Below are 57,671 nucleotides of genomic sequence, written 5' to 3' on the forward strand. Positions count from 1 at the left end.
TCTGCATAATCGGCGACTTTCTTCATTCCACCCGCTTCAAACATCCAGTCATAGTTGTACGGCGTTGCGGTATCGCCATTGTAGACCATAGTTTCGTTCCAATCGGTGTAAGCCATAAGCTGAACGAGCTTCAGATCAATGCCCATCTCAGGCATCAGTTCACTGTTAATGCGCTGTAATTCATTAGCATCAAAGCATTGTAGATACACCTTGTCGTCTTGCGAGTCGTAACCATACTGTTTCAATACTTTCAGGACAGCTTTAGAAATGTCTTTCCCTTCGTGACGATGGAACCAAGGTGCTTTGATTTCGGGATAGATACCGATGTCGTAACCCAATGTTTTATTGAGCCCTTGAATCAACTCAATTTCTTCGGCGAACGTCGGGACAGTAAAATCGGATTTCCACATTGGGAATCGAGTTGGGTATCCAGCGACTTTGTTGCCGTTATCGTCGATATTAAACCCTTCTGTTACTCGCAACGATTTGATTTCTGCCAACGTAAAGTCAATCGCATAGTAGCGGCCATCTTTACGCGCACGATCCGGAAAACGTTCAGCGACATCGGTAACTCGATCCAGATAATGGTCATGCAAAACCACTAACTGATCATCTTTGGTCATCACCACATCCTGTTCGATGTAGTCGGGTTTCATAGCATAAGCAAGCGCTTTGGCTTCTAAGGTGTGCTCTGGTAAATAGCCAGATGCGCCTCGGTGAGCAATCACAAGAGGTTTCGCAATCGCTCCAGCAGATAAGCTAAGCGCCAAAAATGTAAGGCAAACTGACGTTGTTTTCATTGTTATTTCCTTGATAAAGCGAAGAGGCAGTATTCCACTGCCTCTTTAAATAAATATTACGCTAGCGCTTCCTTTTCGCGCTCTTTTTGCTCGTGATGCGCGCGTTCGCCCAACATTGCATAGGTCAAACATACGATAGAAGTAATACACGAACCGATTAAGATGATGAAACCGCCATCCCAGCCAAAGTGGTCAACCGTGTAACCAAGGATCGCGTTTGCAGCAACGGCACCACCTAAGTAACCAAACAATCCTGTCAGGCCCGCAGCTGTTCCCGCCGCTTTCTTCGGCGCTAATTCAAGCGCATATAAACCGATCAACATCACAGGACCGTAAATCAGGAAGCCAATTGCAATCAGCGCCATCATATCTACCGTTGGGTTGCCAGCTGGATTGAACCAGTAAACCATGACAGCAACTGTTACGAGGGCCATAAACAAAATACCTGCAGGTGCACGGCGACCTTTAAACAGCTTGTCTGAAATCCAACCACACAATAACGTGCCTGGGATACCCGCCCACTCGTACAGGAAGTAAGCCCAAGAAGATTTATCTACCGAGAAATCCTTCGCTTCTTTGAGGTATACCGGCGCCCAGTCCAAAACACCGTAACGAATCAGGTATACGAATGCGTTCGCTATCGCAATCGACCATAGCAACTTGTTGTTGAATACGTACTTGAAGAAGATTTCCTTCGCTGTCATTTCTTGTTCGTGAGATTTGTCGTAATCATCTGGGTAGTCATTTTTGTACTCTTCAATCGGAGGCAAACCACAAGATTGAGGTGTATCGCGAACCGTCATCCAGATAAAAATAGCGACTAAAATGGCAAAAAATGCAGGAACGTAAAATGCGGTACGCCAGTCGTCGTTAAATGCCCAAAGACCAAGGATAAATAATGGTCCGATCAAACCGCCACCTACGTTATGGGCAACGTTCCAAACCGAAACAATCTCGCCACGCTCTTTACGTGACCACCAGTGCACCATAGTTCGGCCACAAGCAGGCCAGCCCATGCCCTGAAACCACCCGTTTAAAAACAGCAAAATAAACATCGCTGTTACACTGCCTGTTGCCCAAGGCATAAACCCAAAACAAAACATAACGAGTGCCGACATTAACAGACCGCCACTTAGGAAGTAGCGAGGGTTGGAACGGTCAGACACACTGCCCATTAAGAACTTGGAAAGACCATATGCAATAGAAACAGCCGCAAGAGCAACACCCAGATCACCACGGCTAAAGCCTTGCTCAATCAGATAAGGCATCGCCAAACTGAAGTTTTTACGAACCAGATAATAGCCAGCGTATCCAACAAAAATACCGATGAAAAGCTGCCAACGTAGACGTGAGTAGGTGCTATCAATACTGTCTGGGGACAGACGATCGATGTGCGCCTTAGGTTTGAATATTCCAAACATAGGAACCTCATTATGTATTATGCGATGGTAAAGAATCGAAAAAGAAAAAACGAAACAAAACAAACATTCGTTCGAAAGAAATCGCATTGTAAGAGGTTAGTACTTAATTTCTGTGATAAATGTTGCACATAAATTAAATACTAGTAAATACAGTAAATTAGAAATAATTAATTAGACACCAGTTCAATTTTACGCATATTCAGTTAATGTTGTACTCGTTCAAAAAGGAACACACATTGAGCAAGTAACGAAATCACACAAATATGTCCTCTCTGTATCCACTGAGATCTAAGGATAGGCCGTGCTCAATGCTGTGAATATTCATCCGCTCAATATCAAACCAAATACCAAGTTCGCGTCAGCGATCCTATCTAAGCCTTTATAAAACCTTTCTTTATCTACTCAATTAGGGTTATTTCTTGCGCAAAAACTGGGGCACAAATCGTCTTTAGCGAAGCCGCCTCACAAAACTCCTCTTACCAGTTGTGCAATAGTTTTCACACAGGTAACTTAAACAACAAAATCTCCGTAAGCATCAGAAAACCTGTTCAACGAGCTTTCCTTTATGATTAAAAGATGCGCTATTTAACAAAATTTAAGAGTTTGATTAACATTTTTATGCTCAAACGCTCACTTTTAATGCTCGTTTATTTTCGAAACCGATTATATATGCACAATACTATCGTGCTAGATAAGCAAAATAACCATAGGACTCTTAACATGACTACCAACAAACACCCCTCTCTGCTCGGAGAATGTTTGGCCGAGTTTATCGGTACGGGACTACTCATATTCTTCGGCGTTGGCTGCGTTGCGGCTTTGGTGCTAACAGGCGCTTCTTTTGGACAATGGGAAATCAGCATAGTGTGGGGATTAGGTGTAACCATCGCTATTTACTGTACTGCCGGCGTTTCAGGCGCACACATTAACCCAGCGGTAACCATTGCACTTGCCATGTTCCACGGCTTCGATAAAGCGAAAGTAGTGCCTTACATTATCGCTCAATTACTTGGCGCGTTTTGCTCTGCCGCTTTGGTCTACAGCTTGTACGCCAACCTCTTTACTGATTATGAAATCGCACACAATTTCGTACGTAGTAGCCAAGAGGCCTTAGCAACGGCGGGAATTTTTTCGACCTACCCACACGCTTCTCTCTCTTTCTCTGGTGCTTTTGCGGTGGAGTTTGTTATTACCGCCGTTTTAATGTTTGCGATTTTGGCACTGGGTGATGAAAGTAATGGGGCACCTCGTGGGGCAATGAATCCACTATTGATTGGTATTCTTATTGCGGTTATTGGTGGCTCGCTTGGCCCACTAACGGGATTTGCGATGAACCCAGCGCGTGACTTTGGACCAAAGCTGTTCGCCTACTTTGCTGGCTGGGATTATGCTCTGACTGGCGCCAAGGATATCCCGTACTTTATCATTCCGGTCCTCGCCCCTATTGCAGGTGCCTGCTTTGGTGGTTGGCTATATCCGAAAGCAATTGCTGCTTATCTTCCGCAGCAGGGTCACGGTTGTACTATCCCAAACCAATGTGACACGGAAGAGACAGAAGAAGCTCGAGCTTAACCACTGACTAATCAGTATACCCAAATAACCTCGAGATGCTTGGTTCAGCGAGAATGACTTGGCTCTCAGACGCGGCAACGATTTGAAGATCTAGTGGTTCTAAATCAAAAATCGTTAACAAAGACTGTGAGTCAAGACAACTCGCCCTTCGGGAGCGTGTCACTGACACAATTTCTGCGTCAAATAACTTGGAAAGAGCTTGCTCTTCCGCTGCGTTAGTTTCCTTGAACTAGCATCAGTGACAACGCTCTGAATCCGGCATCTTGAATTCATTTGGGTATAAAATATAAATAACAAAACAAAAGGATTCTTACCATGACTGAGCAAAAATACATTGTTGCCCTAGACCAAGGCACAACAAGTTCTCGCGCCGTCATTCTTGATCATGACGCAAACATCGTTAGCGTCGCTCAGCGCGAATTTACTCAGATTTATCCGCAAGCAGGCTGGGTTGAGCACGATCCGATGGAAATCTGGGCGACGCAGAGTTCGACCTTGGTTGAAGCTTTGGCTAAATCAGGCATCCGAAGCGACCAATTAGCTGCCATTGGTATTACCAACCAACGTGAAACCACGGTTGTCTGGAACAAAGAAACGGGTAAACCAGTTTACAACGCCATCGTCTGGCAATGTCGCCGCACCGCAGAAATCTGTGAAGATCTAAAACGCCGCGGATTAGAGGACTACGTGCGTGATAACACAGGCTTAGTGCTTGACCCGTACTTCTCCGGCACAAAAGTGAAGTGGATTCTTGATAATGTAGAAGGCGCGCGTCAAGACGCAGAAGCAGGCAAACTGTTATTTGGTACGGTTGATACTTGGCTGGTATGGAAAATGACTCAAGGCCGCGTACACGTAACAGACTACACCAACGCTTCGCGTACGATGCTATTTAATATCAACGACCTATGTTGGGATCAAAAACTGCTGGATGAGTTGGGTATTCCAGCATCGATGATGCCAGAAGTAAAACGTTCTTCTGAAATATATGGCAAAACCAATATTGGTGGTAAAGGTGGTACTCGTATTCCTATCGCTGGTATTGCGGGTGACCAACAAGCCGCGCTTTATGGCCAGATGTGTGTGAAAGCCGGTCAGGCAAAAAACACCTACGGTACGGGTTGTTTCTTGTTGATGAATACCGGTCAAGAAAAAGTTACTTCTACACACGGCCTACTCACTACCCTAGCATGTGGTCCGAAAGGTGAACCTGCATACGCGTTGGAAGGTGCAGTATTCATGGGCGGTGCGTCCATTCAATGGCTGCGTGATGAACTTAAGATTCTTAACGGCGCAGAAGACTCTGAATACTTCGCGACAAAAGTGGACACGTCAAACGGTGTGTACGTCGTTCCTGCATTTACAGGTCTTGGTGCTCCATACTGGGATGCATACGCACGTGGTACTATTGTTGGCCTGACTCGAGGCGTAAACTCCAACCACATTATTCGTGCAACCTTGGAAGGTATCGCTTACCAAACTCGCGACGTACTGGATGCGATGCAAGCCGATTCAGGAATCAAGCTTGAAAACCTCCGTGTAGACGGTGGAGCTGTCGCGAATAACTTCTTAATGCAATTCCAGGCGGATGTGTTAAATACACAGGTACTTCGCCCGCAAGTCACCGAAGTTACTGCCTTGGGCGCAGCATATCTGGCAGGACTGGCAGTAGGATATTGGGATAGTCTGGACGAACTGCAAGGTAAAGCCGTCATCGATCGTACGTTTGAACCTCATGAAGACGAAGAAAAACGTAACCGTCGCTACAAAGGCTGGAAGCGTGCAGTAAAATGTGCACAAACCTGGTCTGAGCTTCACGACGACGAAGATTAATTCTTCACCAATAAGAACAAAGAGCGCCTTCTGAGCGCTCTTTTTTGCGTCTTACCCCCGATTCCTTGGTCGCTTTACTTCTCATAACGAACGAGTTCGAGCACAATAGCGCGAGTTTCTATTTTCGAATTTGAAGCATTGGCTGTCACCAGTGCACAAGGGAGTGGTAAGTGAAGCAAATACCGAGACACCAACAGATTGTTGAACTGGTGAAAAAACAAGGCTATGTCAGCACTGATGAGTTAGTTGAACGATTCAATGTCAGTCCGCAAACCATTCGACGCGATCTTAATGAACTCGCAGACGACAATAAAATTCGTCGTTATCACGGTGGTGCTACCATACCTCTCAGTTCTGAAAATACATCCTACAACACGCGTAAAGCACTTAATTTCAATGAAAAAGATATCATTGCAGAAGAAGTGGTAAAGCACATTCCTGATGGTGCAACCTTATTTATAGATATCGGAACGACACCCGAAGCGATTGCGCGCGCGCTTAACAAAAACCACAAACAGCTTCGAGTTGTAACCAACAACATTAACGTAGCAACCATTCTGTTCCCTAACCCAGAGATCAAGGTCATCTTAGCTGGCGGTGAGGTGCGAAGCCGCGACGGCGGTATCGTCGGTGAAGCAACGTTAGACTTCGTCAAACAATTCCGCCTCGATTTTGGCATTCTTGGTATCAGTGGCATTGATTTCGATGGTTCATTGCTGGATTTCGATTACCATGAAGTACGCGTGAAGCAAGCGATTATTGACAATAGCCGCAGCGTATTTCTCGCAGTTGACCACACTAAGTTTGGCCGCAATGCAATGGTGAAACTGGGCAATATTGCGCAGTTAAACATGATATTTACCAACAAGCAGCCTCCCGAAGAAATTTTGTCCATCTTAAAAGAAGCATCGATCCCTCTTGAAGTAGTAAAAACTAATGGCGTGATAGAAGCATCAGAATAAATATATCGCTCATACTTGAACCTTCAAATGACCTCTGCCTTAATTAGACAGAGGTTTTTTTGTGCCCAAATCACACAAACGCTCAAAAACGAAAATAAATAATGACCAAAAACGAAACCTAAGTTAGGATTGAATCATGTTCTAAAATGCTCGTTCGCTCACCAAGAGGTCAAATTTATGAGTATACAAAAAAATGCTTCCACTACAGACTCATCCACTACTTTAGACTTGATCGTTATCGGTGGCGGCATCAACGGGGCTGGTATTGCAGCCGATGCTGCAGGTCGTGGTTTGAGTGTTGGTTTATATGAAGCTAACGACTTTGCATCTGCAACATCTTCAGCAAGTTCTAAGCTGATTCATGGTGGCCTACGCTATCTTGAACATTATGAGTTTCGTTTGGTTTCGGAAGCGCTCGCTGAGCGTGAAGTTATTCTTCGTAAAGCACCACATGTCGCCTTGCCAATGCGTTTCCGCTTACCTCATCGTCCATTTTTACGCCCGGCCTGGATGATCCGCTGTGGCTTGTTCCTTTACGATAACTTGGGTAAACGTACGACTCTACCGGGAAGTAAAACTGTTAATCTGGCAAAATCAGGTTTATTAAAACCAGAAATAAAAACGGGTTTCGAATATTCAGATTGTTGGGTCGATGATGCGCGTTTAGTTTTACTTAATATTCTCGCCGCACGTGAAAACCACGCTGAAGTTCGTAACTACTGCCGAGTAGAAAAAGCCCATAGAGAAGGTAATATTTGGCATGTCACGATCCATAATGTCATGACAGATCAACGTTTTGAACGTAAAGCGAAAGCGCTGGTTAACGCCGCAGGTCCTTGGGTAAAACAGTTCTTTGATGAAGGATTAGATCAAGCGTCACCTCGTAATATTCGCTTAATCAAAGGCTCACACATCGTGGTTCCTCGAATCCACAACGAGCCGCAAGCTTACATTCTGCAAAATAAAGATAACCGCATCGTATTTATGATCCCGTACCTGGACAAGTTCTCAATTGTCGGCACAACAGATGTAGAGTACAAAGGCGATCCACGAGAAGTCGCAATCTCTGATGACGAAGTCGATTACCTGATCGATATTGTTAACCAGCACTTTGTCCACCAGCTAACACGAGAAGATGTGGTATGGACATACAGTGGCGTGCGTCCGCTGTGTGATGATGAGTCAGACTCGCCGCAAGCGATCACCCGAGACTACACGTTAGAGCTAGATGCAGAATTAGATCAAGCGCCACTGTTGTCAGTGTTCGGCGGTAAATTAACGACTTACCGAAAACTGGGCGAAGCGGCGATGAAAAAGCTGGCTCCATTCCTGCCACAAATGGGCGGTAACTGGACAGCCAACCAAGCGTTACCGGGCGGAAATTTCAGCTGTAGCCGCGAGCAACTGGCGAAACAAATTCATACCAAGTACTCATGGGCACCAGAAGCACTGATTCTGCGTTATGTGACTCAGTTTGGTACTCAGACGTGGGATCTAATGGCTGATGCTGCGAGCATGGCCGATTTAGGACAAACTTTCTCGTCACAAGCTGGCGGCGTATATCAACGCGAAATTGATTACTTAATGAACCATGAAATGGCACTCACTGACGAAGACATTTTATGGCGCCGAACAAAACTTGGCCTTTACATGAGCGATGACGAAAAACTCTCGTTGGCAGAGTACTTAAAAGGAAAATTGCAGCAAAAAGTAGTCAACCTTTGCGAAGTTGGTTAAACATCACTTACCTAAGTTAAAGCCTGCAAAACTGCAGGCTTTTTTGTTTTGATTCCCCCAGGGAAACTTTTCGTAGACTTTTCAATTGAAATGCAATCATACTCATTTAACAGACGTTTACTGCACGTAATCTCATGATAAGGAAAAGAATATGGGGTTTATGATTGAGCATTGGGATTTTTCAACCCCAGTAGCAACTCAAGAATCTACGACATCACAAGAGATCAAAGCTAAGCACTGGTACCACTGTGAAAGGCTGCATCCTGGTATTCGCGAATGGCTAGAGAGCAACGAGGTTCCTCGTGCCACCGTAGACCATTTACTCGCCGATGAGAGCCGCCCGTCTTTCCATCCTCTGGACGACGAAAATTTCATGCTGATCCTGCGTGGCATCAACATGAATGAAAATGCCGCTCCTGAAGATATGCTTAGTATCCGCATTCTGTATTTTCAAGGCGCACTCATTTCAACACGAAAAATACCATCACGCGCAATCATGGAAATTCGCCAGGCGTTAGCTGAGCAGAAAGGACCAAAAAGTCTCGCCAGCTTGCTCAATCAAATCATTGAAGGGTTGAACGGCAAAATCGATCATTACTTAGACACCATTGAAGAAACCCTGAATCACTTTGATGTCAATGACGAGTCAACCTATAAACATATCTCGGCTCAAAAGGCGCTAATCTCCATCAAGCGCTTTATTCGCCCGCAACAGTACGCGATTCGAGACTTGCTTGAATCCAACTCTGATTTAGTAGTCTCCAGACCTCATCAGTATCGATTCGCGCACAACAACATTACGCGCATCAACGAAACTATTGAATTTTATCTTGGGGAAGTTGCACTGTTTCAAGATGAGATAAAACATAACCGAGATGAAAAAACAAACAAAAACAGTTATTTATTTACTCTTGTCGCGACCATTTTCTTACCAACCAGCTTCTTAACCGGCCTGCTTGGTATCAATATTGGTGGGATGCCTGGCGTTGACTCCGCGACCGCTTTCACTTGGTTCTGTGTTGCGCTAATCGTGATCTTTGCTCTGGAATGGCTGCTGTTAAAACGCTTTGGGTTGACCAACAAAAGCGACGACGAGTAAGCATTCGCAGTAGTTTAGATAGTTTCGCTAAGACACCAAAAAGAGGAGATGCGCTCTCCTCTTCCAATTAGCCTACACTTTTAGCCCGGGTGGCCATCAATACGCGGCGTAATCAGCATAACGCCGAATCGCCACACAAACAGACCAAACGCTAAAATCCATAACCCGCCACTGATATCAATCCAGAGCATCATGTTTGCCGGATCAAATATCACCGCAAAGCTCCGTACCACCGCAGCAGCAATAATCGATGCAAAGGCAATACTCATATTTGGGCCTTTGTAAATCATACGCCCTGTATGTCCCATGGTTACGCGAGCGATCATCGCTAAAATCAAGCCACCCAGAGCGCCTATTGCGAACAAGTGAATCAAGTTATGGCTTGCAAATGCATCCCCCCAGGCCCCACGCAACAGTAAACTTACCGGCAAACACAAATACGCGGCATGCAGTGACCACACCAACGGCTCGCTCAACGTTAGCCAAGGCTTCCAGCGCAAGAAACGAATTAGCTGAGCAACACCAGCAAATAACATCAAAGGGTTGCCGAGTTCCAAAAACGTAACAGGGAAGAAGCTCAAGATAAACAACATCACGAGTGGCAAGTTTGCCAGCCAATCAAGCCACGCTAAAGGCTGAGCTTTCTCGAAGTTAAATCGACGTGCGGTAAAAAATGGAATGACCCTTGCTCCCATCACAGACAGCAGCAAGGTAAACCACCACAGCATGGCATGCCACACCGCAGAGGAAGTAAACGGTGGCATGCCTTTTACCGTCGCATAACTGGCAAAGTTAGCAAAAATCGCCAATAAGAAAAGTGGAACAAAGAACAGATTACGCCACCCTTTTGATTGATAAACACGGATACCAACTTCATAAGCCACAGACAGCAAAAACAGCGCTTCAATAATGCTGATTAGCCATAACGGGATGGGCGTCCAAAGCAGTATTCTGGGAGCAAGCCACAAGCCAAAAATCGCTAAAAGTGTGTAGTGCTTAGTGCCGTTGATTCCAGTCCAGTTTTGCACCGCCGTCAACACAAACCCAGTGACAATAGCCATTGAGAAACCAAATAACATTTCGTGTACATGCCACCATAATGCAGGGACATTAAGTGCGCTTGGCTGGCCGGTCTGGAACATCCACACCCACAGAGCGATAGCAACAACGGCATAAATAGCGCCAAATAGGAAAAACGGCCTAAACCCTAAACGCAGCCATGCAGGGATTTTCTCTTCCACTTTTTTATCGGTGATGTTCAGCATTATCTTGCCCTCAAGCTTCAGTCGATGCTGGTTAATTCAGCTACAAAATCGATGCTAACATAAACATACATAAAATATACATGTTTATAAGCAAGATTATACTTTAGGGGTAAAGTTGTGCTTCTCCGAACGGTTAGGTATAAAGCTAGTAATGCTCGTAATAAAGTAAGGGACACAAATAAGATGTACATATTCGGCTATGGCAGCTTAATCAATTCTGCTTCGCGCAAGTTAACCGGACAAACGGGAACGGCTATTCCTGTCATCGCTCACGGACTAGTGCGCTACTGGGGAAAAATCGATGACAGTTACACCCTGTCTCCACTGATCGTCAACGAAGGTGAAGGACAAGTAAATGGGGTACTACTTGAAGTCGATGAAACCGCTTTAGCAGAGTTCGATCGCCGCGAACGTGGCTATCACCGCATTCAAATTCGCCCTGAACAAATCGAGACAGAGCTGTCATTTAATCGCGAGCACGCCATTTGGGTCTATGTAAAAGATGCGCCATTACCGCCCTGCTCTAACAGCCCGATTATGCAAACTTACGTTGATACCGTTATGGCGGGATGCCTGGAAGTTTCTCATGCTTTTGCTGAGCATTTTGTTCGTCATACGGTTGGTTGGCAGCATGCGAAAGAGAATGATCGCCACCAACCTAAATACGGTAATCTGGCCGGGGTTCAAGATCATCACTACGAATTGATTGACGCGCTGATTGCGCAACATGCTTAGTACCTTCCCCTAAAAAGCGTCATTCCCGACTGAGACAGAGGAGCTTAGTCGGGTTCCCTCTCGAAGATAACGTTTACACTGAAATAAATTCATTATTTACATAGAGTAAGCGCTCAATGCCTCATAACCAAAAAAGCCAAATTGCACTTATTACACATTGGGTGTTTAATACTTCCAGTCAAATGTTCTAGTACATAAAGGTCAAATATGGCAACCATCAAAGATGTTGCAAAAGAAGCCGGCGTATCGGTAGCGACGGTATCTCGAGTGATCAATAAATCACCTAAAGCAAGCCAATCATCCATTGATGCCGTTACTCAAGCCATGAGCAAACTCGGTTACCGACCAAATGCCGCCGCTCGGGCATTGGTAAGCCAGAGCACCAATACTATTGGCGTGTTGGTTAGCGATGTGTCCGATCCTTTCTTCGGTACGCTGGTCAAGTCTGTCGACAACGTGGCTCGTGAAAACGGAAAGCACATATTAATTGGCAACGGTTACCATAATGCAGCGGACGAGCGCCGGGCTTTAGAATTATTGGTCAACAGCCGTTGTGATGCGCTTGTCATTCACGCCAAGGGGTTATCTGACGAGGAACTGATCGACTACGCAAAAGAAGTCAAAGGAATGGTATTAATCAACCGTCATATTCCAGAACTGGCCGAGCGCTGTATTTCTCTGGATAACCGCAAAGGTGCATACTTAGCAACTGAATATCTGATTCGTCACGGACATAGTAAGATTGCCTGTATCGCCTCTTCTCACGATATCGAAGATACCAATGAACGCTTACAAGGATATCAGGCCGCACTAAAAGAGCATGGTATTGAGCTATCAAAAAGTTATATCGAATATGGTGAACCAAACAGTGATGGCGGCGAAGTGGCAATGACAAACCTTTTGACCAAATCTCTCGAGATAACTGGTGTCGTCGCTTATAACGACTACATGGCGGCGGGTGCATTAGCCGCTTTAGATCAAAATGGTATTGAAGTTCCGCAACAGGTTTCGATGGTAGGTTTTGATGATGGGTTAATTGCTCGATTCGTCCATCCAGGTTTGACCACTATTCGCTACCCTATTGAGATGATGGCAGAACGGGCCACTCGTCTGGCACTAGCGCTTTCACGCGATGAAAAAGTTGAAGATGAGACGATCATTTTTAGTCCGACTTTAGTGCGCCGAGATTCTGTGGCAAAAATATAGATGAGCAATAAGAGCTGACCACATTTGGTTGCGGTCTTGACTGACTTAAGATTTAAAAAAAGGTGGGCGTAACTGTTCATATCGCTACTGGACGATAATGATCAACTCATTAGTTAAGCTGGTAATCGCCCACCGAAAAGGCTATCTAAAATTCAAACTGATAAACAGTCTGGTGCTGATAGCAACCCCCAGAACTCAACACCCCACTGTTGAGTCCCCATTCTGGTTTGTTTGGTCCGTCAGGAAAATATTGGGTTTCCAAGGCAAGACCATCATACGACTCGTATACTTTGCTCGTGCCAAACGCACCCGCTAGAAAGTTTCCGGTATAAACCTGAATCGCAGGTTTGGTGGTTTTTACTCTCATCACGACATCTTCTTGCGGAGCGATCAGAACCGCAGCAGTAGACACACCATCGCTCACTTCAGGTGTGAGCACAAAAGCGTGATCATAGCCAGCAGCGGTTTTCTGATCTTGTTCTGCAAGGAAGTCTTTCCCAATCAACTTAGGCTCAGTGAAATCAAAACTTGTTCCTGAAACTGGCTTTTGCTCACCGGTTGGAATTAACCCCGCATCGGTTGGCAGATAGTATGCCGCGTTCAGTTGCAATGTATGCGCTAACGCATTCTCTTCGCTGCCTTCTCCCGCTAAATTGAAGTACGCGTGATTGGTTAAATTCACCGGGCAAGTCTTGTCGACGCTCGCTCCATATTCGATGATCAACTCATTATCATTCGATAAGCTATAGGTAACTTTGACATTGAGGTTTCCAGGGTAACCTTGATCACCATCTGGAGAATCCAGCATGAATACCACTTGCTGAGAGCTGTGATCTACGATCGTCCAGCGCCTTTTATCAAACCCGTTTAAGCCACCATGAAGCGCGTTTTCACCATTATTGATGTCAAGTTGATAGCGCTGTCCGTCAACGTCAAACTGTCCTTTCGCGATACGATTGGCGAAGCGACCAACGATAACGCCAAAGAACGCACTCTGCTTCATGTGTTCTGCCATATTTGCTGAACGCAGCAGCACTTCGCGGTGCTCTCCGTTAATGGGAAGCGTACAACTCAGCCACGTCGCTCCAATATCCATAAACGATGCCGTCATGCCATTTGCATTGGTTAAGTGGATTAAATTGGCGGTTTGACCATCAAACGACGGCGTTTGTGCCATCGTCTGTTCCAACTGTTTAAAAACTGCTTCCATTATTTATCCTTACAACACGTCGACCAGACCCGCGCCCTCTTTTGCCTGACAAACGTAAATCGACTCTTTTAATCCCGTCGCAGCTTCATACTTCGCTTCAACGGTTGCTTTCACTTCGTCAACCAAAGTTGGCGGAACCAACGCCACAACACAGCCGCCGAAACCACCACCGGTCATACGTACGCCGCCCTGCTCGCCAATCACTGCTTTGACCATTTCAACCAGAGTGTCGATCTCTTTGACCGTAATGTCGAAATCATCACGCATCGAAGCATGCGATTCCGCCATCAACTCTCCCATGCGCTTCATATCATGAGCACGCAGAGCTTGCGCAGCTTCTACAGTACGATCATTTTCAGTGATAACGTGACGGGCACGTTTGGCTACCAACTCATCAAGTTCTGAGATTTTTTCGTTGAACTGCTCAATAGTCACATCTCGCAGTGCTTTAACGCCAAAAATACGAGCTGCCTCTTCACATTGCTGACGACGCGTGTTGTATTCGCTATCAACCAGACCACGCTTTTTATTCGAGTTGATGATCACCACCGCCATATCTTCTGGCATTGATACAGCTTCAGTTTCAAGGCTACGGCAGTCCAAAAGCATCGCGTGATTTTCACGACCTTCCGCTGAAATCATTTGATCCATTATGCCGCAGTTACAACCGACGAATTCGTTTTCTGCCTGCTGACCGTTTAATGCAATTTCTGCCTGGCTGATTTCCAGATTAAACAACACTTTAAACGTTTGACCTATTACCACTTCCAGCGCAGCAGAAGAGCTTAAACCAGCACCTTGTGGAACATTACCGCTCACAGAGATATCAGCACCAGTGAACTGATAACCGCGTGCAAGCAGACACTTCACTACGCCACGAACATAGTTCGCCCACATTTTGTCTGCTTGGAAAGTGATGTCCTGACTGATATCAAACTCATCCACCACATTGCCGTAATCAACGGAAACCACACGGACTAGATTGTCGTCGCGCTTTGCGGCAGCAACGACAGTTTGGTAGTTAATCGCACACGGCAGAACAAAACCGTCATTGTAGTCAGTGTGCTCGCCAATCAGATTGACGCGACCCGGTGCTTGGATGATATGACTTGGTGCATAGCCCAATACTTGCTCAAAAGAGGCTTTCACATTTTGGATTAGATCAGACATAGTTAAATCTCTTTATTAAAGGTCCTAGATCCTAGATAGCTAGGTCCTAGGAAAACGAATACAGATTACGGAATACAGGCGACACTTCTAGGACCTAGGATCTAGTCCCCTAGGATCTTCTTTGTAATGAACATCACTCAAATCACGCAGACGCTGTGCCGCTTGTTCAGCGGTTAAATCTCGTTGGCTTTCTGCCAGCATTTCGTAACCCACCATGAATTTACGAATTGTCGCGCTGCGTAACAGTGGCGGGTAAAACAGCGCATGCAGCTGCCAATGGTCAATGTCTGTTCCTTCTTCGAAGAACGGCGCGTAATGCCAGCCCATCGAGTAAGGGAAAGAGCACTGGAACAAGTTGTCATAACGGCTGGTCAGTTTTTTGATAGCCACAGCAAGATCATCTCGCTGCTCATCGTTCAGCTCACTCATGCGGCGAATGTGTGTTTTTGGTAGCAGCATGGTTTCGAATGGCCAGGCCGCCCAGTAAGGCACAACCGCAACCCAGTATTCGGTTTCAACAACAATTCGTGAGCCGTCTTTTAGCTCAGCCTGAACGTAATCAACCAGTAGGTTGCTGCCGTTCTCTTGGTAATACGCCTTTAGGTTATGCTCTTTACGTTCGATCTCATTAGGTAAAAAGCTGTTCGCCCAAATTTGACCGTGTGGATGAGGCTGAGAACAACCCATGGTCTCACCCTTGTTTTCAAAAGCTTGAACCCAGATGAAATCTTTACCTAACTCTTCAATCTGCTCATCCCATGTATCAATGACACCGCGAATTTTATTCACTGGTAATTCAGGCAGCGTTTTGCTGTGATCCGGTGAGAAACAGATCACTCGGCTCAAACCACGTACGCCCTGAGTTTTGAATAATGGGTTGTCCGACTCAGGCGCATCTGGTGAATCCACCATCAGAGCCGCAAAATCGTTATTGAACACATAGGTTCCTTGGTAATCAGGGTTCACGTCACCTGAAATACGTTCGTTGGTCGGACACAGGAAACACTTGCCGTCGTAACTCGGCAATTCGTCCATCGCAGGTTTTTCATCAGCACCACTCCATGGACGCTTTGCTCGGTGTGGTGATACCAAAATCCATTGACCAGTCAGCGGGTTGTAACGACGGTGTGGATGATCCACTGGATTAAATTCAACATTCGACATCTTACTTACTCAACTTTCAAAAATACGTTCTTTTCACTGCATTTCTCGATGAGATTGGAGCTGCAGCTCGGCTTGAATTACTCAGGGGAATAACCTTGGGGGTTGTTGGATTGCCATAACCAGGTATCCGCCGTCATTTCCGCGACACTACGCGTTGCCTTCCAGCCAAGCTCACGCTCTGCCTTTTCAGTGCTGGCCCAGCACTCTGCAATATCACCGGGTCTGCGAGGACACAGTTCATAAGGAACTGGCTTACCGCAAGCAGAGCCAAACGCCTCAACCATTTCGAGTACGCTTGAGCCTTTACCTGTACCGAGGTTATAAATGTGTAGTCCTGATTTTTCGCCTACGGCTTTGAGCGCAGCAATATGGCCATCAGCTAAGTCCATAACGTGGATATAGTCACGAACCCCAGTGCCATCAGGTGTAGGGTAATCGTTACCAAAAACAGACAGTTTTTCACGTCGACCTACGGCTACTTGGGCTATAAACGGCATCAGGTTATTTGGAATACCTTGTGGATCTTCACCCATGGTGCCTGACGGATGAGCACCAACAGGATTGAAGTAACGCAGCAAAGTGATACTCCAATCATTTTCTGCATTGAACAGATCACTCAGACACTCTTCCACCATGTATTTGCTTCGGCCATACGGATTGGTGGTTGCGCCAGTTGGCGAATCTTCAGTAATAGGCACGATGTCCGGGTCGCCGTATACCGTTGCAGATGAACTAAACACAATACTTTTCACGCCCGCTTTACGCATGCTGCGCGCCAATACCAGTGAGCCATTTACGTTGTTGTCATAGTATTCCAATGGTTTAACAACCGACTCACCCACCGCTTTTAAGCCAGCAAAGTGAATAACAGCTTGGATTTCGTGTTTCGCAAATACCGAATCCAGGAAGTCTTCATCACGAACGTCGCCCTGATAAAACGTAGGTTGCTTGCCTGTTAACGCTTCAATTCTGCTGAGAACTTCGACCTTGGCATTGCACAAGTTGTCAATGATGATTGGCTCCATACCCGCTTCAATCATCTGCACACATGTGTGACTGCCGATGTAGCCCATACCGCCTGTGACAAGAACTTTCATTTTTTGCTTCTCCACTGTTGCAGCTTAATGTTTGCCTCCTGCTTCAATGTCGATTGACCCTGTTTAACCGACACTGAGTAGGTACGCCGACCTCTTAACTGGTTAAAAGTCTAACAACCAATGCCGTCCCAGATCCGTGATCTACCTCAAATAGTGTAAACGTTTCCACTAAATTACACATTTGAGCATTTTTATCGATAGAATGGAGTGTCTGAAACATTAGAAGTGATACTCGCGATACTGACGTCATCAAGGTAATCATTCATCGAAAGGTTTCGCCAAAGATTTGTGCCGCCATAACTACCTGTTTACAATAGAGAGATTATTACTTTCTCTCTAAAACAGCGCGTTATACCAATCACAGTAAGTAAGTGTTCAGAAATAGCACAGGAAAAATGCTTGAGAACAAGGCAGAATTTTTCGATAAGTAGTCATTCTACAATCAAACTTCTTTGTTAACGAAAAAGGTAACGCAGTTATCGAGTATTTTAACAAGCTAGAATGACCAGTTATTTACTACGATTGATATTAAGCCTACGGAATTAGTACATGGCGAAATTAAAAGACATTGCGAACGAAGCAGGCGTATCACTTGCAACTGTATCGCGTGTACTCAATGATGATCCGACGTTGAATGTGAAACCAGAAACAAAGCATCGCATTGCGGAAATAGCTGAGAGGCTTGAGTATCGCAGCAAAAGATCGAAAACTTTGGCCAACGAAACCAAACAACGGCATCATTTTTTAGCGCTCTATAGCTACAAACAAGAAGTTGAAGTGAATGACCCTTACTACTTGTCAATTAGACACGGTATTCAAACCCAATGTGACAAACTGGGCATTGCACTAACCAACTGTTATAACAGTGAAATTGATATAGACACGCAAAAAATCACCGGCATCCTTTTAGTTGGAGATATTAACCAGAGAATTATAGCTAAACTGCCGAAACGCTTGGCAAACTTTATTTGCCGCATAGATATGGCAGATGAAGAAAGTCCTTACGATTGTGTCAATGCCGATCTGGTAAGAATAAGCAAACAGGTAGTCGACCTATTTGCCTCTCAGGGATACGATAAAATTGGATTTATAGGCACACAGAGCCAGACCACAACCTCTGATATTCGTAGAAATACCTTCGTGGAATACGCGCGCCTGAAGGGTATGATCACTGAAGCTGATATTTATTGTGGTGACTTCTCAAGCCAATCCGGATATGACTTGGCGAAAAAAATGCTGGCCCAAGAAGACTATCCAAAAGCACTATTTATTGCCTCAGACACCATTGCGATTGGCGTTCTTCGAGCTATCCATGAGTCCGGTTTAGCCATTCCGGAAGATATTGCACTTATCAGCATGAATGATATTCCAACCGCTCGTTTCACTTTTCCACCGCTATCAACCGTCCGAATTTACTCGGAAATGATGGGAGTGCAAGGTGTTAACTTACTGGTGGAAAAATATCGCGATGATCGTAAATTACCGCTTCAAGTCTATGTCCCAAGCGAACTAAAGTTACGTGACACTACCAATTCAGGGTAAACGTTTTCACCACTATTTCAGACAAGAGCTTATCTTAGGGAATTGATCGATTCTGCCACCACTTTTCTGAGCCAGATGCCTTTTTCATCGTTTGCACGACTAGTGTGCCACAGCATCGAAATATCAAAGTCCGCAACAGGAACTGGTGGAGTCATCGTAACAAGACCATCAGAAAAGCCTTCTGCCAGCGCCATTTTTTCCGGCACAATCGCAATTAAATCTCGATGCTTAAGAAGATGACGGATAGTGAGAAAGTTTCGTGACGCCACCGTTACCTTGCGGCTCAAACCATACTCGGCAAGCTTTTGGTCTACTTGTGTCTTTAAGCTCCCATCAGGGCTGACCAAGGCTTGTTCGATGCCGGCGAACGCTTCCAGAGATAATTGTTCTTCCCCTTTCAACACTTGTTTGTCACACAAACAAACATGCTTCTCGGTATACAAATACAAGCTGTCAAAGTTGTCGTCCAGTACCGGCATACTGCCAATGACAAGATCCAGCTTATCCTGTTCAGTACGCACTATGTAGTTACTTCGATCGACATTGATAAAGCTGATTTGTGCTTCTGGAGATCTGTGGTGAATTTCATCATAGAGCAATGGTGCGAAGATGAATTCAGCGTAGTCCGTTAAACCAATTCGACACACGCCCGAATAGTTTTCTGGTTCAAATGTCGATTTAGTCAGCAAATCTTTAGCAATAGAGTCCAACAAGTGATGAACAGTCGGAGCAATTTTATGAGCATGCTCCGTTGGATCCATTTTGTGTCCTTTGCGCTCGAACAACGGATCATCAAAAAGCAGTCTTAAACGCGACAAACTATGGCTCATGGCTGATTGGCTGACGAAGCTATTTTCCGCGGCTATACTCACGCTTCGATAGCGATAAAGATAAGAAAAAGTCACCAATAAATTTAAGTCTATGTTGCGCCACTGGATTTCGTCTTTCACTTCACTGCCAATCCCATTTCATTCATAAATTAAATCAACACTATCAATTTGAGTCATTCTATAACAGCAGATAAATTATCAACAATTCAAATCAGATAAACAGGCTCAACATGTTTGCCATCTTCAAAACTTTCTTTTGGCTGGGCTGGTTCAGCTTTGGTGGACCTGCCGCCCACATTGGCTATTTCCGCCAGACTTTCGTGGAAAAACTAAAATGGTTAGATGACAGTGAATACGCTCAAATCGTCGCATTGAGCCAATTTTTACCCGGGCCGGGCTCTAGTCAGGTAGGTTTTGCACTGGGTTACAAGCGTGGAGGCTTGAGTGGTGCATGCGCCGCATTTCTTGGCTTTACGCTGCCATCAGTACTCATCATGCTCACATTAGCGATGGTGAGTAGCCAGGTAACCGATACGGTTCTATTTCAAAACATCGTACACGGATTGAAACTGCTAGCTGTTGTTGTCGTTGCTGACGCCACGTGGGGAATGTACAAAAACTTTTGCCAGACAAAACTCACGGCAGGATTATGCGTCGCTACTGCGATATCACTGTTACTTGCACCGGGTATCCAGACTCAGATGCTTGTTTTAATCATCGCTGGAGTGCTTGGACTACGATATCTGAAGAAAGAGTCTGCTATACCAGCAGAACCATTCACCCCAACCTTAACACCGCTGGTAATTTTTGCCGTCTTGCTATTCGGATTACCTTTTATTGCCCACACCATGCCAATGCTAGGTTTGTTCAACGACTTCTTCCAAGCAGGAAGTTTGGTGTTCGGTGGTGGCCATGTCGTGCTACCGCTACTGCAAAATATCGTTGGCGACCATTTGAGTTCAGATGCATTTCTAACGGGCTACGCCGCAGCACAAGCTGTACCGGGCCCGATGTTTACGTTCGCAACGTATATTGGTTATGAGTTATCTGACACACCAATCCTTGGCGCGCTAGTCGCAACCTTAGGCATTTTCTTACCAGGATTCCTTCTACTACTCGGAGTTCTTAAGAACTGGCAGGTTCTGGCAGGTAAGCCATCGGTATCGGGAGCAATCAGTGGCGTCAACGCTTCAGTAGTTGGCCTGCTACTCGCAGCACTTTACCAACCGGTATTTACCAGTGCAGTAGTTACACCGGTAGATATTACCTTGGTTATTACAGGCTTCTATTTGCTCAAGACGCTGAACCTTTCGATACTGTGGATGATAGTGTTTTTTGTTGGGGCTTCTATCTTTTAACCTTAGAAGGATATTTGTAGATTTGACGGTTAATACTTCTTAACTCAAAAAACGATGACATAATATTGACATGGAACACAGATACTAAATAAAAACCATTTTTATGACAAAATAACTAGAAAAACCATAATATATACATAAACTTGGAAATAAGGATTCTATAAATTCATAAAAAATGGTAACTAGGAATGGTAGTTAAGGCAGACGTTAGTTCGATTTTATCCCAAGTAGATAACAGGCTAAAACTAGCCATCTTCCTTACCCCCTTCATGCATTTCTACTTACCATTTATTGGCGAAATTGTAGTTCTCTGCTTTCAACTATCAATAATATGGCTAATCTATAACATTAAAGATAATGAACCTTATACTTCATTCAAACCACTCTATATTTTCACATCTTTATACATTGCATCGATAACCATATCTAACCTTATTCTTGTTAGTAGAATTGGTTGGAGTGCCGAAACAATAGTGTCATTTTTTAGATACTTAGTTGTGGTTTCACACATGATCTTTATATTAAGTCTAGCTAAGTATTTTACCCTTAATGATAAGCTTCCATTTGATTACCTTCCCCACGCCATTCTGATAGCTGTTATATTGATATTTATTGATATCAACTTTAACTTAACCGACATTGATTATAATGAAGGTCTGAGAATTATAACGTCAAGTAATATAAGACACTTAGGGCACATCGTAATTGTTAGCACTTTATACCTATCATTGAAAATTTTGATGGGTAAAAAAATGAACAACATACTATTCCTTGTATGTACAATAACAAGTATATCGCTGCTAATTTGGTTAGGAGGACGAGGTGCTATTCTATCGTACTTAATAGGATTAATAGTTTCTTTGGCCATCATGTATAAGCATCATCAATTAAAAATAAAAAGACTTTTAAGACTAGTATTTTTAATTATCGTATCAGTTATTGTATCCACCCCTTTAAACATCTACTCTTGGAATGGGTTAAATAGACTTTTAGAAACGAGAAAATATTATAGTCAAGATATCAATGCGATATCAACAAATAGAATAGAACTTTGGAGATTAAGCTGGGAGTTTATAAAAGAAAAACCATTCTTTGGTTATGGTGCAGAAAGCTTCCTCTTAAATTCAGAAACTATTTTCCGTCATCCTCATAATTTTATTGTTCAGTGGTTATTTGATTTTGGGGCAATAGGAACATTATTATTTTTATCTTTCATTATTTTCACCATCATCACTGGATATTCTAACGTTAAAAGTAAATTAAGAATAAAAAACCTAATTTCCATTGTTATTTTTGTTGGAATTTTATCCAATGGTCTCATTTCAGGTACACTTTACTACTCCCCATCATTTTTTATTCTATGTATAGTAAGTGCATTTATTCTCTCTACACCATACAGATTTGTAACTAGGAATCGTTATTTCACAGTTAATAAAGACAATAAAGACAAAGATGATTAATTTCTTTTAGCAGAAACATGATCTAAATATGAAAAAGAGCACTACTTTTTCTTTAGTACTCTTTTCTTTCTCTAAATCCCCAAAAAACGAGAAAAGTTTATCACTGTAATAGTACTTTAGATGTATCTCTTTCAGACCGTACCAGTTCAAGTGCACGCTCTAAATTGTCATTCGCTTTGGCATAGTAAGATGGACTTTGATCAATCGCTTCCTGTAGATAAGGAATCGCTTCTCCTGGCTCCCCTCTCAATATCAGGAAATAACCAACACTGTTCAGAGCTTCTGATGGAGACATATGACGCCCAAAAATACTCAAGGCTTTTCTCGGTTCACCTTTAGCTATCGCAATTAAACCTAAATTATTGATCGCCTTTTCACTGTTGCTATTTATACCCAAAGCCGCATTAGTAAAGTGAGTAGCTTTAGCATAGTCTTCGACCATGTAATATGAATACCCGAGACTCACTAGCGCACTCTCGTTATAAGGTTTGATATCTAGTGCTTTACGTAAAAATGCTTGAGCTATTTCGTGCTTGTTATTGATATCATACAGAACGCCCAAACCAACATAAGCATTAACGGGTGATTTCTCATCATATCTTAGCGATAGGATATGTTCGCTAGAAATGTTATTCACCGTTATATCTCCCTGCCCACCAAGTCGTAATTGGTCAGCATTAAGAGCTCGTAAGTAATAGCTTTGTCCTAAATCCTTACGTCCTTGTTTCGTATAAAGTTTGCCCAACTCTTCTAATGAACCAATATGATTAGAATTCTCAGATAGTGAAGCACGATAAGCCCTATCAGCTAACTCAAAATCTCCACGAGTCTCATGAATTCGGCCAATAGTGTATAACGTCTTGTCCTTATGAACTCCATCTTCAAATGTGAGGGAGCGTATATATTCATACAATGCAAGATCAGTATTATTGCTTGTTAATGCAGTATCACCCCGAGTGATTGCCTCTGCCTCATTAGTTGGCGGTTCATCGTTAGTTAACGACTCAACGGGCTTTCCCGAGTATAAACTTTTATCAAAAGTGGTCTGCCTTGCCTCGTTGTTTGCGCACCCTGTAACAAGTATTAAAATGCAAGTAGCTAAGTATGTTTTCCACATATATAGTTATCCTAATTATAATTACTGTAAGACATTACTGTTTGAAAATGCTTCTGAGAGCTGAATCAATGATGGCCCTATCGCAACGATAAAAAAGCAAGGCCAAATAAACAGTACCATTGGAAACATCATTTTTACTGGAATTTTTGCGGCGATTTCTTCTGCGGCTTGCTGTCTCTTATCGCGATAGTCTTCGGTATATTCTCGTAATGAATCAACTAAGCTTCCACCAACTCGTGATGCATGACTAAGCATACTTATTAGGCCCATAAACTCTTCTAATCCAGTCCGCACAACAAATTCTCTTAAACTATCCGGCATTGACTTACCCGCTTGTATTTTCATACATACGGTGTCAATTTCGTCAGCAAGCTCAGGGTGAGATATCACCATTTCATCCGCAACGCGACGTAAAGAAGCATTAAAACCAAGCCCCGATTCAGTACAGACCACCAGCAAATCCAACATATCCGCCACCCCTGCCCGAATACGGTTTTGGCGCTTCTTTACTATTCTTTTTAACAAAAAATCTGGTATTACTAAACCTACGAAAACACAAGCAGACATATAAAAATAAAGGTTATTAGTTTTAGGTAATGATAAGTAAAGCCCGAGAGCAACTAATATTCCTATTATTGTTGTCAGAGATTTAATCGAATAGAAAAGTGATAGCGCATTTTTCTGATGAAAACCTGCATGCATTAGTAGCATTCTATTGGTCTGACGATCTTTTTCATTACCACTTGCAGTCAAAGGCGCTAATGATTCCAACGTATTCATCACTTTTTCGTTCCGAGATGAAAGTGGTATCTTATCTCCTGTTGAAATTTCTGAGAGCTTTCGCTTTACTGGAGAGTTAAACCCTATCAGAATATAACCAACGCTCATAACCAAAAGTATGGTTGTTACCAAAACAAACAACATAAAAAGCATGTCTTGACTTATATTGAAACTCGCAAGAAAGTTGTTTATTACGTCCATAATAATTACACCTCAAAGTTAACAATCTTACGAATCCACATTGCACCTAAGAACAAAGAAACCATCCCCCCTATTATCAATTTTATGCCTGTTGGATGATTGTGTAGGATAGCAATATACTCGGGATCTGATACTGATATAATTATATACATACCGAAAGGCGCCAAGACTAAAACCCAAGCAGACATCCTTGATTCGGCAGAAACAGTCTTAATTTTCCTGGCAAGTTTAAACCTATCCCTTAAAACCTTAGATAACTTCTCTATATTTTCAATTAAGTTCCCGCCAGTTTCTTTTTGTAATAATACAGCGCTTGAAAATGCCATCATTGACACAGTTGGTACACGCTCACTCATTTGCATAATAGCTAAACGCATATCATAACCGTAATTGAGTAAACTGAAGGTATTTTTAAACTCAGGACCAATCGGTGCCGGCATTTCACTTCCAACTTCACCAAATGCCTGGTTAATTGGTTGCCCTGCCTGAAGAACACGTTTGATAATATCGAGCGCCTCTGGTAGTTGTTCTTCAAATTTCATCAATCGGTCACCAATTCGTTTTTGAATTATAAAGTACACAACAAACCAGATAGCAATGGAGACTCCAACAGCCATGTACCATGGCTGACCAAACAATAGAAGCATTAAGCCAGTGATGACACCTACGATAAGAGACAAAAATAAGAACTTACCAAATGTCATATCAATACCAGCTAGTTCTAGTTTCTTTTTAAAAATTTCAAACAAAGAAAACTGAACTAAAAAGCGTTCAACACCAGAAAGGTTCTTAAGGGAGTTTTCTTTTAATAAAGAAATACTCTCCTTATCAATGTGCTTATGGCTCTCTTTAATACGCTGTATTAAGTGTCGGTGCTTTACCTTCTTCCCCGCAGAAGGCATGATCAAGGCTTGGCTGATAAAAAATACTGACAAAAACAACAATAGTAAAAACAGTGGTAATTGACCGCTCATAATACCTCCTAGCGAACTTTCTCATTAAATATCTCAAATGGAAGGTCCAAGCCACGTTTAATAAGTTGATCATGACAATCAGGAACAATTCCTGTCGCAATGTAATCACCAATCACATTGCCATCTTCATCCACACCTTGCCTTTGAAACTTAAAGATCTCCGACATGGTGATTACTTCACCTTCCATGCCATTAATCTCTTGAATACTGACCATACGACGTTTACCGTCCTCTTGCCTGTCCATCTGAACAACCAGATTGATCGCTGAAGCAATTTGAGAGCGAAGGTTTTTCGTCGATACATTCCAGCCAGCCATAGAGAACATATTTTCAACACGGCTTAATGCATCTCGGGGGGTGTTCGCGTGTATAGTAGCCAGTGAACCGTCATGGCCGGTATTCATTGCTGATAGCATGTCTACCGCTTCACTCCCCCTGACCTCACCTACAACGATACGATCGGGTCTCATACGTAGGGAGTTCTTAACTAACTCACGCTGAGAAATTTCACCCTTACCCTCGATATTTGCAGGTCGAGTTTCGAGTCTAACCACATGAGGTTGTTGCAGTTGTAACTCAGCTGAGTCTTCGATGGTAACGATACGTTGATCAGACGGAATAAAACCGGACAAAATATTCAAGGTAGTGGTTTTACCTGAGCCCGTACCACCAGAAATTAGAATATTGAGCTCACCAACCACAGCCGCATTCAGAAACTTAGCCATCTCCTCCGACAGCGAGTTAAGGTGCAATAAGTTATCCATATTAAGCCGTTCGACAGCAAAGCGACGGATAGATACAGATGCACCATCAATAGCAAGAGGTGGGATGATTGCATTAAAACGAGAACCGTCTTTAAGCCGGGCATCGACCATAGGAGAAGACTCGTCAATCCGTCGACCTACTTGGCTAACGATTCGGTCAATAATGCTACGTAGGTGGCGGTCATCAAGAAACGTATGCGGTGTTTTTTCCAGTTTACCGAACCGTTCTACAAAAATACTTTTAGGACCATTAACCAAAATATCGGAAACGGTAGAATCGGCCAGTAACGGCTCAAGCGGCCCTAAACCAAAAATTTCATCTTCAATCTGGCGAATCATCCGATTACGCGCTTCCGAACTCAATGGATGAGTCTGGTCTTCTGCTATTAGATGTACGACCGCTTCTCGTAATTCTTCTTTCGCTCTGTCTTCCTGAAGGTGCGATAATAAACCTAAATCTAACGTATCCAGTAACTTACTGTGGTAGTAGTGTTTTATAGTTTGATCATGTTCTAACTGTTTTCTTTCCGCTTCCATCTTACGGACTTTTTCTTCAATCGCTGAAGAGTTAGCAACACTACTACTTCTCGGCTTCGAAACAGGTTCCGCGTTAGCTTCAGATTTCGTATTCAACAATTCAGCCTCTGAAAAGTTACTGCCGACATTTTTCCTTTTAAAAAACATAGCGACTCCCTGCTAAGAAAATAATTTGCCTAACCAACTTTGCGTTTGCTTATCTGCTGGCTCTTCCAGTTGATGTGAGATGTCAATAAGTGAAGATTTAATGGCACTGTTTTTCTTTGATTGCACAATTGGTTTGCCCAAATTTGAACATTCCATTGCTATAGAAAAATTGTTGGGTACTAAAAGAATGTCTTGGTTTGGAAATGTTTGTTCTATGTCTTTAATAGTAATTGATGTTTTCTTTTCGTAACGATTAATAACCAACCTTACCTGCCCACTGGTTAAACCATAGTCGAGTTGCAGTGATTTTAAATAATTTGCGGCATGTTTAATTGAAGTCACATTTTGCTGCATAACAAGGTACACATAGGAAGCTGGAGCGACAATGTGTTGAAACACATGCTCAACTCCATTAGACATATCGACAATAATATGTTGATAGAATTGACGTAATAAAGGAATTAAAGCGCTGACCTTTGTTGCGCGATCATAATTATCTTTTATATTGTCAGAACTAAAACACAAATAGTTAACACCTGAAGAATGTTTGTAAACCAAGCCTTCCAATGATAATTCATCAAGGTCGTTCATCGTATCCACAACATCATTAATAGTGTATTTAGGTTTACTATTTAGATAATCCGCAGCATCACTAAATTGCATACCCAGATCAATAAGCAGTACTTTACCTTTTGAATATTCAGATAATGCTATAGCTGTATTGAGTGCTACAGTTGTTGCACCGGAACCACCTTTTGTATTAATAAATAACGACAATTCACCGAGCTCACTACTCGAAGATTTTTCGTTTGCGATATCCTCTAAAAGTGGCAACAACTCATAGAAATCGACTTCGCGATGCAGGTAGTCAGATGCCCCTAATTTTAACGCTAATTTAAGTGATGTGGTGTCATGCTCATCACCAAAAACTACCAATGCTGTCTGGTTCCGTTGCAAGTTACCTTCATTGGAATAAATATGTGATATTTTTTGCGCCCAACTGCTTCCTGCTTCAATATAAATGACATCTGGTACGCGTCGTTCACCCAAGGTGGTGACCGCAATCTTATTTAAATCCAACCACTCGATGTTAATATTTACACACTTAGACAACTCTGCTTCCATATTGCTTTTGAACTCAGAGGTTGCATAAATCACCCAAATATTGATATTGGTCTTTAGGGAATGGATGCTGCTTGTTTTTATTTCTTTATTTAATTCTACTGGTTTCAACATAATTACTCCCCACAGTCATCTATAACTTCAAAGCCAGATTCAGACTCAGGCCTCAAAATACCTAAGCTTTCAGCAGGTAGAATAGTCTGAAACTTGGGACTGGCGCCAACGGCATCTATTAATAAAGCTAAAACCAAAAACTTAAAGGTATAATCCGCTTCAGCCTTAACAAAACGAATTTTAGCAAATGTTGGATTTAACACCTCTGCACTTAAAGGTGGTAACTTCATAAAGTCTGAAACATCTACATCTTTACCATCTTTATCAAGGTAACTGATTGTTAGATCACCATCCGAAAATCCAGGAGGATATAACCCTTCAAGGGAAGAAAGTTTTGGAATCTCATTTTTATCGGCTATATAGCATACTGTAGCAAGGCGAGCAGCTCTTCTCGTTAATTCATTTGCCATCTGTATTGAGTAAAAGTAGAGCGCAAATTCTATAATTGAGAAAATGACCAGTAGTACAGCCAACGCAATCAACACGAATTCGACTTGAGTTACCCCTTTCTGTCTTACTATCCATCTTTTCATGGTGAAGTCCTCATTTTGCTAGATGCGTCGATAGTGAAAGACAAAGATTTATCAGTAAACGGTAGACCACTGAAGATAGGCTCATAGTTATAATTGACTGATATTGTGACCTCTTTTGATTCGTCGGTAGGCAGAGTGATCATAACATCTGTCTCATCTATAAATTTCAATACCGGGGTATCGGTTGGTATGGGACTACCATAAACCACCATATTTTTTATTGTCCCAGGCTCGGCAATACTACCTGAATCAAGATCCCCGTAGGTATCAACTACTGCGTATCGGGCTCCATTTTGCAGCGCTTTATTAATCTCGGTGTATTGAATAAATGCTCTACTAACATCAATCAGCAATACGGCTAGCATAAGTAACACTGGCAAACAAATAATAAACTCTAGGGCAGCTAGTCCAGCTTGACTGTTCTTATCCCTCTGAAAAAGAGAGTTCTGGTTACACATTCTCATCTTAAGACTCTCCGCTATGCGGGTCTTTGTACAGTTGAATTTTGTGAGGTCCGACATTAGATGTACTTGGATCTATCCCGGTCGAAGCATTTTTTACAGTACAATCTTCAAGAAACTGACCAAATATTTCCGATTCGTTGCCCTTCTGTTTTACTTGCTGCGTTATAAAAAAGCATCCTATACCCTTAACTGTTAAAGACATTTTACCATCTTCTTTTGGAAGCTCATCACAATCAACGATCGGAACGCTTAAAACCCTTCTATCTTTCAAGCCATCTTCCACATAATATTGGTCATCGCATGCACCATCATTTTCGCAGAAGTATAAGGCATCAAGATAATCTTTATAGTAAAAAGCATTTGAAGTATCATTTTCGTACTCAGTTTTATAGTTATCATAGGTAACATTGGATTCTTCCAAATACTTATCTGGCTTAATATCTTCTCCTGAATCAGTAGTACCACCAGCCTTGTCAAATCGAGTATTTAATCCTTGTGCAACAGGTCCTGTAGCTTTACCAGTTTCAGTATCAACGCTATCGCCTACTTTTATACATTCCTCAGTGTCACCAGCTAATAAATCCCTAACAGTATTTTTACCCTCACCAAAGTCTAATAAACGATAATTCCCAGCACCAATTCCGCTCTCGTCATGGTTCGATGGCTTAAGTACATATATAGTGTCCGAATCTCTATCCTCTTTAGAGTTATAATCAGGGTTATCACTTGGAATATACCCCCAAGCACTCTTCGTAGTATCAGGGTCAGCACACATCCCAATAGGAGAAATATTGCAAGTTCCGGCAATTGCAGCACTAGGCCCAGCAACAGCGCTAGCGGATACATCCTTATCACCCCCAAATATGTAACTCAGGTATTGGGTTAAATTGATATTACTGACAGCAACCCGAACATAAATATCGTAATCACCATCTCCGTCAGAGTCTGGTACAAATTTATCAGCAGTAACAAATGTACCTTTTTCTTTAGTATTGGAAAAAGTGATGGAAATGGTCCCAGCCATCCCAGCTGCCTCTGTGGCCAATTCGTGATTACCACTAGAAGAAGCAAAGCTATTCAAGGTATTTATAGCAGCAGCCTCCGCTAGAGAAGCTGCCAAATCAATTTCTTCTACATCATCAGCTACCATAGCCGATGCTAAAGCGGCTGAGTCCACCGCGTTTTGTAAACGCGCTTTATTCAGAACCTTATGATTTAAGTCCATCGCAAAGGCACCCATGCCGATTAATATCAGCATAATTAAGCTAATCAGTACTAAAGTAATCCCTTGCTGAGAGCGCTTTGTTGCTATTGATTTTCCGAACCTCATAGCCGCCTCCTAAGTGATGCTATCACTTACTTTTTCTTAGCCACACCGTTATTGTTATACACTTCCAAGCTGGTTTGTGTACGTTCACCACTACCCTCAGGCAGATAGTCTACATTTTCATACCATGCATTCGGATTAAGTGTCTGTTCTGCTTGCAATTGGCTCAAAGCCACACCTAATTCAGGGTCGTTGGCGCAACCAGTCAAGACAAGAGTAAAAAAACAAACCGTTAATCTTATTATGTTTTTCATGTTACTCTCCCTCTATAAACTATGCCCAAACTGTCCATCAGTACCGCCTTCACCCGTGGTAAATTGATACTCTGATTGGGTCTCATTTACTGTATTAGAAGCATTGTCTAGTCGATATTTATCGAAGTCCAAGCTAGCTCCTTTGCCAAGTAAATAGAATTCAACGTCGTTAGGACTAACAAAACCATCTGTTGGTAGTGTGATCTTGCGTCTATCTATCGGTTTCGCTAAACGAGGAGTAACTAGAATAACCAACTCAGTCTCTCCTGAGGTAAATTGTTCACTTTTAAATAGACGCCCTAATATCGGTAAGTCTGACACTCCAGGTAAACCGTCATTGGTGTTACGAGCATTTTCGCTGAGCAGTCCCGCGATCCCCATCGTTTGCCCGTCTGCAAGCTCTAAAGTGCTGCCTGCGCTACGCGTAGTAAGAGGAGGTATGTAATAAGCTGCATTGGTATCCCCAACGCTATAGGTCACTACGCCAGATGTCGCCAACTCACTCACACTGACATTGAGTTTTAAATTAATTTTCTTATCACTAAGAATATAGGGGATAAAATCTAATGTTACGCCATATTCTTTATATTCTATGGTGATACCATCTTCGTTCGGAACAGGTATCGGGAACTCACCACCAGCAACAAACTCAGCCTTTGTACCACTCAGTGCCGTTAAACTAGGTTCAGCCAAAACCTTCGCAACACCATTTTGTTTAGCGATATCAAGGGCAAACGTAAACAACGTGTTACTGTCGATAAAAGAACCTAAAAAGCCAAACTCATTGACACCAGCATTACCACCCAGTATCGGTCCAATATCATCAATCGCACTACCTATTGTTGTCGCTCCCCAGGTAATATCACCACTTTGTTGGAAAAAATGAAAATTTGAATCAAAGGTACGAACTAATGAGCGCTGAACTTCGGCTACCGTCACTTCAAGGGTCACTTGCTGCGCACCACCAATTGACAACAAGTTAATGACGGAACTATCATCCTCTTCATTGTCGTCGTCGCTTTCGTCAGCTGGTTTACCTGCTGCAAACGTTTCCGCGACTTTAACCGCGACATCCATATTTTGTTGGCTACTAACCAAGCCCCTTAATACTATTTTGTCTTGAGTACTGTGAACTTCGATATTCTCGTCCGGCAAAAATTGATGAAGCTTAGACTTCAGCGTATTAAGGTCGTGCGTCACTTCGACGTTAAAGGATTCTATTATTCTCCCACTGCGATCCCAGACCGATACGTTGGTTGTTCCTAGTTTTTTACCAATCAAGTAAAGCTCGTTCGATCTCAGTACCAAAATATCCAAAACCGTTGGGTCACCTAAAGTCACCTTTTTGGCATTACCTGAAATCATCAACTGTGTAGACTGGTGGTGAGGCACACTCACCACCCGTCCCGATTGTGCCGCGGCATAAACCGTTACACTAGCTAATACCATAATTAAGTGGCTTAAAATTAGTATTGTTCTTTTCATAATTCACCTAATTGCTCACGCGTACATTGGAAGTTTGAGAGCCTTTAATCACAGTCACACTTGGTCGTGGTGTGTAGGTTCTTTTCGGTGGCACTTTATCAACGGTAAGAGGATTTCTTAATGCTAACTGAATACTGCCTTTACTATTTTCTGTTAGCAGTTTTTCTGCTTCTTTGGGTGAAACTTCTAAGGTAACTGCTCGTACAATCACAGGCTTGTTATCTTTTGTTCTTGCTGTCTGATCCACCGCCAACACTTTAATATTCTTCAAAACGGTACTGGTTGTTGCACCACCATCCTTCCCTCTGGTATTGAGAACATCGACTTTGTTGCCAGGCAATAGAAAGCCGGCAACGCCAATAACATCATTAACTCGAATGGTAAGAGCACGTTTATCTTCCGGAATCATGGCTGCTAATGTTACCCCTTCACCAAGTACCGCGATGCGATTAGGATTGACCAACTCTCCCTCATATATAGAGTTCGAAGCCACTTTACCAACCGCCTGAGAAGGCTCCGTTAGCGTTGTTTCATCAATCCAATCGACTTCCATTAACCTTGTTTTCAAATGCTTATCTTCAATAATAACGCCAGGTTCTATTTCCATTGCAGCCACAAGTACCGGGTGTCGCTCTACTTCTTCTAGCTCTACTGTGGGCTGTGTTTGATTATCTAACCATTGTTTTGCAATCATCACCGCACCTAAACCAAAGGCGATTGATAATAACAGCAACATGGCAACTTGTGTCTTGCTCATGACATCCCCTCATTTTTATTCATCAACGGTGAAATAGAGCCCCCATGCACGTGTCAGAATTTCGGTTGACACCTGCTCCCCTATTTCCTCAAACTTCAAAATATCTCGACTAATACCTAACATATCTTTTGGTAAACAAGGAAAGTACCCAGTTCCAGTCTCATCATGCAGTTGTTTTAATCGATCAAAAAAACCATCTTTCAAAACAAGCTGATAGGTATTAGCCAGTTCCATCCATAATTGACAGTACTCTTCTAACTCTAGAGGATTAAATTCAATCTTGTAGCCAAGTCGTCTCAAAAAAGCCGGATCCGCAATCGAACTTGGCGGAAGGTTGGACGAAAACGCCAGTGTCAGCAGAAACGGTACCGATATCTGTTGTCCATTTGGCAGACCAAGGTGATCAACGAAATATTCCATCGGAACAATCCAGCGATTGAGCACAGCGGCAACAGGCATAGATTGACGACCTAAATCATCAATAACAAAAATGCCATTATTAGCCATCATTTGCAGTGGTGCATTCCAGACACGGTTGTGCTCGGTGTGGTTAACCTCCAGCATGTCCATGGTCAATTCACCACCAACCTGAATATTTGGTCTTTCACATAGTACCCAACGTTTGTCATAGTGTTCATCCAGTTTGACAAACGTCTGGCTGTATGAATTGTCGACTCGCTTATGGTGATGCTCCGAAAACACTTTGATGATATTTCCATCTGCGTATACCGCGTGAGGGATAAACACCGATGTATTTAATGCATTTAACACCCGTGCAGCGACATAGCTTTTACCGGTGCCGGCATGTCCATACAGCAACAATGCTCGACCAGAATTGATTGCTGGGCCTAAAACCGGTATTAAACGCTCTGCGCCATAAACGTCATCAAGTGCACGCTCAACATCCGCTCGAGCAATAGGTTGGTTACGTAAATTTTGACGCTGAACAACGTCCCAATACTGATCCAGTGAGACGGGGACCGGGCCAATATAAGCCTCCCTACGAAAAGCTAATTCAGCTTCTGCCATGCCTAATTCAGTTAAGCCGTAACGAACGTTAGAGTAGGAACTGGTCGAATTTAAAGGTTGATACACCTCAACCCAACTACGAGCACGAAGATGCGCTAATGCATTTTCTATAACGGTTGATACCACGCACATTCGCGAAGATAGATCAACTAGGTTGGATTTTGGGTACGCAGAAAGGTGCTTAAGCAGTAAATGCTCAATGACCGCAGACGGTACACCTAAACCATCCTCTGATGTTGGCGTTGGCGGCGGTGGAATTTGTGGCACTAAATTGACTTTAGGTATTGTAGACATGGGTGTGTGCCCTCCTGATGTTGGCACGGTTATGTCTGGTCATTCCCTGCCAAACCTAACAAATCTCTGTGGCCGAAACCTAACGGTCTGAGTACATATAACTTAATGAGTGTAAAAATAGTAAGCCAAACCAATCACTATTGCCGGAGCAAACGGGATGACTAGCGTCTGTTTGCTTTTCCAACCAGGAGTAATTTTTTGCAACGCATAAGCTCTCACATGCTCAACAATAGAATAACTCGAAGATGCAAAATATAACGCTAAATAAAAAATCCCTATTACTCCACCAGCAACAATGATAAAAGGTGTCACTGACCACATAGTTTCTGCACCTAACCATAGCCCCAATACAGTTAGAAGCTTTACGTCTCCTCCGGCCATGGCACGAGCTAAATATAAGCCGAAACCAATGGCTAAGGTTATCAATAATCCTTTGATATGAATCCACCAAACAATACTTTCTTGGTGCGTATATAAATCAAACGCAATCGCTATCAAAAGTAATCCGACAAACTTGTTAGGGATTCGGTGCCTCTGAGCATCAGAGACACCGATCATGATCAAAATTGACCAAATAACTAAACTCATATTTAAGTTATATAATTTCCTTTAACTGATCTTACTTTCAACTGTAGCGAAGGTAGCAGCCAAATTTTTCCAAAATCCTAAGTTAAGTAGTGCACCCACAATCAGAGCCGCGCCAAGAATATATTCTAGAAGAGTAAGACCTTCTTCATCATTCCAAAAGTCTTTCAATACTTGTGTGAATTTGTCCATTTTTTTGCCCCCTAAAGATCCATCTCAAAAAAGATCTTTATTACTTTACTGAATTTGATTTTTAACCCCTGTGGAAACATCCGTAATCAAGATGCTTCGAAGTGAATTTAGGTTAGAAAAGTGTTAGGTCGTTAGGACTTTCTTATCTTTAATTAGGACTTTTTTGCCTTTTTGTTTATTGAGAGTTAAAAGTTTCATGTATGAGACCAATAGCAGTGAAATTTGGGAGCGATGTCACATTTAAGTGATTATTTTTAATCCATAATTTTCCGAATAATCAAACTAAGCAATGATTGTTTTTATCAAAAATCGATATTTAGAATAATTAGTCTTAATACTCTAGGATGAGATTTGGCTGATTACATAACTTACCCACACTTTCTAAGTATGAGTTAAATGGATGTTATATGGAAAGGCTAGCCAAAGCGCACTGGATAGGTGAACCGTTACAATCTCTGCCTGAGCAATTTCGCTGGGTGTTTGCTCAGTATTTTGAGTTAGTTGATCACGGCAATGATATTTCCATCATCAGTGATAAAGACTTCGATCATTTTTTTTACTATGTGACCGGTAATCAAAACGGTTCATTAAAAGGTGCCGTGACTTTATGTGAAAATCTGGACAAGAAGTTAATTGTCGTACATCCCAACACCGTCGATGGTGGCTTACCACCAGAGCATATCACTTCTGAATACTATTCATTAAACGACAACTACCTCCCTCACTGGCTTTCTCAAATCAAGTTAAAGTACTTCTTTAACCGGAACTTGGAAGGCTCCACGCGACTCACGAACAAAACGTATCCGAGGAAAGGCAAATCAAACTTTGCGGAAGTCGTCGACTATATCGCGAATAATGCTCACACAGATATACGTGAAGAAGAAGCTGCAGCACTTTGCCACTATTCTCCAACCTATTTTTCGAAAGTATTTCGTAGACATGTTGGCATGTGCTTTCGTGACTACGTGACAGCTAAACGTATTTCTTTAGCAAAAAAGATGCTTACCGAAGATCATTCAATGAAGATTGCCTATATTGCTTACAAATGTGGCTATCACGATGTCTCTTATTTTTCTCGCATTTTTAAGAAAAAAACTGGTCTTTCTCCCGCTAGCTATCGGCAACAGTTTTAAGTTCTAAAAACATCGGTTCTGGTCTTAATTAACGCTAACTTACCCACATATTTGGTCAAAATGCTTTCTCGTGTCGTTAATCAACATGCTAAGGTTAACAATATATTAACAACTATAAATACAACGAGAAGACATGGAGTCACTTATGATGCATCAGCCGAACATCAATACTACTGCAGGATGCGCTCTCCCTCCGCCAAATGAAATGATTCTTAAGTGGGCAGAGGAGCGTCCAGACGAAGTTTACTTAAAGCAAATCATCAATAGAAAGTTTGTTGAATACACTTATGCCGAAGTGGCCGATCAAGCCTTAAGACTTGTAAGTGCATTGCGCAATCTAGGTGTTCAACCCGGCGATAAAGTCGCATTGATATCGAAAAACTGTGCGGAATGGTTTATCTGTGATCTTGCATTAATGCTGGGGGATTACGTAAGCGTCCCCATATTCCCTACCGCTGGAGCAGACACGATTGAATACTGCATCACGCACAGTGAAAGTAAAGCGCTCATTGCGGGTAAATTGGATGACTCCAAAGCCACTCAACAAGTCATTAATGAGATGAGTGACCTGATCAGTATTGCGCTGCCTTATAACACAGCGCCTGTATGTCAGCATCAATATATTCAACTAATAGCAGAAGAAATGCCGAGTGAAGAGCGTCCAGTTCATTACGACGATAAGCTCATGTCTTTGGTTTATACATCCGGGACTTCAGGTTTGCCAAAAGGCGCAATGCTAACCTACGGCGCGTTCAGCTGGTCGGTTCAACAACTGATTAACCATATCGGTATCCAACCAAACGATAGGCTCTTTTCCTACTTGCCATTGGCACACATCACCGAGCGCGTGTACATTTTTGGTTCTTCAATCATCGGAGGCGTTCAAACCGCTTTTCCTGAATCTCTCGATACCTTTATTGAAGATGTAAAAATGCAGCGTCCAACTCTGTTCATCTCGGTGCCAAGATTATGGACATTATTCCAACAACGCATCCAAGACAAGTTACCGCAAAAGACTCTGAACATTCTCCTCAAGATACCATTCGTTAACTCTCTGATTAAGAAGAAATTCGCCGTTGGGCTTGGGTTAGATCAAGCTCGGGTGCTAGGTTGTGGTTCTGCACCTGTGTCACCCGCTTTGTTAGAGTGGTACCACAGCGTGGGACTTAATATCACTGAGGCCTGGGGGATGACAGAATCTTTTGCTTACAGCACGATTAATTATCCTTTCCGAGCAGACAAAATAGGCACGGTTGGTAATGCTGGACCTGGCATTGAGCTTAAAATCGCGAATGACAGTGAAATTATGGTGAGAAGTAAGGGGTTATTCTCTGGCTACTACAAAAACGATATCGCTACACAGGAGTCCTTCGACTCAGAGGGGTGGCTGCACACCGGCGATATTGGTGCGATAGATTACGATGGATACCTGACCATCCAAGGCCGTAAAAAAGACACTTTTAAAACTGCAAAAGGTAAATTTGTATCTCCAGTGCCTATTGAAAAGAAACTATTCGAATACAGCCGAATAGAGATGATGTGCCTGATTGGTTTAGGCTTACCTGGTCCCATTCTTTTGGTTGTTCCACATAACTTCCCCCACTTCGACAAAGAGCGTTACGAGCGTTCCACACGCAAAATCATTGATCGAATGAACCAAGAATTGGCATCCCATGAACAAATTAAAGGCGTGCTAATGATCAAAGAGCCTTGGAATATTGAGAATGGAGTGCTCACTCCAACTCTCAAAATCAAGCGACACGTACTTGAACAGAAATACCATGAACTAGGCCATAACTGGCCAAAAGGTCAATTGGTACTCTGGGAAGAAGACCTATAATTAATAAGCACTCCTCAGCAAGCATTGAGGAGTGCGCATTATTGCAGTACCAATCTACGCTCTCCAAAATGGTTTTCTTACCTCACTAAGAACCTCTTTCTTATCTATACCGATATCATCCCAAAGGTGCTCTGGTAAATCTCTTAAGTGGCGACGCGTTTTATAATTCCGATTCCAAAAAATTAGTTTAGATATAATTAACTGACTCAGCGTCTGTAGCCTTGAAGACTTAACTTGTTTGCATGCTTGCGTAACGTTTCCCATATCCGGCTCCATATTCCATATTGACCACTTAATAATCAGTGACTACCATGATATTCTCAAACGATAGAATCTGCCATTGAGTTAAGGAAAACTAATGTGAAAGATCGTATGCCGCCATTACAGGGCTTGTACTACTTTTTCATCGCAGCACGAGAAGGAAGTTTTAAGACTGCCGCCGAGTATCTGTATGTAACCCCCGCAGCGATTAGCCAACAGATCCGCCAGTTGGAAGAATTTTTGGGCGCAGATTTATTTGTGCGTCAACATAGAAAGATCGTCCTGACGCCAGAAGGAGAGCGACTATTTACTCAAGCCGAAAGAGGATTTAACCACTTGCAGCAAGGCGTTCGCCTGATAACCCAAGATCCCAACCCGAACCAACTCTCTATCTCAACACTCCCGTCATTTGCTCACCATTGGCTGGTTCCCAAGATCACTGCTTTTCGGCAGCGCCATCCTGATATTTCGCTACTACTGGAACCGACTAATGAGCTGGTTTCATTTCAGGATAGCCAAATAGATTTATGTGTCCGCTACGGATTAGGAAAATACCCAAATTTAGAGTCACAATGGTTGATGGACGAAGCCTTCTATCCAGCCTGTCATCCGGTTTATCAGCAACAACACGGTATATATAAAATAGAAGACCTAAGTAAAGCTGAACTAATTGAAGACTTATGGCCTGATCTTGATTGGAATATGTGGCTTAGGAAGCTTGGACAGCATGCTGCTAAACCGGCGCTAAAATACAGTGGCTCTCACCTTGTTCTGGAGGCAGCCCTATCACTACAGGGGGTAGCACTGGTTAAACACAGTTTAGCGTACCAATATTTTCGAACAGGTAAGTTAGTCCGGATAGGCGATATCGCCATAAGACCTAAATTTGCCTATTACCTATGTGCCCCAAAAGGTTATCTGCAACGGCCTAAAGCACAGCTATTTGCAAAGTGGTTAAAGGAAGAGATAAATAGCTTTGAAAAATCCGTCACTCGAGATTTTAAAACTCTACCGCTAACAGACTGACTTCAACTGGATAGGGGTGGTTAGACTAGTAACAAATAAAAAGCCCTGCACTAGGCAGGGCTTCAAATCATAGAGTTAACTTAAGAATTACTTCTTAGCGTTACGCTCTTTAACGTCAGCGATTACTTGATCAGCAACGTTGCTTGGACATGGTGCGTAGTGTGCGAACTCCATAGAGAACTGACCACGACCAGAAGTCATTGTACGTAGAGTACCGATGTAGCCGAACATTTCTGATAGAGGAACGTCTGCTTTAATACGTACGCCAGTTGCACCAGCTTGTTGGTCTTTGATCATACCACGACGACGGTTAAGGTCACCGATTACGTCACCAACGTGATCGTCTGGAGTGAACACGTCAACTTTCATGATTGGCTCAAGAAGTTGCGCGCCTGCTTTAGGCATAGACTGACGGAATGCGCCTTTCGCTGCGATTTCAAATGCGATTGCAGATGAGTCAACTGCGTGGAAGCCACCGTCGAATAGTTCAACTTCAACGTCAAGAGTCGGGAAGCCTGCAAGCACACCAGTTTGCATCATGCCAGCAAAACCTTTCTCAACTGCTGGCCAGAATTCCTTAGGAACGTTACCACCAACAACTGTTGACTTGAATGTGAAACCTGAGTTTGGCTCACCTGGTTTGATACGGTAATCGATCTTACCAAACTGACCAGAACCACCAGACTGTTTCTTGTGCGTGTAGCTGTCTTCGATTGCTTTAGTGATAGTTTCACGGTAAGCAACCTGAGGAGCACCTACTTCTAGCTCAACACCGTAAGTACGTTTTAGGATATCTACTTTGATATCTAGGTGAAGTTCACCCATACCTTTCAGGATAGTTTCGCCTGAGTCTTCATCAGTCTCAACCTGGAATGATGGATCTTCTGCAACCATTTTACCGATCGCGATACCCATTTTCTCAGTTGAACCTTTATCTTTTGGAGCAACAGCGATAGAGATTACTGGCTCTGGGAAGATCATTGGTTCTAGAGTACATTCGTGCTTAGGATCACATAGAGTGTGACCAGTTTGAACGTTCTTCATACCAACAACTGCGATGATGTCACCAGCTTGCGCTTCAGTGATCTCAGTGCGGTCGTTTGCTTGCATCTCAACCATACGGCCGATACGTTCAGTTTTACCAGTCGCAGAGTTAAGAATGGTATCACCTTTCTTCATGCGGCCAGAATAGATACGGATGAAAGTTAGAGCACCGAAACGGTCATCCATGATCTTGAATGCTAGCGCTTTCAGTGGTTGATCTGCGTCAACTACCGCTTTTTCACCTGTTGGTTCACCAGTTTGTGGATCAGTCAGGTCTTGTGGTTCAACTTCTGTTGGAGCTGGTAGGTAATCTACTACCGCGTCAAGAACAAGTTGCATACCTTTGTTTTTGAACGCAGAACCACAGAATGTTGGGAAGAACGCTAGATCACGAGTACCTTTACGGATACATGCTTTGATTTGCTCAACAGTTGGTTCTTCACCATCCATGTAAGCCATCATTAGCTCGTCGTCTTGTTCTACAGCAGATTCGATCATAAGTTCACGATATTCTTCAACGTCGTCAACCATGTCTGCAGGAACGTCTTGAATTTCGTAGTTTTCTGGAAGACCAGAGTCATCCCATACGTATGCTTGACGGTTCAGTACGTCTACAACACCAACGAAGTCATCTTCACGACCGATAGGCAGAGTCATAACCAATGGGTTAGCTGCCAGTACGTTCTTAACTTGTTCAACAACGTTGAAGAAATCAGCACCCATACGGTCTAGTTTGTTTACGAAGATGATACGTGCAACTTCTGATTCGTTAGCGTAACGCCAGTTAGTTTCTGATTGAGGTTCAACACCGCCAGAACCACAGAATACACCGATACCGCCATCTAGAACTTTCAGTGAACGGTATACTTCTACTGTAAAGTCAACGTGTCCAGGAGTATCGATAACGTTTAGTCGGTGTTTTTTCCACTCACAAGTTACCGCAGCTGATTGGATAGTAATACCGCGCTCTGCTTCCTGTTCCATGAAGTCAGTAGTAGATTCACCATCGTGAACCTCACCTGTTTTATGGATTTTACCAGTAAGCTTAAGAATACGCTCAGTGGTAGTGGTTTTACCCGCGTCAACGTGCGCGAAAATACCAATGTTTCTGTATTTCGATAAATCTGCCATTGTCTTACTCTGTTAATAAGGTATAAAGTGCGCGCAGAGTATATCACAATCTGTCAAGACTGATACCTTTGCGTGCAGTTGGACGAAAAAAATTTTTTAACGTAAATTTTCCATCCTCAAAGAATAGCTAAACATAACGATTTATGTACTTTATTCACGATTCGTAGCGAATAGATTCCACAAATTGTGATCGTTTAGTTAAATCATTTAAAGCTCATCAAAAGCCTCTATCGCTTCTGACAATTTCTTAACGCCGTGAATTTGCATTCCAGGAATCCCGCCTTTAGGCATATTGGCAGCGGGAACAATCGCCTTTTTAAATCCGTGCTTAAACGCTTCGTTTAATCGCTCTTGCCCACTTGGTACAGGACGAATTTCTCCTGCCAGCCCAACCTCACCAAATATAACGACATCTTTTGGCAAAGCGCGATCGCGAAAACTCGATAACAGCGCCATCACTAATGCGAGGTCAGCACTGGTCTCTGTCACTTTGACACCACCCACCACGTTGACAAACACGTCTTGGTCGGCCATTTGTAATCCGCCATGTTTATGCAGCACAGCCAATAATAGGGAGAGACGATTCTGCTCCAGACCAACCGCAACTCGACGAGGGTTTGCAAGTTGCGAATAATCCACCAGCGCCTGAATCTCTACTAATAGAGGGCGAGTCCCTTCCCATACCACCATAACCGAAGAACCTGAGGTTTCTTCTTCGCCTCGAGAAAGAAAAATCGCCGATGGGTTACTGACTTCTCTTAGTCCCTGCCCGGTCATGGCAAACACACCTAACTCATTCACGGCACCAAAACGGTTTTTATGACTACGTAGGGTACGGAAACGACTGTCTGTCCCACCATCGAGCAAAACCGAGCAGTCGATAATGTGCTCAAGAACTTTGGGGCCAGCAAGCGTACCGTCTTTAGTTACGTGACCAACAATAAATACGGCGACATTATTCTGTTTCGCATAGCGAGTCAGAGCCGTGGCTGACTCACGAACTTGCGCCACACTACCCGGCGACGATTGCACGTCCGAAACATGCATCACCTGAATAGAGTCAATGACCATGATGCGAGGCTGTTCTTGCTCAGCAATTTGGCAGATTTTGTCCACGTTAGTCTCAGACAGCATCTTAAGATGTTGTTTTGGCAACCCCAGACGCGAGGCTCGCATCGCCACCTGTTGCAGTGACTCCTCTCCCGTCACGTATAAAGTCGGCATTTGCCCCGACAACGTACACATAGTTTGAAGCAGCAATGTCGATTTGCCCGCGCCCGGATTACCACCAATCAAAATCGCTGCACCAGGCACAACACCGCCGCCTAATACTCGGTCAAGCTCTTTGAAGCCACTGGTAAAACGCGGTACTTCTTGCAAGTTAATTTCAGACAACGTTTGAACTTTAGATTCTGTTGCTGAACCAGCATAACCAGACAAACGCTCGTTTCGGGCAACCGTAGGCGACGCGGCAATGCGCACTTCCGTAATCGTATTCCACGCACCACACGCATTACATTGCCCCTGCCAACGTGGAAAATCTGCGCCACAATCATTACAAACATACGCTCGTTTTGCTTTCGCCATGATGCCTCAATTTCTTCAACAAATGTGACTAAACACAGCCATGTCAGAACTTATTTGACAGGGACTATTGATACACTTAAGTTTTACTGCGCTTAGCCGATATAATTCGAACAACGACATACTCTAACAGAAATAATGCTGCAATCTGAAATTCTCTCACTCGCTGAACGACTCATTCCCGTTTATGGTTCTGCAGACTTTGATTTTGTCCTTGGCCAACTGACGGAGGAAGAGCACCCTTCGGCGAAAATTTTGGTGAAAATAGAATTAAACCGGCTAATGGCTCCGTGTAAAAAAAGTATCGATTTACGCGGTCGTGTTAACGGTGAGTGTAGAGAGTATGTGTTTGACGGTATTTCACACTGGTTAGATGATGTAGCGTTTAACGCGTACCATAAAAACATCAAAAAATTTGGCCGTTATACCGAAGGGATGTGGGAAGCCCTCGTTAATACGCGCAACAACTTTCGGGTAATGAGTAAGCAAGCGTTTGATGAACAGACGAATCCCTTAACCAATTCTAACAGTCCATTTTTGGCAGCACCCATTCTATTGGGGAATAACTTGAAGCGTCACGAAAAGCGCTTGAAAGTACAATCACAAGTAGAAATACGCCGTTCAAATGATCAGATTCTGCATGGGTTGAGTATTGACCTGTCCAGCTCAGGCGCAAAATTCAAAGTACCTAGCGCGTTTAAGTACAATCTTGGCGAAATCATTGAGGTTACTTTTTCTGAGTTTGCGAGTAAATCTCAGCTGACCGGGATTCAAATGCCCCTGACTTATCGTGTGCTTGCAGTAGAGGATTGCTATGAAAACGAAGCCATTCGTTATCTCAGAACCATACTCCTGACAGAGACCGAACTGATAGACCGGGTCATTGATGAGACGCTAAACAGTGTTGAAAAACGAACCCGTCATGACAACCAAGATAAGATCATCCGAGCTCGTACTCGTGGTTATGAGCACATGGCTCTCAAACACACGAGCAACTTGCCATTATTCTTTGAAGGAAATGAGCTTAAGCTCTCGATGTTAACGCCAAATAATCAGAAGTTATGGCAGTACTGGCATGATGAGCGTAATCAACAAGTACTTGGCTCGCTGTTTCATAACAAAAGAATGACATCGTTGATCGCTCCAGGAGTGAAAGGAACGACGAACGTTCTCTACTCCTTTACTCACGAGCATGAAAACAAAACCTTTTTTTACTCAATGCTCAGACCAGAAGCGACACGGGAACAACGTCAGCTTTTTTGGCATTTAGGGGCAAAACGTAAAAGCTGGCGTGCGTATCGAATTTCCATATTTGAGTTATCTGAACAAGAGAAAAATGAATTAGCGTCCTTCTCATCAGAACTGGCGCAAACCTCCAAATCGCTCACTCATGTAGGCATTTTGCAAGAAATTGCAGATGAGCAATCAGGACAAGACTACCTGTTAACTGAGAAACCTCGCTTACCTTCAAACGCTTTAAATGCTTTTCGACATCCACGCCGAATCATTGGAAACCCGAAAGGGATATATTTTGATGCTCAATCTCGGCGCAAAGAACCACGTTATCGTTTTCAAACGCCGTTGGAGTTCAGTACGGGAAATACCAAAGTCTCAGGTAACAGTATCGATATTTCTAAGCGAGGCCTGGGGATCCGATTAGATGAACCGACCACCTTGAGCTCCGGACAAGAAGTTCACATTAATTTCCGTGAACTGCAGTTGTACGATAAGAATCTTCCCCTTTCAGCCGTACCGTACCGCGTCGTTCGTGTCAGCACGGATGGCCATAGTGTTCAATTAGTCATTGATGAAACCAGTAAAACGCTTCGGGTAACCGCGTTTTTCAATAAGATTATCCTGCACAATCAGAATAAGCTTATCCAACAGAAAGATGTCCTGCCAAGTCATGCCTTACTGGAAAAACTTCATAGTGTGCTGCTATCAAGATCGTTAAGCGCGCCAGTTTTTATCAGCAAAAATTCAGCAGGCTCGTTTAACACTCCCGTTATCGGCATTAACTTACCACTGCCAAAACACGTAGAACTTTTCGCCCAGTTGGGTTGTGAGCACAAGTTTTCTCTGGAGCCTATTTTTAAAGGCCGAACAAGCACGCTGATTGCCGAGCCAATTAAGCGTGTTGAGGGAGCGCAGGAAAAACATCAGGATGTTTACATCAGTGCATCAAAAATAGGTCGCAAGATTACTGGTATCGAATCCAAGCTCCATCAAGAGTTTAATAACGTAAAAGAACGCATTCAGTTTATAAAAAAAGCTCGCATGATGGGTGATTTCTATGTGCTTCGTATGTCTACAGCCCCCATTTTCGAACCAATGACTTCGCTGCTGCGACGAGACTTGAGTGACTTAACTCCATTTAGCGTGCATCAGGCAAGTAAACTGGAAAAGGAACTGACCTCACTCATAGGATATTGTGAGTTTGAAGACATCACTGAAGAGGTCGTCGTAAGACTTGAGCTGACTGAATAACAAAACACCGCCTGCTGAGGCGGTGTTCTTTTTCTGATATGAAATGTTTACGGCTTCGACTTCCAGCTGATTTTCTGTTGCTTAACCAACGCTCCGGACAGAATGCAAAGTACACCTCCCAAACCAGAGTAACGAATATTAGCTTGAGCTTGCGCCTGTACTTTAGGTTTTGCATGGTAAGCAATCCCCAGACCCGCAGCAGACATCATCACCAAGTCGTTCGCGCCGTCACCAACCGCAACCGTATTATGCTGCTCAATTTCAAACTCATCCGCTAGTTCAACCAAAATGTCAGATTTCACCTGTGCATTGACCACATCACCAACCACTTTACCCGTGAGTTTGCCATCGATGATTTCCAGCTTATTTGAGCGAGCAAAATCCAATCCTACTTTCTCTTTGATATAGTCAGAGAAATAATCAAATCCCCCAGATGCAATCGCCGTTTTCCAACCCAGCGCTTTAAATGTGGTAATGAGTGCTTCGAAATCTTGCATGAACGGCAGCTGAGAACGCACTTGTTCAAGAATAGATTCATCCGCACCTTTCAGTTTACCCACTCGTTGACGCAGGCTTTGTTCAAAGTCCAGCTCACCTTGCATAGCTCGTTCAGTCACTTCAGCGACTTCATCACCAACACCGGCTAATTTAGCGAGTTCATCAATACACTCAATTTGAATCGCCGTTGAGTCCATATCAAACACGATAAGACCTTCAGTCGATAAGTCTGGAACTTCATTTAGCGATGCATAATCTAAGTTGAGGTTTTTTAAAATGGTTTCATGTTGAGGCGTCAGCTCTCCCGCCATCAATGCAACTTCGTACTGACCTACTTTCCACGTTTCCAGCACGGGATTGTAAAAACCAGTGAAGAAGTCAATGTCTTCAAAATGACGCGGCGAAAGATAATTTGAAAAAACAATCCAGTTTGCTTTGGCTCTATCTAATTGAGAAGCAAAGCGAGTTTCAGGCAGTCGTTTTAAAAGTGTCGTATGTTTTCTTATAGGCAAGCTTTTTGACGCGTCCATGTATATAATCCTTTATGACTTTGCTAGAAAGTTACCTCAACAAACTAAAAAGGCAAGTCTTTGTTTTGTTTTTAAATGGATGAGTAAAAGCATGAGTGAATCCTTATTCTCAGTAAGGAATGCCCTGCGAATTCTGGCGCTAATACTGCTGTGTGTGATGTTGTTTGTGACAATAAAAAACAGTGTAGTGATCAGTAAGGGCAACGAGAAAATTCAAGCACACCAACTTGAAACACTCACCAAGGTTTTGATTTCTCAGGCATCCTTATCTGCCAGTGAAATGATTGTGAACAATGACCAAGAGCGATTACTGCAGTTGGCTAACCAACTCGCGCAAGATGGTCTGGTGTTTGATGCGACCATTTATGATGCCCAAGGTGTACGTCTGGCCTCCAGTGAAGAAGCGCTTTCTGTACGAGAAGTGCTCGGTTTGGATACCCCACTGGCCACCGCATCGATTGGCCGTCAACAACTGGTTGAACCAGTAATCGCTGACGGTTCAGTGATCGGTTTTGTTCGGGTTACCTTCGAAACAGGTCGAGTAACGGCGATTTCTGACCACCATTACCGTAAGAGTGATCGCTACATGTACTTAATGGTGCTGATGAGTTTCGTCTGTGGGATGTTGTTCATTATGCTTTTACGCAGACAGCCAATTCGTCGAAAGAAGGACGAAAACCTACTGCTCACAAAATAAAGTGACGTATCCGTCGAATAGATTCCAAATAAAAACGGCCCGCTGATGCGGGCCGTTTATCTTTTACTTCGATACAAAGATTAATCTTTGTCACCGAGAAGAACGGAATCCAGCGCGATCAACATCATGTCGTTGAACGTAGTTTGACGTTCGTCAGAGGTGGTTTGTTCACCCGTTTTAATGTGATCTGACACTGTACAGATAGTCAGCGCTTTTGCACCATACTCTGCGGCAACACCATAGATGCCTGCCGCTTCCATTTCAACACCGACGATTCCGTATTTGTCCATCACATCGAACATGTCAGGATCTGGCGTGTAAAACAACTCAGCAGAAAACAAATTACCAACTTTCACATCAATGCCACGTGCTTTTGCGGCTTCTTCTGCTGCGCGCACCATTTTGTAATCAGCGATTGCAGCAAAATCATGACCTTTGAAACGAATGCGGTTTACTTTGGAGTCTGTACACGCCCCCATACCGATCACCACATCACGCACTTTGATGTCTTCATTCACTGCGCCGCAACTGCCGACTCGAATGATCTTCTTCACACCGAAGTCTTTGATCAGCTCAGTCGCGTAGATCGAACAAGATGGAATACCCATACCGTGGCCCATTACCGAAATCTTGCGACCTTTGTAGGTACCGGTGTAACCGAACATATTACGCACGTCACAGACTTGAACCACGTCTTCAAGGAAGGTTTCTGCGATGTATTTTGCTCGTAGCGGGTCACCAGGCATTAAAACAACGTCTGCGAATGCACCCATTTCAGCATTGATATGAGGAGTTGCCATGTTTCTTTTCCTTAACCTTTATCTGGCGCACCGCGCTTAACGCGATGTCAGCCAGAGTATTCTCATTTCCGATATGCAGTGTTAATACTGCGAAAATAAAACTAGGAGCTAAATGCTCCCAGTTTTCACCTAATTATAGGAAGTTCTTACCGTAATTCATTGGCGATATGCCAAAATGGCTTGCCAGTGTTTGACCGATATCAGCAAAAGTTTCGCGAAGACCCAGAGAACCTGCAGGTACTTTGTTACCGTAAACCAACACTGGAATGTGCTCACGAGTGTGGTCTGTACCTGGCCATGTTGGGTCACAACCGTGGTCTGCTGTCAGGATCAGAATATCGTCTTCATCCATTAGCCCTAGTACTTCGTTGATTCGACCATCAAAGTACTCAAGTGCTGCTGCATAACCAGCTACATCACGGCGGTGGCCATATGCAGAGTCAAAATCAACAAAGTTTGTGAATACGATGGTGTTATCACCGGCTTCTTTGATTTGCTCTAGTGTTGCTTCGAACAGAGCAGGGATTCCTGTTGCTTTTACTTTCTTAGTGATGCCGCAGTTTGCGTAGATGTCTGCAATCTTACCGATAGAAACAACATCGCCTTGCTTCTCTTCCACAAGTTTTTGTAGAACGGTAGCTGATGGCGGCTCTACAGATAGGTCACGGCGGTTACCGGTACGTTCGAACTGGCCTTTACCTGGGCCAATGAATGGACGAGCAATAACACGACCGATGTTGTAATCTTCTAACTCTTCACGTGCGATTTGGCATAGTTCTAACAGACGATCCAGACCAAAAGTCTCTTCATGACATGCGATTTGGAATACAGAATCTGCCGAAGTATAGAAGATTGGCAAGCCAGTCTTCATGTGCTCTTCACCTAGGTCATCCAGAACCTGAGTACCAGAAGCGTGGCAGTTACCTAGGAAACCGTCCAGACCTGCACGCTCAAGAATGCGGTCAGTCAGCTCTTTAGGGAAGCTGTTTGCTTTGTCAGTAAAGTAACCCCAGTCAAAAAGAACAGGTACACCTGCAATTTCCCAGTGACCAGACGGAGTATCTTTACCAGATGAAAGCTCTGCAGCATGACCGTAAGCACCGATAATTTCCGCATCTGCATCTAAACCCGGAGCGAAACGGCCAGTTGATTCTTTATGAGCCATTGCCAAACCTAATTTAGATAAGTTTGGAAGACGAAGTGCGCCCTGGCGTTGACCGTTGTCTGCTAAGCCTTTTTCACACTGGTCAGCGATATGACCTAGCGTATCTGAACCTACATCACCAAATTGCTCAGCATCAGCTGTTGCACCAATGCCGAATGAGTCTAGTACTAAAATAAATGCTCTTTTCATTGCTTGTTCCTTTGGCCCACTCGGCAAGTTTCTATGGTGAGTAGACCTTGTGTAATAATTTGCTGCTGATACCAATCCGGGAAAATAAGTGCGTAGAAGTTCACGCTGACAAAACCGCCAAGTGCAAAGCACAGATTCGTTAACACATTGTTTTAGTTAATCATATCTATATTCTGGCGATTGCAACCAGCCTGAATAATCAAGCACTTAAGTGGATTGATATTAAATATCTTCTGCGCGAATTTGGCAGTAAACCTCTGGTGTTGGAGTGTAATCACCACCAACTTTGATTGCGCTGCGTAGTGCTTTCGCCGCTTCTTCCCACTGCTCTTCAGTGCGAGCGTGGATCACTGCAAGAGGCTTATCGCTGTCAGCGACTTCACCCAGACGGATAAACTCATCGAAACCAACAGCGTAGTCGATTTCATCGGTTGCAACGCGGCGACCTCCACCCATAGCAACCACTGCCATACCAATAGCACGAGTATTCATCGCAGATACGATTCCTGTTTCTGTTGCGTATACAGGTTTGATGATTTCTGCTTTTTCGAGGTAGTTTTCGTAGTTTTCTACGAAGTCTGCAGGGCCACCCAGACCAGCAACCATCTTGCCGAAGCACTCAGCCGCTTTACCGTTGTCGAGCACTTCCATCAGTTTCGCGCGTGCGTCTTGTGTATTTTCTGCCAACTTAGCAAGTACAAGCATTTCCGCACACAAAGCCATTGTCACTTCAAGCAGACGTGGGTTACGGTATTCACCCGTTAAGAAACGAACCGCTTCACGGACTTCGACTGCATTACCCGCTGAGGATGCCAATACCTGATTCATGTCAGTCAGGATTGCCGTCGTCTTAGTACCCGCACCGTTTGCTACCGCTACGATAGATTTCGCTAACTCTTCAGATGCTTCGTAAGTTGGCATAAATGCGCCCGAGCCTACTTTTACATCCATCACGAGAGATTCCAGACCAGCAGCCAGTTTCTTAGATAGAATTGAAGCTGTGATCAAGGAGATGTTATCAACGGTCGCCGTAATATCGCGAGTTGCATAAACACGCTTATCGGCAGGTGCCAAGTCACCAGTTTGACCGATGATCGCTACGCCTGCTTCTTTAGTCACTTGACCAAAAACTTCGTTCGTCGGCGTAATATTGTAGCCTGGGATTGACTCTAATTTATCTAGCGTTCCCCCCGTATGACCAAGGCCACGGCCAGAGATCATTGGTACGAAACCACCACAAGCCGCCACCATTGGGCCAAGCATGAGAGAAGTAACATCGCCAACACCGCCAGTTGAATGTTTATCAACAATCGGGCCGCCAAAGTTCATGTGGCTCCAGTCGATAACCATGCCAGAATCACGCATAGCACAAGTCAGTGCAATACGCTCTTCCATCGTCATTTCATTAAAGAAAATAGTCATAGCAAAAGCCGCGATCTGACCTTCAGATACTGTGTTGTTTGCTACACCTTGAATGAAGAAATTGATTTCGTCAGCAGAAAGAACTTCGCCGTCACGTTTTTTACGAATGATTTCTTGTGGTAAATACATTAGATCCTCCCACGCTAAAGATAGCGATGGTTATAAGGTAAAGAGGTAATGTGGAACGGCATATCACCGTTCCACCAAACAGACTTTGTTTTTATCTACTCTCAAACTATTTGGCGTTGCAGCTAGGCGACAAGTAAGTTCATTCCTATGAGCATAGAGGCTCTATGTTATTAGGGCGGCCGGCGCTCCGGTGAACTTACGCAGTCAACAACGCTGCGGCGTCAAATAGGAAGAGAGAATTAGTAAGCTGCTGGATCAGCAGTCTCGTCTGTTACTTCTAATGTATTTAGTAGATTCGTTAGCAGGCTTGACGCACCGAAACGGTAGTGACGAGCATCAACCCAGTTATCACCTAAGATTTCGTCAGCCATTGCCAGGTATGCCGCTGCATCTTCAGCAGTACGTACACCACCAGCTGGTTTGAATCCAACTGTTTCCGCAACACCCATGTCACGAATAACTTCAAGCATCATGCGAGCGTATTCTGGTGTCGCGTTTACAGGCACTTTACCAGTTGAAGTTTTAATAAAGTCAGCACCTGCTTCGATACAGATTTGAGATGCTTTCTTGATTAACGTTTCTTCTTTTAGCTCACCCGTTTCGATGATCACTTTAAGAAGAATGTCACCACAAGCTTCTTTACATTGCTTAACCAACTCGAAACCCACGTTCTCATCACCAGCCATTAGTGCACGGTATGGGAAAACAACGTCAACTTCGTCTGCACCGTAAGCAACCGCTGCTTTTGTTTCAGCAACTGCGATCTCGATGTCGTCATTTCCGTGTGGGAAGTTAGTAACGGTAGCAATGCGAACCTCTGGTGTGCCTTGCTCACGAAGTGTCTTCTTAGCAATAGGAATAAAGCGAGGGTAAATACAGATTGCAGCAGTGTTGCCTACTGCTGTTTTCGCGTCATGACATAGTGAGATCACTTTTGCATCAGTGTCATCATCATTCAGCGTAGTTAGATCCATAAGTTTAAGTGCACGTAGTGCAGCTGCTTTTAAATCGCTCATTTCTATCTCCGATCAATATTCAAAAAATTCACTACTCTGCCTTACATCATGCCTCTAACTATAATCAGTGAGTCGAGGTTGCGTAAAAATGGCTCAGTAGTCTATTTATGAACGGACTTGGTTCCATGAAGACTCGGCATAGTCAGCGAAAATTTCTTATGCCAATTGCTATCCTTGTCACCGCACAGTACCAATTTGGCCTATGGCACAACAATCTATGATTGCGGTGTTATCTAAAATTTCAGGGTAATTCATTTACCCATCGATTAGGTTGTGTTCACCTTGTGATGTCTACATTATAGATATTCATCGCAAAACTGTAGCACCAAATAGAGCGCAAACGGTTTGTATCTCAAAATTTCCAGATTTCTATTCTCTAGTTCGTCAGCCAAGTTCCTTACATTTGACGCACTAAAAAATTTTCAGCCCTGAAAACGAAAAAAGCCCCGCAGCAATTTCTTGCTACAGGGCATAATTTAATACGGCGTCTATATATTAAGATCCGATTCTAATTACATTGCTGCAAGGCTTAAGCAGAAGCCTGCAATTGTCGCTGCCATTAGGTTAGACAACGTACCAGCAAGTACTGCTTTAACACCCATGCGAGCGATATCTGGACGACGGCTTGGCGCTAGACCACCCAGACCACCTAGTAGGATCGCGATAGAAGAAAGGTTCGCAAAACCACATAGTGCAAATGAGATGATAGCCGTTGTCTTCTGAGACATCACTTCGCCAGTTGCCGCGATTACTTGAGCGTTTTCACCGATGTAAGGCGTGAAGTTCAAGTAAGCAACGAATTCGTTCACTACAATTTTCTGACCGATGAATGAACCAGCTGTTACTGCTTCAGCCCATGGAACACCGATTAGGAATGCTAGTGGAGAGAACGCGTAACCTAGAATTAGCTCTAGAGTCAGTTGAGGCATACCGAACCAACCGCCGATGCCACCTAGCATACCGTTGATAAGAGCAATCAGACCTACGAATGCGATTAGCATTGCACCTACGTTTAGTGCTAGTTGTAGACCAGAAGCCGCACCGCCCGCTGCTGCGTCGATTACGTTAACAGGTTTGTCTTCACCGCCTTCCAATGCTTCTTCGATACTTTCGTGAGGCTGATCAGTCTCTGGGTGAAGAATCTTAGCGAAAAGTAGACCACCAGGTGCTGCCATGAATGATGCCGCAACTAGGTATTCTAGCGGTACACCCATTGACGCGTAACCTGCTAGTACACCACCAGCAACAGAAGCCAGACCACCACACATTACCGCAAATAGCTCAGATTGAGTCATTTTAGGAACAAATGGACGAACGACTAGAGGTGCTTCAGTTTGACCTACGAAAATGTTAGCTGCTGCTGACATTGATTCCGCACGAGAAGTGCCAAGTGCTTTCTGTAGTGCGCCACCAAGGATCTTGATAACCCATTGCATAACGCCAATGTAGTACAGAACTGAAATCAGAGCAGAGAAGAAGATCAGTGTAGGAAGAACACGGAATGCGAAGATGAAACCACCACCACCGAATACTTCAAACATCTTGTTAGAAACAAGACCACCGAACAGGAATGATGAACCGTCGTTACCATAGTTGATAACGCTAGATACACCACTAGAGAAACCGTTTAGTAGATCACGGCCCCAAGGTACGTAAAGAACAAATGCACCTAATGCGAATTGGATAGCGAATGCACCACCCACAGTTCTAAAGTTGATAGCTTTGCGGTTAGATGAGAATGCAAATGCAATAGCAAGAAGCACTACCATACCGACTAGGCTCATAAACAGGCTCATAGTTTATGACTTCCTTATAAGTTATTTATTGGCGTGTAACAAAATGGAGCTATAAAGCGGGGGCAATTATACTCATGCACAATGAATTAAAGTAATGCCGTCCTCACACTTTCCTATAAGATTCATATTTGATTCACCAATCTTTGTGATTCACCTCACACTAAAAAGGAAAACGTTTTCTATTTTTAACACTAACTTTGAATTCTATTCACAGATACAGAAGGCAAAATTGCTATTTTTCCACAGTTGAGACGCAATCGATTGCTTTTCGCCGCAGCGCAGTTCTACAAGCTCATTGAACACATGTATGAGTTTTGCTGGGTGATTTGGCTCCCCCTGATATCCAAGTATAGGCATATCTGGCGCGTCCGTTTCAATAACTAGGTTTTCAAGTGGTAATTTTTGAATTGCATCGCGGGTTTTGTTGGCTCGCGGATAGGTTATCGTTCCACCCACACCTATAAAAAAACCTAATCTGACCCACTCCATCGCTTGCTGATAACTGCCCGAAAAAGCATGCAAAACACCGCCTCTTGGCAACTTCGCTGCTTTGACCATTTGAATGAGTCGATTGTGCGCTTTTCTGCTATGCAGAATCACCGGCAGGTCAAAACGTCTGGCCAACTCAAACTGTATCTCAAGTGCTTTTTCTTGAAGGGGAAGAGGAATATTGATCGCAAAATCTAAACCGCACTCGCCTATTGCGACACACTGTGGGTGACCCAAAGATAAATATTGCTCGAGTTGCGACAGATATTGCTCAAAGTTTTCTTCAAGAAAATAAGGATGAAAACCTAACGCGTAATATAAGTGGGAGTTTTGCTTTGCTAAGGTTTGAATGCGGGACCAGTTTGATGGGCCAACAGAAGGGATTAAGATTCTGCTTACACCCTGCTCTTTTGCGAGTTGTTGATTGCGCTCAAAATCATTCTGAAACACGTCAAAATCAAAGTGGCAATGCGTATCAAAGAGTTTCATCTTGAGACTTTTTATCACTTTCTGCAGATTGACGCGCAGAGCCTTGCTCCTCACTTTGATGTGCAGGATCCTTTCGATAAGGCACACAGCTGCGTTTTTGATCTGGCGTTAGTCCCATCTCTTTACACCAGTCGTCGTAGCGCTGGAGCCCTCGTTTAAACCAATTCATTTTTCTTCCTCTTATCAATACCTATCAATATCTGTATCTGACCATTCTTACCGATGTAAAAACGCCCTTGACTAAGTCTATAGCCAAGGGCGTTTTAAAATCCAGTCGCTATACAGCGGCGTTCAATTAATGTCGATTAGTGCTCACGAGTAGCGCGGAACTCAACATCAGGGAAACGCTCTTTCGCAAGGTTCAGGTTAACCATAGTCGGTGCAATATAGGTTAGGTTATCGCCACCATCAAGTGCTAGGTTTGACTGGTTCTTACGTTGGAACTCATCGAATTTCTTCGCGTCAGCACACTCAACCCAACGAGCAGTTGCAACGTTTACGCCTTCGTAAATTGCTTCTACGTTGTACTCAGACTTCAGACGAGCCACAACTACGTCAAACTGAAGCACCCCCACCGCACCAACGATCAAGTCGTTGTTTTGCACTGGACGGAATACCTGTACCGCACCTTCTTCAGAAAGCTGAACCAAACCTTTCAGTAGCTGTTTCTGCTTCAATGGATCTTTCAAACGAATACGACGGAACAGTTCCGGAGCAAAGTTCGGAATACCAGAGAATTTTAGAGATTCGCCTTGTGTGAATGTATCACCAATCTGGATTGTACCGTGGTTATGCAGACCAATGATGTCACCTGCATAAGCGTGTTCTGCACGAGAACGGTCCCCCGCCATAAAGGTTACCGCATCAGAAATACTGACTTGCTTACCAATACGAACGTGGTTCATCTTCATACCTTGGCTATAACAGCCAGATACGATACGCATAAATGCAATACGGTCACGGTGTTTTGGATCCATGTTTGCCTGGATCTTAAAGACAAAGCCAGAGAACTTATCTTCTGTTGCTTCAACCTCACGCTCAACCGCTTGACGAGTTTTTGGTGCAGGTGCCCACTCAGTCAAACCGTCCAGCATGTGGTCAACACCAAAGTTGCCTAGTGCCGTACCGAAGTAAACCGGAGTGAGTTCACCAGTCAGGAAAAGATCCAAATCGAACTCAGGGCAAGCACCCATAACCAGTTCTAGTTCTTCTCGTACGCTTTCAGCCAGACCAGAACCAACTTTTTCATCCAGCTCTGGGTTGTCCAGACCTTTGATGATACGAACTTCCTGAATCTCATGACCATGACCTGATTCATACAGAACCGTCTCGTCACGGTGGATGTGGTACACACCTTTAAACTCTTTACCACAGCCGATTGGCCAGGTAATCGGTGAGCACATCATACCCAATTCGTTTTCTACTTCGTCTAAGACTTCCATCGGATCACGAACGTCACGGTCAAGTTTGTTCATAAACGTTACGATTGGAGTATCACGAAGACGCGTTACTTCCATCAGCTTACGGGTACGATCCTCGACACCTTTCGCCGCGTCGATAACCATCAAACACGAGTCTACCGCTGTTAGTGTACGGTACGTATCTTCAGAGAAGTCTTCGTGTCCCGGAGTATCCAGCAGGTTTACCAGACAGTTGTTGTATGGGAACTGCATCACAGAAGTGGTGACCGAGATACCACGTTCCTTTTCCATTTCCATCCAGTCAGATTTTGCATGCTGTGCATTACCACGACCTTTAACGGTACCTGCTTTTTGGATCGCGTTTCCGAATAAAAGTACTTTTTCGGTAATGGTCGTTTTACCCGCATCCGGGTGAGAAATAATAGCGAACGTTCTACGTTTAGAAACTTCGCCTAGAAAAGGTGTATTTGACATGAAACTGGTCTTCTTTGATGTCTGAATGCTTGCTAAAGAGCAAACACGCTTTTTGTAGATTCAATATTGCGCGGTATTCTCGCTCATTATTGCTTTAGGGGCAACAGATCGCTTTAGGGGCAACTTCCTTGAGAAGTGAGTAATGGCTAATTAAAGAAGATATAACTCATGATGATCGCATCTTCTTTACCATTCCCTGTTTTCGCAGGGTAATAATTATAGCGGCGATCCAGTTCATTGAACCCCGCTTGCTCATAGATATGAATGGCGGCGTGATTGCTTTCTCTGACTTCAAGCCAAGCACTTTCTGCTTTTACTTGCTCACAATGATCCAAAAACGCATCCAATAGCTTTTGTCCATGGCCTTTACCTTGCTGTGAAGGAGCAATCGCAATATTCAGCAAGGTCACTTCTCCGACAATATTCTGCGCATAGAAATAGCCGAGAACCACTTCTCCTTCTAGCATCACATGATGACAAGCCCCTCGACTTGATAAGTCACGGATTAACGACTCAGCCCACGGGTGAGAATGAGCTTGCTGCTCAATTTGCCAAACTTGATCCATATGCTCAACACGCATTGGGATAATTTCAATCGTCATGATCTAACCTATTAAAACCAAGCTCGGGACATGTCTTATTTACACGCCCAAACTGAGATGATTACCAGCGTTACGAGTAAGAACAAATTTGCTGCCAAAGCGCGCGTTTTTGTTCATTATTACCATCTATTTCTTGCAGCAACGGAGAAATCAGTTGCTTGGTGTTTTCACATGCTTTCGCTTCACTACCTGCAAACCACACCCACTCCAGCTGATGCTCCCCTAATTGAGATAAGCGTTCTGGTTCAAGATGCATGGACTGGTCGAGCGTCAACTTCATACTCTTCAGTATTTTCTCGAACAGAATCACA

General features: G+C 43.5%; 51 protein-coding genes (2 of these 51 running past the window's edge). 15 read left to right on the forward strand and 36 right to left on the reverse strand.

What is annotated here, in order from left to right:
* Positions 1–800: the 5' portion of a glycerophosphodiester phosphodiesterase gene (gene glpQ, locus WJM94_RS14915; protein ID WP_444494983.1), read on the reverse strand. The gene continues 256 nt to the left of window position 1, outside the view; the window shows 800 of its 1,056 coding nt (coding positions 1–800); the start codon lies at positions 798–800; the stop codon falls past the left edge of the window.
* Positions 801–856: 56 nt separating this feature from the next.
* Positions 857–2,221, reverse strand: coding sequence for a glycerol-3-phosphate transporter (gene glpT, locus WJM94_RS14920; RefSeq protein WP_444494984.1), 1,365 nt, complete (start codon positions 2,219–2,221; stop codon positions 857–859).
* Between the two features lie 720 nt (positions 2,222–2,941).
* Here glpT and WJM94_RS14925 point away from each other — a divergent pair.
* From WJM94_RS14925 to WJM94_RS14945, 5 genes are all read left to right on the forward strand, one after another.
* The gene (locus WJM94_RS14925) at positions 2,942–3,793 is read left to right on the forward strand and encodes an MIP/aquaporin family protein (RefSeq protein WP_444494985.1); all 852 of its coding nucleotides are present in this window, start codon (positions 2,942–2,944) and stop codon (positions 3,791–3,793) included.
* A 315-nt stretch (positions 3,794–4,108) separates the two neighbouring features.
* On the forward strand, positions 4,109–5,626 hold the full coding sequence (gene glpK / locus WJM94_RS14930) for a glycerol kinase GlpK (protein ID WP_444494986.1): 1,518 nt from the start codon (positions 4,109–4,111) through the stop codon (positions 5,624–5,626).
* Between the two features lie 170 nt (positions 5,627–5,796).
* Complete coding sequence (locus WJM94_RS14935; RefSeq protein ID WP_444494987.1) at positions 5,797–6,588, forward strand: DeoR/GlpR family transcriptional regulator; 792 nt, start codon at positions 5,797–5,799, stop codon at positions 6,586–6,588.
* A 177-nt stretch (positions 6,589–6,765) separates the two neighbouring features.
* Positions 6,766–8,325: a glycerol-3-phosphate dehydrogenase gene (gene glpD / locus WJM94_RS14940; protein ID WP_444494988.1), complete on the forward strand. Its 1,560-nt coding sequence runs from the start codon at positions 6,766–6,768 to the stop codon at positions 8,323–8,325.
* A 151-nt stretch (positions 8,326–8,476) separates the two neighbouring features.
* Positions 8,477–9,424: a CorA family divalent cation transporter gene (locus WJM94_RS14945; protein ID WP_444494989.1), complete on the forward strand. Its 948-nt coding sequence runs from the start codon at positions 8,477–8,479 to the stop codon at positions 9,422–9,424.
* 80 nt (positions 9,425–9,504) lie between these two features.
* Here the strand turns inward: WJM94_RS14945 and WJM94_RS14950 are convergent, their stop codons facing one another.
* Positions 9,505–10,689: an NnrS family protein gene (locus WJM94_RS14950; RefSeq protein WP_444494990.1), complete on the reverse strand. Its 1,185-nt coding sequence runs from the start codon at positions 10,687–10,689 to the stop codon at positions 9,505–9,507.
* A 183-nt stretch (positions 10,690–10,872) separates the two neighbouring features.
* Between WJM94_RS14950 and WJM94_RS14955 the strand changes: the two genes are divergently transcribed.
* Positions 10,873–11,424, forward strand: coding sequence for a gamma-glutamylcyclotransferase family protein (locus tag WJM94_RS14955; RefSeq protein WP_444494991.1), 552 nt, complete (start codon positions 10,873–10,875; stop codon positions 11,422–11,424).
* Between the two features lie 207 nt (positions 11,425–11,631).
* Complete coding sequence (locus WJM94_RS14960) at positions 11,632–12,630, forward strand: substrate-binding domain-containing protein (RefSeq protein WP_444494992.1); 999 nt, start codon at positions 11,632–11,634, stop codon at positions 12,628–12,630.
* Between the two features lie 145 nt (positions 12,631–12,775).
* Here WJM94_RS14960 and galM read toward each other — a convergent pair whose 3' ends face one another.
* The 4 genes from galM to galE all read right to left on the reverse strand — a co-directional run bounded on the left by galM (position 12,776) and on the right by galE (position 17,271).
* Complete coding sequence (gene galM, locus WJM94_RS14965; RefSeq protein WP_444494993.1) at positions 12,776–13,840, reverse strand: galactose-1-epimerase; 1,065 nt, start codon at positions 13,838–13,840, stop codon at positions 12,776–12,778.
* A 9-nt stretch (positions 13,841–13,849) separates the two neighbouring features.
* A complete protein-coding gene (galK, locus tag WJM94_RS14970; protein WP_444494994.1) occupies positions 13,850–15,010 on the reverse strand; it encodes a galactokinase in 1,161 nt (386 codons plus the stop codon).
* Between the two features lie 87 nt (positions 15,011–15,097).
* A complete protein-coding gene (locus WJM94_RS14975; RefSeq protein ID WP_444494995.1) occupies positions 15,098–16,174 on the reverse strand; it encodes a UDP-glucose--hexose-1-phosphate uridylyltransferase in 1,077 nt (358 codons plus the stop codon).
* Positions 16,175–16,251: 77 nt separating this feature from the next.
* Complete coding sequence (gene galE, locus WJM94_RS14980) at positions 16,252–17,271, reverse strand: UDP-glucose 4-epimerase GalE (RefSeq protein WP_444494996.1); 1,020 nt, start codon at positions 17,269–17,271, stop codon at positions 16,252–16,254.
* 549 nt (positions 17,272–17,820) lie between these two features.
* Here galE and ebgR point away from each other — a divergent pair.
* Positions 17,821–18,813: a transcriptional regulator EbgR gene (gene ebgR / locus WJM94_RS14985; RefSeq protein ID WP_444494997.1), complete on the forward strand. Its 993-nt coding sequence runs from the start codon at positions 17,821–17,823 to the stop codon at positions 18,811–18,813.
* Positions 18,814–18,842: 29 nt separating this feature from the next.
* Here ebgR and WJM94_RS14990 read toward each other — a convergent pair whose 3' ends face one another.
* A complete protein-coding gene (locus tag WJM94_RS14990; RefSeq protein WP_444494998.1) occupies positions 18,843–19,763 on the reverse strand; it encodes a LysR family transcriptional regulator in 921 nt (306 codons plus the stop codon).
* Positions 19,764–19,873: 110 nt separating this feature from the next.
* On the opposite strand from WJM94_RS14990, the gene chrA reads away from it, so the two are divergent.
* Positions 19,874–21,001, forward strand: coding sequence for a chromate efflux transporter (gene chrA / locus WJM94_RS14995; RefSeq protein WP_444494999.1), 1,128 nt, complete (start codon positions 19,874–19,876; stop codon positions 20,999–21,001).
* A gap of 752 nt (positions 21,002–21,753) precedes the next feature.
* On the forward strand, positions 21,754–22,461 hold the full coding sequence (locus WJM94_RS15000) for an O-antigen ligase family protein (RefSeq protein ID WP_444495000.1): 708 nt from the start codon (positions 21,754–21,756) through the stop codon (positions 22,459–22,461).
* Between the two features lie 100 nt (positions 22,462–22,561).
* Here WJM94_RS15000 and WJM94_RS15005 read toward each other — a convergent pair whose 3' ends face one another.
* The 14 genes from WJM94_RS15005 to WJM94_RS15070 form a co-directional block, all read right to left on the reverse strand.
* Complete coding sequence (locus WJM94_RS15005) at positions 22,562–23,578, reverse strand: tetratricopeptide repeat protein (RefSeq protein ID WP_444495001.1); 1,017 nt, start codon at positions 23,576–23,578, stop codon at positions 22,562–22,564.
* 21 nt (positions 23,579–23,599) lie between these two features.
* Positions 23,600–24,559, reverse strand: a complete 960-nt coding sequence (locus tag WJM94_RS15010; RefSeq protein WP_444495002.1) for a type II secretion system F family protein — start codon at positions 24,557–24,559, stop codon at positions 23,600–23,602.
* Positions 24,560–24,564: 5 nt separating this feature from the next.
* Positions 24,565–25,533, reverse strand: coding sequence for a type II secretion system F family protein (locus WJM94_RS15015; RefSeq protein WP_444495003.1), 969 nt, complete (start codon positions 25,531–25,533; stop codon positions 24,565–24,567).
* 8 nt (positions 25,534–25,541) lie between these two features.
* Entirely contained in the window at positions 25,542–26,981 is a 1,440-nt protein-coding gene (locus WJM94_RS15020) for a CpaF family protein (RefSeq protein WP_444495004.1), read from the reverse strand.
* Between the two features lie 12 nt (positions 26,982–26,993).
* The gene (locus tag WJM94_RS15025) at positions 26,994–28,217 is read right to left on the reverse strand and encodes an AAA family ATPase (RefSeq protein ID WP_444495005.1); all 1,224 of its coding nucleotides are present in this window, start codon (positions 28,215–28,217) and stop codon (positions 26,994–26,996) included.
* Positions 28,218–28,219: 2 nt separating this feature from the next.
* Complete coding sequence (locus WJM94_RS15030) at positions 28,220–28,750, reverse strand: TadE/TadG family type IV pilus assembly protein (RefSeq protein WP_444495006.1); 531 nt, start codon at positions 28,748–28,750, stop codon at positions 28,220–28,222.
* Positions 28,747–29,214: a TadE/TadG family type IV pilus assembly protein gene (locus WJM94_RS15035; RefSeq protein WP_444495007.1), complete on the reverse strand. Its 468-nt coding sequence runs from the start codon at positions 29,212–29,214 to the stop codon at positions 28,747–28,749. The genes WJM94_RS15030 and WJM94_RS15035 overlap by 4 nt, the downstream gene beginning before the upstream one ends.
* 1 nt (position 29,215) lies before the next feature.
* A complete protein-coding gene (locus tag WJM94_RS15040; RefSeq protein WP_444495008.1) occupies positions 29,216–30,544 on the reverse strand; it encodes a Tad domain-containing protein in 1,329 nt (442 codons plus the stop codon).
* A gap of 26 nt (positions 30,545–30,570) precedes the next feature.
* A complete protein-coding gene (locus WJM94_RS15045; RefSeq protein ID WP_444495009.1) occupies positions 30,571–30,795 on the reverse strand; it encodes a hypothetical protein in 225 nt (74 codons plus the stop codon).
* 12 nt (positions 30,796–30,807) lie between these two features.
* On the reverse strand, positions 30,808–32,280 hold the full coding sequence (locus WJM94_RS15050; protein ID WP_444495010.1) for a type II and III secretion system protein family protein: 1,473 nt from the start codon (positions 32,278–32,280) through the stop codon (positions 30,808–30,810).
* A 7-nt stretch (positions 32,281–32,287) separates the two neighbouring features.
* Positions 32,288–33,037 carry a Flp pilus assembly protein CpaB gene (cpaB, locus tag WJM94_RS15055; RefSeq protein WP_444495011.1) on the reverse strand — a complete coding sequence of 250 codons (750 nt, stop codon included), beginning with the start codon at positions 33,035–33,037 and terminating at the stop codon, positions 32,288–32,290.
* 15 nt (positions 33,038–33,052) lie between these two features.
* Positions 33,053–34,360, reverse strand: coding sequence for an AAA family ATPase (locus WJM94_RS15060; protein ID WP_444495012.1), 1,308 nt, complete (start codon positions 34,358–34,360; stop codon positions 33,053–33,055).
* Positions 34,361–34,462: 102 nt separating this feature from the next.
* A complete protein-coding gene (locus WJM94_RS15065) occupies positions 34,463–34,948 on the reverse strand; it encodes an A24 family peptidase (protein ID WP_444495013.1) in 486 nt (161 codons plus the stop codon).
* Between the two features lie 21 nt (positions 34,949–34,969).
* A complete protein-coding gene (locus WJM94_RS15070; RefSeq protein ID WP_444495014.1) occupies positions 34,970–35,137 on the reverse strand; it encodes a Flp family type IVb pilin in 168 nt (55 codons plus the stop codon).
* Between the two features lie 407 nt (positions 35,138–35,544).
* On the opposite strand from WJM94_RS15070, the gene WJM94_RS15075 reads away from it, so the two are divergent.
* Entirely contained in the window at positions 35,545–36,270 is a 726-nt protein-coding gene (locus WJM94_RS15075) for a helix-turn-helix domain-containing protein (RefSeq protein ID WP_444495015.1), read from the forward strand.
* 148 nt (positions 36,271–36,418) lie between these two features.
* Positions 36,419–38,110 (forward strand): AMP-binding protein, encoded by a 1,692-nt coding sequence (locus WJM94_RS15080; RefSeq protein WP_444495115.1) that lies wholly within the window; start codon positions 36,419–36,421, stop codon positions 38,108–38,110.
* A 54-nt stretch (positions 38,111–38,164) separates the two neighbouring features.
* On the opposite strand, the gene WJM94_RS15085 is transcribed toward WJM94_RS15080, so the two are convergent.
* The gene (locus WJM94_RS15085) at positions 38,165–38,386 is read right to left on the reverse strand and encodes a DUF1127 domain-containing protein (protein WP_444495016.1); all 222 of its coding nucleotides are present in this window, start codon (positions 38,384–38,386) and stop codon (positions 38,165–38,167) included.
* 84 nt (positions 38,387–38,470) lie between these two features.
* Between WJM94_RS15085 and WJM94_RS15090 the strand changes: the two genes are divergently transcribed.
* Entirely contained in the window at positions 38,471–39,397 is a 927-nt protein-coding gene (locus WJM94_RS15090; protein ID WP_444495017.1) for a LysR substrate-binding domain-containing protein, read from the forward strand.
* Between the two features lie 87 nt (positions 39,398–39,484).
* Here WJM94_RS15090 and fusA read toward each other — a convergent pair whose 3' ends face one another.
* Together fusA and radA are read right to left on the reverse strand one after the other, a co-directional pair.
* On the reverse strand, positions 39,485–41,572 hold the full coding sequence (fusA, locus tag WJM94_RS15095) for an elongation factor G (protein ID WP_444495018.1): 2,088 nt from the start codon (positions 41,570–41,572) through the stop codon (positions 39,485–39,487).
* A 207-nt stretch (positions 41,573–41,779) separates the two neighbouring features.
* On the reverse strand, positions 41,780–43,159 hold the full coding sequence (radA, locus tag WJM94_RS15100) for a DNA repair protein RadA (protein WP_444495019.1): 1,380 nt from the start codon (positions 43,157–43,159) through the stop codon (positions 41,780–41,782).
* A 135-nt stretch (positions 43,160–43,294) separates the two neighbouring features.
* Here radA and WJM94_RS15105 point away from each other — a divergent pair, with 135 nt between their 5' ends.
* Positions 43,295–45,643: a PilZ domain-containing protein gene (locus WJM94_RS15105; RefSeq protein WP_444495020.1), complete on the forward strand. Its 2,349-nt coding sequence runs from the start codon at positions 43,295–43,297 to the stop codon at positions 45,641–45,643.
* Positions 45,644–45,690: 47 nt separating this feature from the next.
* On the opposite strand, the gene serB is transcribed toward WJM94_RS15105, so the two are convergent.
* Positions 45,691–46,671: a phosphoserine phosphatase gene (serB, locus tag WJM94_RS15110; protein WP_444495021.1), complete on the reverse strand. Its 981-nt coding sequence runs from the start codon at positions 46,669–46,671 to the stop codon at positions 45,691–45,693.
* Between the two features lie 91 nt (positions 46,672–46,762).
* Here serB and WJM94_RS15115 point away from each other — a divergent pair, with 91 nt between their 5' ends.
* Positions 46,763–47,368: a YtjB family periplasmic protein gene (locus tag WJM94_RS15115; RefSeq protein ID WP_444495022.1), complete on the forward strand. Its 606-nt coding sequence runs from the start codon at positions 46,763–46,765 to the stop codon at positions 47,366–47,368.
* 80 nt (positions 47,369–47,448) lie between these two features.
* Here WJM94_RS15115 and deoD read toward each other — a convergent pair whose 3' ends face one another.
* The 10 genes from deoD to WJM94_RS15165 form a co-directional block, all read right to left on the reverse strand.
* Complete coding sequence (deoD, locus tag WJM94_RS15120) at positions 47,449–48,168, reverse strand: purine-nucleoside phosphorylase (RefSeq protein ID WP_444495023.1); 720 nt, start codon at positions 48,166–48,168, stop codon at positions 47,449–47,451.
* 133 nt (positions 48,169–48,301) lie between these two features.
* Positions 48,302–49,522, reverse strand: a complete 1,221-nt coding sequence (locus tag WJM94_RS15125; protein WP_444495024.1) for a phosphopentomutase — start codon at positions 49,520–49,522, stop codon at positions 48,302–48,304.
* Between the two features lie 222 nt (positions 49,523–49,744).
* Positions 49,745–51,073 (reverse strand): thymidine phosphorylase, encoded by a 1,329-nt coding sequence (deoA, locus tag WJM94_RS15130; protein WP_444495025.1) that lies wholly within the window; start codon positions 51,071–51,073, stop codon positions 49,745–49,747.
* Between the two features lie 239 nt (positions 51,074–51,312).
* The gene (gene deoC, locus WJM94_RS15135; RefSeq protein ID WP_444495026.1) at positions 51,313–52,089 is read right to left on the reverse strand and encodes a deoxyribose-phosphate aldolase; all 777 of its coding nucleotides are present in this window, start codon (positions 52,087–52,089) and stop codon (positions 51,313–51,315) included.
* 512 nt (positions 52,090–52,601) lie between these two features.
* The gene (locus WJM94_RS15140; protein WP_444495027.1) at positions 52,602–53,885 is read right to left on the reverse strand and encodes a NupC/NupG family nucleoside CNT transporter; all 1,284 of its coding nucleotides are present in this window, start codon (positions 53,883–53,885) and stop codon (positions 52,602–52,604) included.
* A 204-nt stretch (positions 53,886–54,089) separates the two neighbouring features.
* Positions 54,090–54,863, reverse strand: coding sequence for a TatD family hydrolase (locus WJM94_RS15145; protein ID WP_444495028.1), 774 nt, complete (start codon positions 54,861–54,863; stop codon positions 54,090–54,092).
* Positions 54,850–55,032 carry a DUF5363 family protein gene (locus WJM94_RS15150; RefSeq protein ID WP_444495029.1) on the reverse strand — a complete coding sequence of 61 codons (183 nt, stop codon included), beginning with the start codon at positions 55,030–55,032 and terminating at the stop codon, positions 54,850–54,852. Before WJM94_RS15150 ends, WJM94_RS15145 begins: the two co-directional genes overlap by 14 nt.
* 136 nt (positions 55,033–55,168) lie before the next feature.
* Positions 55,169–56,758 (reverse strand): peptide chain release factor 3, encoded by a 1,590-nt coding sequence (gene prfC / locus WJM94_RS15155; protein WP_444495030.1) that lies wholly within the window; start codon positions 56,756–56,758, stop codon positions 55,169–55,171.
* A gap of 146 nt (positions 56,759–56,904) precedes the next feature.
* Positions 56,905–57,360 (reverse strand): ribosomal protein S18-alanine N-acetyltransferase, encoded by a 456-nt coding sequence (rimI, locus tag WJM94_RS15160; RefSeq protein WP_444495031.1) that lies wholly within the window; start codon positions 57,358–57,360, stop codon positions 56,905–56,907.
* Between the two features lie 70 nt (positions 57,361–57,430).
* Positions 57,431–57,671, reverse strand: partial view of a DNA polymerase III subunit psi gene (locus WJM94_RS15165; RefSeq protein ID WP_444495032.1) — the 3' portion only. Its footprint extends 158 nt past the window's final position; only the last 241 of its 399 coding nucleotides appear in the window; its start codon lies beyond the right edge, outside the window; it ends in the stop codon at positions 57,431–57,433.

The organism is Vibrio sp. YIC-376 (assembly GCF_052353105.1).
Taxonomy (GTDB): Bacteria; Pseudomonadota; Gammaproteobacteria; order Enterobacterales; family Vibrionaceae; genus Vibrio.

Bases quoted from the DNA above. Each gene is read 5' to 3' on its own strand.
- glpT (WP_444494984.1), bottom strand. From the start codon at position 2,221: ATGTTTGGAATATTCAAACCTAAGGCGCACATCGATCGTCTGTCCCCA.
- WJM94_RS14925 (WP_444494985.1), top strand. From the start codon at position 2,942: ATGACTACCAACAAACACCCCTCTCTGCTCGGAGAATGTTTGGCCGAG.
- glpK (WP_444494986.1), top strand. From the start codon at position 4,109: ATGACTGAGCAAAAATACATTGTTGCCCTAGACCAAGGCACAACAAGT.
- glpD (WP_444494988.1), top strand. From the start codon at position 6,766: ATGAGTATACAAAAAAATGCTTCCACTACAGACTCATCCACTACTTTA.
- WJM94_RS14945 (WP_444494989.1), top strand. From the start codon at position 8,477: ATGGGGTTTATGATTGAGCATTGGGATTTTTCAACCCCAGTAGCAACT.
- WJM94_RS14950 (WP_444494990.1), bottom strand. From the start codon at position 10,689: ATGCTGAACATCACCGATAAAAAAGTGGAAGAGAAAATCCCTGCATGG.
- WJM94_RS14955 (WP_444494991.1), top strand. From the start codon at position 10,873: ATGTACATATTCGGCTATGGCAGCTTAATCAATTCTGCTTCGCGCAAG.
- WJM94_RS14960 (WP_444494992.1), top strand. From the start codon at position 11,632: ATGGCAACCATCAAAGATGTTGCAAAAGAAGCCGGCGTATCGGTAGCG.
- galM (WP_444494993.1), bottom strand. From the start codon at position 13,840: ATGGAAGCAGTTTTTAAACAGTTGGAACAGACGATGGCACAAACGCCG.
- galK (WP_444494994.1), bottom strand. From the start codon at position 15,010: ATGTCTGATCTAATCCAAAATGTGAAAGCCTCTTTTGAGCAAGTATTG.
- WJM94_RS14975 (WP_444494995.1), bottom strand. From the start codon at position 16,174: ATGTCGAATGTTGAATTTAATCCAGTGGATCATCCACACCGTCGTTAC.
- galE (WP_444494996.1), bottom strand. From the start codon at position 17,271: ATGAAAGTTCTTGTCACAGGCGGTATGGGCTACATCGGCAGTCACACA.
- ebgR (WP_444494997.1), top strand. From the start codon at position 17,821: ATGGCGAAATTAAAAGACATTGCGAACGAAGCAGGCGTATCACTTGCA.
- chrA (WP_444494999.1), top strand. From the start codon at position 19,874: ATGTTTGCCATCTTCAAAACTTTCTTTTGGCTGGGCTGGTTCAGCTTT.
- WJM94_RS15000 (WP_444495000.1), top strand. From the start codon at position 21,754: ATGAACAACATACTATTCCTTGTATGTACAATAACAAGTATATCGCTG.
- WJM94_RS15005 (WP_444495001.1), bottom strand. From the start codon at position 23,578: ATGTGGAAAACATACTTAGCTACTTGCATTTTAATACTTGTTACAGGG.
- WJM94_RS15010 (WP_444495002.1), bottom strand. From the start codon at position 24,559: ATGGACGTAATAAACAACTTTCTTGCGAGTTTCAATATAAGTCAAGAC.
- WJM94_RS15015 (WP_444495003.1), bottom strand. From the start codon at position 25,533: ATGAGCGGTCAATTACCACTGTTTTTACTATTGTTGTTTTTGTCAGTA.
- WJM94_RS15020 (WP_444495004.1), bottom strand. From the start codon at position 26,981: ATGTTTTTTAAAAGGAAAAATGTCGGCAGTAACTTTTCAGAGGCTGAA.
- WJM94_RS15025 (WP_444495005.1), bottom strand. From the start codon at position 28,217: ATGTTGAAACCAGTAGAATTAAATAAAGAAATAAAAACAAGCAGCATC.
- WJM94_RS15030 (WP_444495006.1), bottom strand. From the start codon at position 28,750: ATGAAAAGATGGATAGTAAGACAGAAAGGGGTAACTCAAGTCGAATTC.
- WJM94_RS15035 (WP_444495007.1), bottom strand. From the start codon at position 29,214: ATGAGAATGTGTAACCAGAACTCTCTTTTTCAGAGGGATAAGAACAGT.
- WJM94_RS15040 (WP_444495008.1), bottom strand. From the start codon at position 30,544: ATGAGGTTCGGAAAATCAATAGCAACAAAGCGCTCTCAGCAAGGGATT.
- WJM94_RS15045 (WP_444495009.1), bottom strand. From the start codon at position 30,795: ATGAAAAACATAATAAGATTAACGGTTTGTTTTTTTACTCTTGTCTTG.
- WJM94_RS15050 (WP_444495010.1), bottom strand. From the start codon at position 32,280: ATGAAAAGAACAATACTAATTTTAAGCCACTTAATTATGGTATTAGCT.
- cpaB (WP_444495011.1), bottom strand. From the start codon at position 33,037: ATGAGCAAGACACAAGTTGCCATGTTGCTGTTATTATCAATCGCCTTT.
- WJM94_RS15060 (WP_444495012.1), bottom strand. From the start codon at position 34,360: ATGTCTACAATACCTAAAGTCAATTTAGTGCCACAAATTCCACCGCCG.
- WJM94_RS15065 (WP_444495013.1), bottom strand. From the start codon at position 34,948: ATGAGTTTAGTTATTTGGTCAATTTTGATCATGATCGGTGTCTCTGAT.
- WJM94_RS15070 (WP_444495014.1), bottom strand. From the start codon at position 35,137: ATGGACAAATTCACACAAGTATTGAAAGACTTTTGGAATGATGAAGAA.
- WJM94_RS15075 (WP_444495015.1), top strand. From the start codon at position 35,545: ATGGAAAGGCTAGCCAAAGCGCACTGGATAGGTGAACCGTTACAATCT.
- WJM94_RS15080 (WP_444495115.1), top strand. From the start codon at position 36,419: ATGCATCAGCCGAACATCAATACTACTGCAGGATGCGCTCTCCCTCCG.
- WJM94_RS15085 (WP_444495016.1), bottom strand. From the start codon at position 38,386: ATGGAGCCGGATATGGGAAACGTTACGCAAGCATGCAAACAAGTTAAG.
- fusA (WP_444495018.1), bottom strand. From the start codon at position 41,572: ATGGCAGATTTATCGAAATACAGAAACATTGGTATTTTCGCGCACGTT.
- radA (WP_444495019.1), bottom strand. From the start codon at position 43,159: ATGGCGAAAGCAAAACGAGCGTATGTTTGTAATGATTGTGGCGCAGAT.
- WJM94_RS15105 (WP_444495020.1), top strand. From the start codon at position 43,295: ATGCTGCAATCTGAAATTCTCTCACTCGCTGAACGACTCATTCCCGTT.
- serB (WP_444495021.1), bottom strand. From the start codon at position 46,671: ATGGACGCGTCAAAAAGCTTGCCTATAAGAAAACATACGACACTTTTA.
- WJM94_RS15115 (WP_444495022.1), top strand. From the start codon at position 46,763: ATGAGTGAATCCTTATTCTCAGTAAGGAATGCCCTGCGAATTCTGGCG.
- deoD (WP_444495023.1), bottom strand. From the start codon at position 48,168: ATGGCAACTCCTCATATCAATGCTGAAATGGGTGCATTCGCAGACGTT.
- WJM94_RS15125 (WP_444495024.1), bottom strand. From the start codon at position 49,522: ATGAAAAGAGCATTTATTTTAGTACTAGACTCATTCGGCATTGGTGCA.
- deoA (WP_444495025.1), bottom strand. From the start codon at position 51,073: ATGTATTTACCACAAGAAATCATTCGTAAAAAACGTGACGGCGAAGTT.
- deoC (WP_444495026.1), bottom strand. From the start codon at position 52,089: ATGAGCGATTTAAAAGCAGCTGCACTACGTGCACTTAAACTTATGGAT.
- WJM94_RS15140 (WP_444495027.1), bottom strand. From the start codon at position 53,885: ATGAGCCTGTTTATGAGCCTAGTCGGTATGGTAGTGCTTCTTGCTATT.
- WJM94_RS15145 (WP_444495028.1), bottom strand. From the start codon at position 54,863: ATGAAACTCTTTGATACGCATTGCCACTTTGATTTTGACGTGTTTCAG.
- WJM94_RS15150 (WP_444495029.1), bottom strand. From the start codon at position 55,032: ATGAATTGGTTTAAACGAGGGCTCCAGCGCTACGACGACTGGTGTAAA.
- prfC (WP_444495030.1), bottom strand. From the start codon at position 56,758: ATGTCAAATACACCTTTTCTAGGCGAAGTTTCTAAACGTAGAACGTTC.
- rimI (WP_444495031.1), bottom strand. From the start codon at position 57,360: ATGACGATTGAAATTATCCCAATGCGTGTTGAGCATATGGATCAAGTT.